The sequence below is a fragment of the Photobacterium piscicola genome (genome assembly GCF_046058925.1).
GTDB lineage: Bacteria > Pseudomonadota > Gammaproteobacteria > Enterobacterales > Vibrionaceae > Photobacterium > Photobacterium piscicola.
Genome location: NZ_CP175535.1, coordinates 173,015 through 230,685, shown reverse-complemented (window position 1 = coordinate 230,685; position 57,671 = coordinate 173,015). Strand labels below are relative to the sequence as shown.

The following is a 57,671-nucleotide window of genomic DNA, read 5'->3' as shown; positions in this document are numbered from 1 at the left end:
TTGGTGTTCAAACATGTGGCCAACAGTGCCTGGGCTACCGATTTTTGCATTGTTTTTAACGAATGCTTGACGAACGTCCATGAAAGTACGGTTGTTGTTGTCTGTTAGACAGTCAACGATAACCATGCAGTTGCCTGGGCCAAAACCTTCGTAACGTGCAGTTGAGTAATCTTCACCGCCGCCGCCTTTTGCTTTATCAATTGCTTTTTCAATAACGTGGCTTGGTACCTGATCTTTTTTCGCTTTTTCGATAAGACGACGAAGCGCTAGGTTACTATCAGGATCCGGACTACCGTTCTTAGCACAAACGTAGATCTCTTTACCATACTTTGAGTAAACCTTGATCTTAGCGCCTTGGGTTTTTGCCATAGACAATTTGCGTACTTCGAACTTTCTTCCCATGAGGAATCACTCTCTTTTACTGTTTTAAACGGTCAATTATGCAAATATTTTACCAGCACCCCTTTATTCTGGCTAGTTAGATCTGTATTTATGCTAAGTAAAGACGTTTTTTTTATTTTTACGTTGAAATATTAAACCAACTTAAAAAAGAGTAATCGGAATACTTATTTTTGGAGCTAAAGATTTCAAATATAGTTTAATTTCTCGTAAGGTAATAAAACAAAGCAAATAAATCCTATATTTTCTTACAATATAAGAATTCCTCTTGTTGTTCGCGCTATAATTGGTTACAAATAATCATCACACAAATTAGAGATAACTTACCTGTGACTCATTCACTAAGCGCTAATGAAAAATTGTTACAAGTGCTGGTTCATATTGCGGCGTCAAATGTACCGCTTCAAGCACAGCAACTCAGTACCGAAATGGAAATGCCGATAAGTAGTTTATATCGCTATTTAGCGTTGCTTCGTGATTGGAATTTAATTGAAGAGAATCATGGGCGTAATACTTATAGTGCGGGTCCTGCTGCGTTACAACTGCAACGTAATTTTGAAATGAATTCACCATTACCTGATGGTGTAAGACCGATTTTAAAACGATTACAGCAGCAAACTGGTGAGATGTCAGCGTATATGGTTGCCGTAGGTTTTAATGCACTCTGTGTTGATAGTATCGATAGTCCTTATGCGTTGCGTTGTAGTTATGAAAAAGGCCAAAGCCAGCCATTGATTCGTGGTGCATCAGCTAAAGTTATTTTGGCTTACTTACCGTTAGCTCGCCAATTAACGATTTTAGAGCATTATGATATTACCGAACAAACACAGATAGATACGTGGATTGCTGAATTAGATCTTATTAAACAAGATGGTTTTGCAATCAGTACATCCGAAATTGATGCGGGTGTTTCTGGTGTGAGTGCACCGGTATTTGTTGGTAATAAAGTTGTCGGTGCGGTTAGTGTTATGGCGCCAGCAGAGCGTATAAATAGCCGTAAAAATAAAATTGTAATGAGTGTATTACAAGCAGCAAGAGCATTACCACCACAACACTAGCCTGTGTTGTTTGTGCAATGAAAGAGAGGGAAGATTGGCGTATGTTAGTTGATCAATTAAAAAAGTTATTTAAAAATGAGCCTCAAAAACCGATGGCATACCATCGTAAACATACGCTCATCAGCCCTTATGTCCAGCAATACCAGCCCGGTATTATGCTTGTTGGTGTCATTTCTGATCTGAGTCTTGATTGGGGACGTGGCTTACAAGGCGCGAAAGAAGGTCCTGCAAGTATTCGACGGATATTGCCTTACACCCATGCTCAAACAAAATTACCTTTTTATGATGCGGGTGATATAGAACAAAACAATAATGATCATAGTTTTGCTGCCGTTAGCCAACGACAGCACCAATTATTATTGCGTTGCTTACGTGATGGTCATTTTCCTGTTGTGCTCGGTGGTGGGCATGAAATCTCTATTGCTAGTTATCAAGCACTGTCTGATTTCAGTACCGAAGTAAAATCAGCCCCCGTGATGATTACTGAAGATCAGCAACCACAATTGTTACCGCAACGAGTGGGCGTGATTAATTTTGATGCGCATTTTGAACTAAGACCATCATTATCGTTACGGGCGGGATCTGCGTTTCATGCTGCATGGTGTTATAGCAAAGAACAACAGCGCAGTTTTGATTTTCTTGGTCTTGGTATTTGTGATCATGCTAATTCACAAGCAATGTTTAAATTGGCAGAAGATCTCGGTTGTCAGTGGCTACTTGATAATCAAATGACGACGCGTAATAAAAAACATGTTCAAGCACAATTAGATAGCTTTATTGATAGTGTTGATTGTATTCAATTGAGTATCGATCTTGATGTATTTTCTTCCTCGATTGCTCCTGGTGCGAATATGACGCGTATGCATGGTGTTAGCTTATCAATGGTTGAATGGGCGATTAAACATATTATGGCAAGTGGCAAAGTGAAAATTGTTGATATTGCAGAGTTGAATCCAGAATATGATTACGATAATCAGACTGCAAAATTGGCGACTAAACTGATTCAAACCATTGTTCATTTTGTTTAACGCATTTTTATATATGAGTAACAGCATGAAAATGATGATTTTATGATCATAAAGATGCTCTTTTGATGGTTTTGGTTGAATAGTAATACAAAAGTCATTAATTATAATGTTTTTATAAAAAAAGCCTTTACAGCCACCGTGATGATAGGTATTATTCGCGGCATTGGAGAGATGGCTGAGCGGTTGAAAGCACTGGTCTTGAAAACCAGCATACGTTTATAGCGTATCTAGGGTTCAAATCCCTATCTCTCCGCCACATTCTAGAAATTTGATTTAATCGAGTTTCATACAGAATTGGAGCGGTAGTTCAGTTGGTTAGAATACCGGCCTGTCACGCCGGGGGTCGCGGGTTCGAGTCCCGTCCGCTCCGCCAACACAACGAATCCTCGTCAGAAATGACGGGGATTTTTTGCATCTGGAGTTTCAAAATCTAGATAATAAATGTTAGATGCGATAAATGACGGCATAAGTGTCAATATCGGCCTGTCACGCTGGAGGGCGCGCTGATTTTCGGAATGGCAAGTCCCGTCCGCTTCACAACACAACGAATCCTCGTCAGAAATGTGAGGATTTTTTGCATCTGGAGTTTCAAAATCTAGATAATAAATGTTAGATGCGATAAATGACGGCATAAGTGTCAATATCGGCCTGTCACGCTGGGGGGCGCGCTGATTTTCGGAATGACAGGTCCCGTCCGCTTCACAACACAACGAATCCTCGTCAGAAATGTGAGGATTTTTTGCATCTGGAGTTTCAAAATCTAGATAATAAATGTTAGATGCGATAAATGACGGCATAAGTGTCAATATCGGCCTGTCACGCTGGAGGGCGCGCTGATTTTCGGAATGGCAAGTCCCGTCCGCTTCACAACACAACGAATCCTCGTCAGAAATGTGAGGATTTTTTACATCTGATGTTGGTTGATAGTAATCGCTTATTGATACTGTGTTTAAATCCCTTTTTTAGTGGGAAATAAGAAAGAGAATAAATTTTAACTATCTGTTATTTAATAATATCTTCTAAATTTTATCTAAGTGAATATTTTGTTAATTAAGAAAGCGCAATAGCTTTCTTTATGTACAGCGTGACCGGAAAGCGTTGAAAATATTAATTTACTGAGTAAGTTCTTTTCCTATTGGTAACAAGTGGAGTCTCAAAAGTGGTTTATTCAGTGAGGTTTTCAATGGATTTTACAAGTATCTCATTGAAAATAGATTTAGATAGGCTCAATGTAGAGCAATAATATCAATTCGAAATAATGCATTAGATATTGTCAATGGTAGCGCTATTTGGCGGTTGTGTAAGGATGAATAAATGAATCAACATTATCTTGATGCTCTTACAAAAAGTAAGGTCGCGGCACAGGAAGAATACCGTTTTGTTAAAGGAAATCTAACAAATACGGATGATCTTGTTACTGGACTCAAGCAACAAATATCGAGAGTTGTAAATCAGAGTGAAAGCTTATTTGGGAATAAAGATTCGTCGACCATTAAGTTGCATGAAATATCACGAAGTCTAAATCATGAATTAGATTCAGCAATGCTTAAACATAACCAGTCCATTATTCAACGAGCCAAGAAACTGGAAAAGTTTACAGTTATGCTTTTTGGTCGAACAATGGCTGGAAAAAGCACAATTCGTGAAGCGATAACTGGTGGTGATGGTTCTACGATAGGGCAAGGTGCACAAAGGACAACCCGAGACATCAAAGAATATGAATGGCAAAATCTTCGAGTTGTAGATACGCCAGGATTTGGTGCTTGGGGAGGTGAAGAAGATACAGCTATAGCACATTCAATTGTTGAAGAAAGTGATCTTATTCTGTTCTTATTAAGCTCTGATAGTGTGCAACTTTCAACAATCCAAGAGATGAAGGGGCTGAGCGCCAAAAACAAACCCGTAATCTTCGTGCTTAATGTTAAGCAAGATCTGACAAAAAGAGTTCACCGTAAACGCTTTTTAAAAGATCCTGAAGGCTTCTTTTCTGAAGAGAAAATCGGGGGGCACGTTCAACGTCTAGAAGAGCTAGCAAGGGATGAATTAGGTATCAGAGCTAATCGTCTTAAAATTGTACCGTTACACGCTCAAGCAGCTTATTTAGCAGGGCAGGAAAACGATCCAGCTGAAGCAGAGCGATTATATAAAGCGAGCCGATTACCGGATCTTTTTGATTTATTAAGCACCGAAATCTCAACGAATGGCCCAGTGCGTCGTATTCAGTCATTACTGGATGGTGCATATAGTCATCTCGATTTTTTGGACCAGCATCTTATTGAAAACAAAAAACAGCTTAAGATATATACCAATACCGTTGATGAAAAAAGAACACAATTTGATTCATGGTTCAATGATTATCAAAAAGAACTTCTGAACTTAGTAGATCGAAAGGTTGATGGTATTTTTTCATCATTTAAGCAGACTATTGGCTCTTTTGTTGATGATAATATTGAGCGCAAAGACTTTGATCAGCGTTGGAAATGTCATCTTGAGAGTTCGGGAATTGAGTCCGGTTTGCAAAAAATAATGGCGGATCTCCAGGATGACGTGAAGAACAAGGTTGAGCAGTTTAATCGTGAAGTTAAGCAAGACATTGAATTTTCACGTAAATTTAATTTTAAAAGTCAAAATACATACGATCCATTGGACTATAAACGTTTAACTGGCTGGGGAGGGGCGATAGCAACGGGTATTGCCTCTATCGCTTTTTTTAACTCATGGAATCCAGTTGGTTGGGTATTTGCTGCGGTAGCAACCGTCTTTGGTATTTTTAATTTATTTTCAGATTCTCGTGAAAAGAAATTAAGAAACCAGAAAACGAAAGTGGCTAAAGATATTCGAGCGAGTATTGATAAACAGAAGAAGGCTTCCAAAAAAGAGATCATTAGCTGGTTTAATAAAAACATCCGCAGCCGAGTCATTCAGGGACTGCTGAAAGACACAAGAGAGCTTGTTTATGGTCTGAATCAATTATGCCACTCACTAGATCAAGGTTCACAGCAATGTAACATGCTGTTATGCAGTGTTAACCGCCGACTTATTCAACAAAGCACCCTGGCTGTAAGTGACCAACAAGCTCCAGATATTAATAAAATTGTTCGAATTCCTGGAGAAGGCTGCTTCTTCACAGTCAATGGTTATTTTAGAAACCCTGCACTTCTGAAGCAGGTTGGACAATCTCTGAATGAATTTATTACTGTTGTTTATGACGGAACACCTGAAAATATGATTTCACATGCGTTAGGTATTAACCATATAGCTAATTCTAAAGTGGAGATTATCGATAATCAGGTTACTGTTTATGCACCAAAAATATCAATTGGTAAAGTTATTGGACGAGCTGGATGGCGGATCAAGTTGGTAACAGCCTTATTAAACCTTCGCATTAATGTAGTGGCATCAAATTAAGGAAAAGGATCTGAATATGATTAATTTATCTTCATTCCAGAATGAAACCTCTCGTATACACAAGAAGGTTTTGAACGTTGTACAAAGTATTGAACCATCTTATACCGAGCAAATCACAGGCATGTTTGATGGTAAGGAAGTGGTACTTAAATTAGCTTTTGTCGGCCAGTATAATGCAGGTAAATCGAGTATTTTAAAAGCTCTTACAGGTGACGATGAGATCAAAGTTGACTCAAATATTTGTACTGATGAAGTCACAGCTTACAACTGGAATCACATACAGATTCTCGATACCCCTGGAGTACATGCAGGTCGCTCCGATCATGATCAGACAACTTATACTGCTATCGATGAAGCTGACCTTTTAATTTTTGTTATAACAAATGAGTTATTTGATGATGTGATCGGAAAGCATTTCCGACAGCTTGCGTTTGAGCGATACAAGGCGAAAGAAATCTTGCTTGTAGTCAATAAAATGGCTCGAGACAGTGGTACAGCAGAAACTAAAATGTCGTCTCTACTTCCGGTATTGGAACCGATGCTACCTGAAGACTTCAATACGACTTTCATTGATGCAGAGTGTTATTTAGATGCCTTAGATGAAGATGATAAAGAAGACCGTGATGATCTTTTTGAAGAGAGCAATTTTGAAACTCTCGTGACATCGATTAACGGTTTTGTGGAACAGAAAGGTTTATTAGGTCAATTAACTACACCGTTAAGTGGTATGCAATCAACAGTACGCAAGCTTAGGGAAGAAAAATCGGTTACCAACCCTGAAGAAAAACTGTTGATAGAACTACTTCACCGCAGGCTTTCGATTTTAAGGGAAGGAGAGTTACGTCTAAAGCGCAAGATGACCGAGATGCTGAATAGTACTCTTTATGAGGTTTCAGGTTGCGGTGATGATTTAGCTGAAATGATCTGTGAAAGCAGTACCGAAGAATCGGTAAAAGCGAAATCAGATGAAGCTGAGAAGCGCTGTAAGGTTGTTGTCGGCAAATTGTCAGAAAATTTTGTTAGTACAGTCCGTTCTCATGTCAAGCAAGTTACTTCAGAACTGGAACAATTAGAGAAAAGTCAGTTAGCGAAAGCCTTAAACGATGCAATTGAACAAATCTCATCCAGTAATGGTGCTGATAGCATTAGTCATATTGGCGATCAAATAAAGATTTCTGATTATGAGGGTGGTGCTAACGAGCGCTATGCCAAACTTTCAGGCTGGGCGCAAAAAGGATTGAATTTTACCAGTGATAGCGCGAAAGGCGTGAATGCTACGGCTAATAACTTAGGTAATGCCGCAGGTGTGTCTGGTAGTTCCCTACACAATGGCGTTAAGATCGTAGGTGAATTTTTTGGCGTGAAATTTAAGCCATGGCAAGCAGTTAACATTGCTAAAAATATTGGCAATGTAGCCCGTTTTCTTGGGCCAGTACTGGCAATTCTTGGGGTTGGTTTGCAAATCTATGATGATATCAAACAGGAAAAACAACGAACTACTATGCGTGATGCACGAGCGAACATCCGCAGAGAGTTTCGTAAAATTGCCAAAGATTTGGAGCTACAATTCCAAGCGGGTATTTTGAATACAGTTAACGGTATACATTGTGAAGAGATTCAACAAATTCAATCTACGCTAGATGAAATTACAACAGGTAACCTTCAAGTTAGCCAGCAGCTTACAGAATTAAGTGAATTGGAAAAAGAACTTGGAAATTTGATTATTAAAATTCAGCAGTCTGCCTAACTACAATGAGCTAGCTCGTTATAACGACGAGCTAGCATGAGAGTCATAATGATATGAATATAAAAATTCGATTTTAAAGCGCGTGTAGATTTTTAACAAGAGATAACTGTTCATACAAGTAAGCTAGGTATCTATCCTAACAATAAGCAGAATCACAAGCCTCCATATAAATCATTAATGCTAGATATTTGATTATAAATGTGGTCATTTTAACTTGAGATCTTTATTAATATGGAAAATAGTTTTCGACATCGAGATAAACTACTTATTCACCGCTAAATACGCGCCTGCCGCGATCATAATGCTACCCGCTGTTTTATTTAACCGTTGCTGTGCGATGGGTGTCTTAATCACTTTAGCTAATCGTGAAGCGCCATAAGCAACTAACATAATGGCTGACATCAAGGCAATGGATGACAAAACAGAAATTAGAATGATATCAGTGCTGTTTAAACGGGTTAAATCAATAAACGTCGGTAAAAAAGACACATAGAACAAAATAACTTTTGGATTAGAGGCTGAAATCAAAAAGCCATGACCAAAACTGGCTAAAGGTGCTTGCTGTGGCTGTTGCTCAGTATCTGATTGTTGGTTTTGTGATAAAGCCGTCAACATTTTATAGCCGAGGTAAATTAAATAACCTGCGCCTAAATAACGAATAATCACAAACACTTCTGACCAATTGTCAGCGATAGTCGCTAAACCAAAGCAGGCTAATTGTAAATAAAGCAGGTCACTTGCTACCATCCCTAATGCCATCATGATGCATTGACGAGGACCTTCGACCATTGCTTTGGCGAGAATAGCAAATACACCAGGCCCGGGAGTAATAGCAAAAATAAAAATAGCAAAAAAGAAGGCAATTGCAGCTTCTAGTGACATCATATCATCCTTGTAAATGCGCTTTTTTCGAATGCTATCATGCAAACAATGTTTTGCCTTTAAATTTTTACACATTAATAGTTACAATGAAAAACATAATTAAGTCATTGTGTTTATTGTTTTTTATTTATTTTAAAATGCTGTGCTACGATAATAATTCTTATTTTTAATCTCATCATTATTATTAAAATGCTGTTTTTTGCTTTTTTAATAGTCAAACAACACATAAAGCATGGTTTTTTGGGGCGATTAGTTTCAGAATGTCGAGCTTATTGCATTAGCAAATCTTAAGAGTATCACTGCGTGGTTCTCTGTCTATAAGTCTTCAGAGGGAAAAGTTCTTGGATAAGCCTAAAATTATATGTGTAGAAGGTAATATTGGTGCTGGTAAATCGACCTTACTCCCTCAATTAGCTGTCGCCTTAAATGCAACTGCCATTTTAGAACCAGTAGATTCTGATCCTGAATTTCAACATTTATTAGGTGAATTTACTTGTGATCCATTTAACGTCGAGGCTCGCAGTAATTTTCAGTGCTACATCACGGCTCAACGTGCTGAACTTTTGAATAATTTAGATCCTCAAGGTGTCTATATTATTGAGCGTTCTTTACTTAGTGATTTAGTCTTTACTCATGCTTGTATTGCTAATTACAACAGCACGCCTGAAGATATTGCTAAGCATATGGCGTGCTATCAGCATTTGATCAGTCAAATCAATCAATACCCAACCATTGATTATTGTATTTATTTAAAAACCGATCCTGAAGTGGCTTATAGCCGTATGCGTCAGCGTGGACGTGCAGAGGAAATGGGATTAGATATTGGTTATATTAGTGATATTGATGCATTTCATGATGCTGTATTACCACAAGCATGTCGTAAGATGGGAACGACGTTAATTCATATTGATTGGAATACACCACTTGCTGTTGCTGATCTATTACCACAATTGAATGCTGCTGGTTTAGATATGAACTAATGTCACTGAGTAGTGATATAACACTAGAGAGGCTACAGTTAACTATTAACTGTAGCCTTTTTTGTGATTAGCTTTTTAGCATCTGCCAATATTTTTGGTAAATATTAACAGCGTCACCTACATCATCAGTGAACTCACCGTGGTCAACTTGTGCGTCAGTTGGGAAAATCATCGGGTCATTTTGTAATTCAGTCGGTAAAAACTGTTTGGCTTGTTTATTTGGGGCAGGGAAGCCTAGCTCTTCAACAATTTTTGCCTGATTTTCAGGACGCATAAAGAAGTCGATAAATTTAAATGCGAGATCTTTATGCTGACTACCTTTAGGGACGATAAAGTTATCCATCCATAAAATAGCGCCTTCGGTTGGATAAACAAATTTAAGCTCTGGCATTTCTTTTTGTGCCATAAAAGCATTACCGTTCCATTGCATTCCTACCATTGCTTCCCCGGTAACATAAGGAACATGAGGAGCATCAGAATTATAAACGACAACGTTTGAGCGTAATTGACGTAATTTCTCGTAAGCTTGCTTAATTTCTGCTTCATTGGTGCTATTAATACTATGACCTTGTGCCCGCAGTGCCATACCGAACACATCTCGAACATCATCAAGTAACATCACTTGTGGTTTGAAATTGGTGTTCCATAAATCTTTCCAGCTCGTTACCTGATCGGATGTGATTACTTCTGCATTGTAGCTAATCCCCGTGACACCCCATACATAAGGTAAAGAGTAATCATTGTTGGGATCAAATGGTTGTTTCATTAGACCAGAATAGATGTCATTTAAGTGATGCATTTTGCTTTTATCTATTTTTGCAAGCATGCCTTCACGGGCCATTTTTTCAATAAAATACGTTGAAGCAAATGCAACATCATAGCCTTTACTATCAAGTAGCTTGAGCTTGGTATACATCGATTCATTATTATCAAACGTAGAGTAATTGACGGTGACATCATATTCTTTTTCAAAGGCTTTGATTACATCTGTTGGCATATACTCAGCCCAGTTGTAAACGTTAAGCACATCATTTGCTGCCGAAACATTAAATGCTGAAAGTGCGAATGCTAGTGTGGTCACCCCTTTGAATATTTTCTTCATGTTATTAATTCCTAATTGACCAGGTAAGTCAGATCTGAGCGCGGATATTAGACAGAAGTTTGTTTGTGTCAAAAACAATCAAGCTAAATTATGAACTAAGTCACAGTAATAAATTGCTTGTGAAGCATCAAGACTCGTGACATTATCCGCGCGATTTTTAACCTGTATTTTTTTTGTGGGCAATTGGAATGTCAATCAACAGTCAATATATCGATAGTTACTACCAAGCAACCGTTAATGCGTTACCTGAACAACCCCTACTAGATCAAGCAATTGAAGCTGATGTATGTATTATTGGTGGTGGTATGACAGGATTAAACGCCGCGATTGAATTACGTCAGAAAGGATTCTCTGTTGTGGTGCTTGAATCACAACGCTTAGCATGGGGAGGGTCTGGGCGTAATGGAGGTCAGTGTTTAGTGGGTTATTGCCTAGGGTTACGTGAAGTTGATGAAACATACGGACCTGAGTGGGGTAAACAACTGTGGGATCTCTCTTGTGAAGCGGTTGATATTGCTCGTGATCGCATCGAGAAATTTAATATTGATTGTGATTTTCAACAGGGTTATATCGAACTGGCGTTGAAGAAAAGCCAAGAAACAGAACTAAAATCTTGGTATGACTTAAAACAGAGCCGTTATGATTATCCAAGTGCTAGCTGGTGGGACAAAGATAAAGTCAATCAAGTGGCACACACTGAGCGTTATTTAGGTGGCCTATATGATTCAAACAGTGCTCATATGCACCCATTGAATTACACCTTAGGTTTAGCACAAGCAGCGTTAAGCTTAGGTGCGACTATTTTTGAGAATACGCCAGCAATAAAATTGGACAAAGGCAATCCGCATATTATCCATACGCCAAAAGGTCAGGTTAAAGCCAAACAAGTTTTATTAGCTTGTAATGCGTATCTTGAAGGATTACATCGTAAAGCACAAAGCGTTGTACTGCCTGTTGTATCTTACATTGGTGTGACAGAGCAATTGGGCGATCGTCAACCTATCAGTAATATGATGGCAATGTCAGATTTAAATAACAGCCTTGATTATTACCGCCCAACACCGGATGGTCGTATTTTGTTTGGTGGTATCAATCATCCATTCAACGGCGAGTACAGTGATTCAAGTGAGCGTTTACGCCAGCGTATGATCACGGTATTCCCACAACTTGCTGATGTAAAAATGGAATACCATTGGGGCGGATTGTTTGCAGTTACTCGTTCTTATATGCCGCAAATCGATCATCTAGGCAATGATATCTATGTTGCTCATGGCTATACTGGTCACGGTGTAGGGTTAACTAATATTGCAGGTAAGGTTGTTGCTGAAGCAATGGTAGGTACTGCTGAGCGCTTTGATGTGTTCGCTAAAATTAAACATGGTTGGATTCCAACCCCAGAAGTTTTACGCAAACCGGCACTAGCAATGGCTATCTGGAAAGCACGATTAGAAGACTCACTGGGTAAATGATTAAAATTTAGTTGCAATAAAATACAAAAAAGTAAGTTTATTTGCTATCTTGGTGCGGTTAATAGTAAATTATTTGCTTATTTAAACCAATCAGAGAGAGTTTTATGATCGAGCGTCAAGAAACAAAAGCCCGTATGAGTCGTGTTGTTAAGCACAATGGTACTATTTACCTTTGTGGTCAGGTTTGTGCTGATGCAACTAAAGACATTACCGAGCAGACACAGACGATGCTTGATAAAGTGGAAGTGTTGCTTGAACAAGCGGGCAGTGATAAAGAGCATATGTTATCAGCGACTATTTATATTAAAGATATGAGTTTGTTCGCTGAGATGAATGCGGTGTGGGACAATTGGGTACCTGCCGGCTATGCTCCTGCTCGTGCATGTGTTGAAGCAAGCATGGCACGTGATGTTTTATTAGTTGAAATCTCTGTGATTGCAGCTGAAAAATAAAATCACACTGAGTTATATTTATTAAGGTCGACAGTGTGTCGACCTTTTTTTATGTGTAAATAAATGATAAAGAGCCATTTTAGTATAAAAAACATTCGGTTGATCTTTTAAATTAAACTTTAGCTTTACACCATTCATTAACCTCGTTATCATGCGCGGCATTGGAGAGATGGCTGAGCGGTTGAAAGCACTGGTCTTGAAAACCAGCATACGTTTATAGCGTATCTAGGGTTCAAATCCCTATCTCTCCGCCATATTCTAGAAATTTGATTTAATCGAATTTCATACAGAATTGGAGCGGTAGTTCAGTTGGTTAGAATACCGGCCTGTCACGCCGGGGGTCGCGGGTTCGAGTCCCGTCCGCTCCGCCAACACAACGAATCCTCGTCAGAAATGACGGGGATTTTTTGCATCTAATGTATTTAAATTCTAATCAATAGAACGTAATATCCCTTTGCTTATGATTGCGACCCGTCACGCTAGGGGGGTGCGCTGATTTTCGGAATGGCAAGTTCACGTCCGCTGCACAACACAACGAATCCTCGTTAGAAATGTGAGGATTTTTTGCATCTGATGTATCTAAATTCTAATCAATAGAACGTAATATCCCTTTGCTTATGATTGCGACCCGTCACGCTAGGGGGGCGCGCTGATTTTCGGAATGGCAAGTTCACGTCCGCTTCACAACACAACGAATCCTCGTCAGAAATGTGAGGATTTTTGTATGTAGAATAATCAGATTTTAGGCAATGATACAAATTGCTTATTTTTTATATTTACAGTAGATCTGTCTCTGTTACGGTTATCTTGCTCTTCTAATATTTAATTTATTTATATAATATATTGATAAAAAAATAATATAATAAGAGATGTTGTTTGTATTTGAATTAATACACAGTTAGATGAATTATATTATAAGACTATAATTTTTAATTGAATTAATATTGTATAACTTATCTGAGTTGCTGTGATAAGTGAAAATTATTCTATGTTTTCATGAATAAGAGTAATATAGTAGTTTTATTATATTAATAACAATTATATAAACAATTAATTTTTTTGTTATATATGAAAGAATTACTTATTATTAAGTTAAACATATAAAATTGAATTATATTATTTGTTTGTTTTATCTTGGTATAATTTATATAATAAATTATAGTCAATTTTTATATTTTAAAAATCCCCAAGGATAATCAATGATTCAACGAGTTATAGCATACGTTTATAAGAGAACCTTATTTAGAGTTTATCGTTCTTATGTAAATGATAAACATAAGAAAAAGCTAACGAATGAAAATTTTAGTATTATTTCCAATAACTGTATTGGTGGTATTACTTGTAGCGATTTAGATCAACCATTTAACTCACCTACTGTTGATTGTTTCTTTTATTCTAGCTGTTATATTAAATTTTGCCAGAATCTAAAATACTATTTTTCACAAGAACTTGTTGAGGTTCCTGAATCAAAGTATGCGGGTAAATGTAACTATGTTGTTGCGCATCTAGATGATATTGAAATTCACTTTATCCATGATCAAGATTTTTCATTAGCAAAAGAAAAGTGGGATCGCCGTAAGCAACGTGTTAACTTTGATAACTTATTCTTTACTATGTCTGATCGTGATCTATGCGATGAGAGCGATGTTGATGCTTTTTTGAATAATAGATAAAGATCGTGCAATTTTCTTCTCAGCACAAAACCGTTCAAATGCGAATAACTTTATTTATTGTTATGATGAAAAAGGTGAAATTACAACACCTCTTTTTGCTATGTATCGTACTTTTGAAAAATACTTTAATATGGTTGAATGGCTTAATACGGGAAGTGTTAAAGCTGGTGAAAAATAACATAATATATAATAAGTACTAAATCTATTATTAGATTTAGTACTTAAATTTAAAAATACTATTTATTATTGCCATTTTATTAGTTGTTTATTATTCCAATTATTATCAAGTGTTGCATAGTGTTGTTCTAATACATGACGCTTTATTTTTAATGTTGGTGTTAAAATACCATTATCAATACTCCATGGTTCTTTGATCATCAATACACCTTTTATTTTTTGATGTGATTCAAGCTCAGTATTAATTTTTTCAATAATCGATTGGAGTTTTTTCTCATAACGCGATTGATCAAATTGAGTATAATTGTGGGCGATAGCTAATAAAATAGGTGCGGCCATTCCCGATCCAATTAAACAGACCATCTCAAAATTACCTAAATCCATTAAACGTTTTTCAATAGGGACCGGTGAAACAAATTTGCCTTTCGCTGTTTTAAATGTGTCTTTTTTACGACCTTGAATCGTTAAATAACCATCGCTGTCTACATCGCCGATATCACCAGTATATAACCAGCCGTCATTGTCAAAACTTTCTTGGGTTGCTTGTGGATTGTTATAGTAACCACTAAATAAGCCTTTACTACGAACTAAAATCTCTTTATCTGCTGCAATTTTTAATTCAATACCGGGACCTGCACGACCGACAGTACCAATTTTATCACTACGATAAGGATGATTAAGGGTGCTATAAGCAAATGATTCGGTCATTCCCCATGCTTCGGTAATATTAAGTCCAATACTTTCATACCAAGATAATAAGCCAGCAGATACGGGAGCAGAACCACAACCGAGCACCCGTGCTTGATCGAGTCCTAATCCTTGCGCTAATTTACGTTTAATGAATGTCGAGATGAATGGGATTTTAAGTAGAATATTTAATTTAGGTTGTGGCAGTTTATCTTGGATCCGTTGTTGGAATAAGGTCCATAAACGAGGTACAGATACAAATATAGTCGGTTTGTGCATTTTTACATCGTCGATAAATGTATCGAGAGATTCAGGAAATGCGACCTGTAACCCTGACATAATTGAAGAGCCAAAGATATACACACGTTCGGTTATGTGTGCTAGTGGCAAGTAAGAAAATAGGCGTTCATTACTTTCTAAGCCAATATGTTCAATAATTTTGTGTGATGACCATACAAATGCACCATAAGTTAACATTGCACCTTTAGGCATGCCTGATGTGCCTGAAGTGTAAACAATCGACATTAAATCTGTATCATGATGTGTTCGACGTTCAGTCGTTGGTGAATATTGTTCAATAAGGTCATCGAATTGATACTGACATGTCGGTGTGCCAGGGTAAGAAAAGGCAATTGTTGGTAGGCTAGCGTGGTTAGTTATGACGTTATTGATAACGGTTGGGCTGTCTAATTTTCCTATAATGACTAACGCTGCATCACTATGATCAATACAATGAGTAATGGTGTCAGCCCCCGCGGTAGGAAAGATAGGGACACTAACATAACCACCTAACATCATGGCTAGATCACAAATAAACCACTCGGCACAATTTTTAGAAATCAGCGCAATACGATCACCGGGCTGAATGCCCAGTTGCTGAAATGCAGTAACAAGCCGTAGTGCTTTATCAGCAACACTTGCGTAAGTGTAATTTACAAATTTACGATTAATAATTTGCTTTAAATAAATATCGTCAGGACGCTCATTGGCCCATTTGATGATCATATCAGCAGGTGTTTGCAATTGAGCCATAAGCACTCCGATTGATAAATAGACCGAAATTCACCGTGTTTCCATAATGTTAAATTTAAGCTGGTATATTTACTATAGTCAAGAGTGTATATACTAGTTAATTAGTATTATATAGCCTTGTAAGAAGAGAGATTAAAGCTAAGGTTATGAATAATAATGCTTTATTTTTTGAGTGAATGTATAAATAACTGGGCATTAGACTTACTCAATTTAGGTGTCTTATGTGACATGGATAAATTGAGTAAGGATATTAAGAAGAGAACAATGGTAATTAAGCGGAAATATAACCTTGGGCTTGGGTATATAATTGTTGATATAACGCTGTATTCTTATCTTGAGTATGATAAATAGATAATAAATCCTCAATAAAATAGCCAACAGCTCGCCACTCAATAGCGGCAATTTTTTGTTGTTGTTCTGAGGATAAATCATCATAAATAGATGCAGCCCCAAAATCACCCACTAAAATATTAGCATTATCGTCAACTAATACGTTATGTGCGTAAATATCACCATGAGCCACGCCTTGTGTCTGCATATGGCTAATTACATCGACCATTTGTACAATAATTTTCATGATTGCTTCAATTGACAGTGTAAATTCAGTTGGAAATGTATCGCGAGTGCATGTAGTTAAAGTAGGTGGTAATCCAAGATTATGATAATGGGCTGGAATTAATGCCATTATCAATGCGAGATAATCGGGTTCGCTAACTTGAGCTAATGATGCCACTAAATTGGGGTGTGAGCCCGTTTTTAAACATGCATTTAATTCATCTTGCGGGTAACCATCTGAAGTGACTTGGCCTTTAAATACTTTAACCGCAATGTCGTTATCTAGTTGATGTGGGTTAGATCGCCATTGAGCTAAAGAGATAACTCCAGAAGCCCCTTGTCCTAATACTTTTTCTAGTTGGTAATCATTTGAGGCAACATCAGGCAGTGAATTAGTAACCTGTTGATAACGATTGAAATGATTACCAGAAAAAGCAAGCCATGCTAATTTGGGTAAATCTAATAGTTGATCTGGAAAGGCGGTTAATGCATTTGCGGATAATCGAATTAATTGTAAGTTAACTAATCGCTTCATTGAGAGTGGTAGCGCTGTTAGAGCGTTACCTGCAAGTGCTAGTTTTTGTAAATGGATACAATCGCCGAGTGCTTCAGGTAAGGCTGTGATTTTATTATCGGTTAAGATTAGCCAGCGTAATTTTTTAGGAAGTGCACTTGCTTCAACAGTAGTGATCTGATTTGATTTAAAGCCGATCATTTCTAAATTAGAACAAGAGCCTAAAATCGTGGGTAATGCTGTAAAGCAGTTATTAGAAATAAAAATAATGCGTAATTTAGTTAGCTGGCTGAAACTATCAGGTAAATGGCTTAATTGATTGTTGGTTAGATCTAACACTTCTAAGCTGTTTGCAAGCGTGAGAATCTCTTCAGGAAAGTGAGTCAGTTGTTCGCTTAAAGCTAAATGAGTGACACCTTCAAGTTGGCCTGAGCGTAATTGTTCTAAAGTCTGCAAAATCGTCTCATTTTTAAATAGGTATAATTTATAATGCTATTGTAAAGATTTTAAAGGGTTAGATCACGACTACTGTATAAGTTTACGAAATCATGAAAATTGACGTATAAATTGATGGTTGTTTAAGCAGTAATTCGAGTAAACTGATACTATTCAGCCATAGAGCATGGTTAGTTATCGGTAAATTACCGCAATGTTATGCGTGTAGAAAAATTATCATTGAGGGTAGTGTGCTAAAGAACGTTATTTGTCCAGTAATGCTAGTGTTAACATCAATCAGTTGCGCACGCGCAGAGCCGTTATATATTCCATCATCAACTTATTCATTATATCCACCAACAGGCAGTCGTACTGTTAGTGATGTTATGAACCGTTATTCGCCTTTTGTTGAGCCACGACTGAAACGGTATTTTGATAATGTTGGGTTAACTTATCCGCCGCAAAACATTGCTTTATTTGCGATGAAACAAGAGCAAAGCGTTGAGCTGTGGGCGAAAGAAAAGGGTAAATGGTCTTACGTAAAACATTATGATATACAAAAAATGAGTGGTCATATGGGGCCGAAAATGCGTGAAGGCGATAAACAAGTACCTGAAGGCGTTTATCAAGTGTCATTACTTAACCCTAATAGCCGTTATCATTTATCAATGAAGCTCAATTATCCTAACGCATTTGATCGAAAGTATGCGCAACTAGAAGGACGTACTGCACCGGGGAGTAATATTTTTATTCACGGTAAAGAATCCTCTATAGGTTGCTTGGCTATGGGAGATTACGCGATTGAAGAATTGTTTTTATTAGCTGAAAGGACGGGTATTAATAATATCGAAGTACTGATAAGCCCACACGATCCTCGAAAAGGTAAATTGCTCGCTGCAAACACGCAACCATATTGGACTAAAATTTTATATCGTGATATTGAACAACACGCGAGAAAATTTAATCGTTAATTATGCCGCTTTGCCCTAGTTAAGCGAAAAACATTTTGTAATACTACAGCGAACCAATATTCTTGACATGATTATATCGTGTTAAGGGTATTATCGTTGCATAAAATGATTAGAACAGAGCCAACGCATTATGCCCAAGCGTAGTAAAGAAGACACAGAGATCACTATTCAGACCATCATGGATGCTGTGATTGAGCAAATATTGACCTTAGGTTACGATAAAATGTCGTATACCACCTTGAGTAACCAAACGGGTATATCAAGAACAGGCATTAGTCATCACTTTCCTAAGAAGCAAGATTTTGCTCATGCACTTGATAGTCGCATCTACCATCTCTTTGTTGATAAGTTGGATTTAACTGGGGATTTGCAGGCATTTGCAACAAGTTGGTCTGCTGCATTAGATGATGAAAGTTTTCGCGCTATTTTACGATTATTGTTCCATCATATCTCCTCTGCTGAAACATCTCATGAATTTGCTCATCGTGGCATTGAACGTTTGTTTATGCTTTGTGAGCAACGTTACGGCAAAGAAAGTATTGGTGAACTAGAGTGTTTATTAGGACGCTCATTAATTCGTTTAGCACGTTAATTATTGCTTATTGAATAACTGTGATTATTTGACTAAATATTAATAGCCCACTTTTTGTGGGCTATTTTATTTGTAGTTAAAACGGACATTATTATTTGTGCTGAATAGATAGATACGTTAAAATAACGTAATCATTTCATTATCTGTTAAAATTTATCATTTTAGAGTATGTACTCTATATTTGCGCATTGGCTGGAAAGAGGTTAAAGGTTAATACATGAAGATTAGGCCATTGATGGTGAAGCAACTCACGATTGTATTATTAGCTATCGTCCCAACGGTACACGCTGCCCCCGTTAGTTTTAATGATGCATGGCATACTGTTGTTACGACAAATGATGGCTTAGCGGCTGATCGAGCCAGTGTTGAACAAGCACAATATATGCAAGATGCAGCTCGAGATATGTATTTACCTAAGGTTACCATAGGGGCTAATTATACTCGTTTAGATCATGATATTAAATTGTCGCCATCCGATCTTTTTGGTAGTACCTCAGCTTCACAGACTGAAATTGGTCAAGTGATCAATAATATTATATCTAATTCACAATTAAACTCGGCGTTGACATCTAATATTTCTGATCGCGATGTATTTACCAGTTCGATTCGCGCTATCTGGCCAATATTTACTGGTGGTCGAATTAATGCGGCGCAAGATATTGCTGAAGGAAAAACAGACCAAGCAAAATACATGTTAGCCATGCAGCAACAAGCAAAGTTTGAAGACTTATCCCGGTTTTATTTTGGGGTAGTATTAGCAAAAAATGTATTACAAACCCGTACTGAAGTAGCGAGTGGCTTACAACGTCATTATGAAGATGCCATAAAGTTGGAACAGCAAGGTCAAATTGCGCGAGTTGAACGGTTACAAGCGCAAGCCGCTTATGATAAAGCTAAAGTCGAACAACAGAAGTCTTTACGTGATTTAGAAATCGCACAAGTAGCGCTAACGCAGCTATTAAAACAAACTACGCCTGTAATGCCATCAACCGGGTTGTTTATTAATCATTCATTACCACCGATATCTGCTTTTGTTGATAAAACCTTAGCGACGTATCCCGGCTTACATATTTTGGATGCTAAACGTAAGCAAGCGGGAGGCTTGATAGATGTTGAACAAGGCAAATATTACCCTGAAGTGTATTTATATGGTGATTATAACTTGCATGACAGTGGTAGTTTAGCCGCAACACTGGCTCCTGATTGGGCTGTAGGGGTTGGGGTGAGTGTGCCACTGATTGATAACTCTGGTCGTTCAGGGAAATTAAGTGCAGCGCATTCAATGGTGACACAAGTTAATCACTTACAAGCGCAAGCACAGCAAGATCTAACGGTATTAGTTGAAAAAACGTACCGTGAAGCGAAACAAGCATTAGAAGAATATAACGGTCTTGCATCTAGCTTAGCACTGGCGAATGAAAATAGTGTATTGCGAGAAAAAGCGTTTGGCCAAGGATTATCAACGTCATTAGATGTCGTCGATGCCGAGTTATTTGTTGCCAGTATTAAAACGCAACGGTTAGCGGCAGCTTATCAATATGTCGCGAGTCTAACGCGCTTACTTGCTATCAGTGGCGAGATGAATACATTCAAAAATTATCAGCAATATCAAGGGATCGAGGTTAAATTATAATGAGTAAGTTAAAAGCAATTGCAGTGGCGGTGCCTGTTATCGCAGTGGTTGGATGGCTCGGTTATACCTTCTGGCATGCTTACCAACCTCAACCCGAACGTATGCAAGGTCAAATTGAAGCCCAGCAATATAATATCGCCTCTAAAGTACCGGGGCGTATTGACAAAGTTTTAGTACGTAAGGGTGATGAAGTACAACCTGGACAGTTGATTTTTACTATTTTAAGCCCTGAAATTGATGCTAAATTAGAACAAGCACAAGCGGGTGAACAAGCTGCGGGAGCATTAGCTCAAGAAGCAGAAAATGGCGCTCGTATTCAACAAATTGCGGCGGCAAAAGATCAGTGGGGTAAAGCAAAAGCGGCGGCGGCACTGATGCAAAAAACTTATGTTCGTATAAATAACCTATATAAAGATGGTGTATTAGCAGAACAAAAGCGTGACGAAGTGTATACCCAATGGCAAGCGGCTCAATATACAGAAAGTGCTGCTTTCCAGATGTATCAAATGGCTAAAGAAGGCGCGCGTGTTGAAACTAAACGAGCAGCTCAAGAAAAAGTAAAAATGGCAGCAGGCGCTGTTGCTGAAGTTCAAGCTTATGTTGCTGATACAAAAGTAAGTAGCTGGCATAAAGGTGAAGTATCACAAGTACTATTACATGATGGAGAATTAGCACCACAAGGTTTCCCCGTGGTTAATATTATTGATATTAGCGATGCTTGGGCTGTATTTAATGTTCGTGAAGATAAATTAAAAGATTACCAACAAGGTAAAACCTTTAACGTGACTATTCCTGCACTAGGAGATAAAAGCTATCAACTGAAAGTGACCCATGTAGCGGTTATGGGTGACTTTGCGACGTGGCGTGCAACCGACACCGCGAAAGGTTTTGATATGCGAACGTTTGAAGTTGAAGCTCGTCCAACTCAACCTATTCAAGGGTTACGAGTTGGTATGAGTGTGATTGTTGAGTAATGATATGGTTGTCTATTCAGCAATAAAGAACGAGTGGCATACTATTTGGCAAGATAAATGGTTGCGAGCGTTAGTTATTTGGCTTCCTGGATTGTTATTTTTGACGATGTGGGCGATTTTTGCGACGGGTATAGCACGTAATTTACCTGTTGGTATTGTGGATCTTGATCATAGCCAAATGTCACGCCAGTTAACGCGTTATATTGATGCCAGCCCAAGTATGGCCGTGACACGCCAGTTTACCGATGATCACACAGCCAGTGCTGCAATGCGGGCTAATGACATTTATGCGATGGTGGTGATCCCAGATAACTATGAAAAAGACGTTAAGTTGGGACAAGCTCCCCAAATTACCACTTTTTATAATGGTCAATTTATCTTAATTGGTAAAGTTATTAGCTCGGCAATGCTGCAAGTTGAAGGCACCTATAATGCTGGTGTTGAGGCAATGAGGAACATGAGTTCTGGCGCGTCAGTGCCATTACAAGCATTAGGTCAAGCGGTGCCTATTCGTGCTCAGATAACCCCCTTATTTAATAGTAATAGCCATTATGGTCAATTTTTAGTTTCAGCGATTATTCCGTCTATTTGGCAAATTCTAATTGTAGCGACGACTGTGTTGGCATTAGTACATGAGGCTCGTGGCCAAGGATTATGGCGTTGGTTAGCACATACTCCGTGTCAAAAATTATTAGGTAAGTTACTTGCTTATTCTGGTTTGTTTTTAATTCAAGGTGTGCTGTTTTTATGGTGGATGTATGTTGCGCTTGATTGGCCAATGCATGGTCAATGGGGAATATTGATTGTCGCGCAGCTATTTATGGTGTTTGCTTGTCAAAGTATGGGGAGCTTGATTTATTTTGTAGCAATGGAAGCGCCACGCGCAATGAGCTTTGTTGCCGCTTATACGGCACCTGCATTTGCTTTTATGGGCATTACCTTTCCCGCTACTGATATGCCGATTATTGCTAAAATGTGGCGTGGATTGCTACCCGTTAGCCATTATATTGAAGTGCAATTACAGCAAGTTGATTATGGTAGTGGTTGGTATCAAGCTTTCCATCAATTGGCGATATTAAGTAGCTTTATTTGTGCTTTATTTTTAGCGATGGGATTAATGTTAGTTCGCCGTAAAAAAGCATTGGCGACCATCGGCACTGTCGTGGGAGATCATCATGAGTTGGGGTGATTTATTTAAACATGAATTAAAAGCTATTTTCAGTAATTTTTCATTGGTATTTACTGTCTTTGGTGGGGTTGTTTTTTATTCATTTTTATATCCTTTACCTTATATAAATGAATTACCACGAGAACAACGGGTGGCAGTGGTTAATCTTGATCATAGCCAAATGAGTCGTGAGTTAATTAGAATGGCGAATGCCACGCCACAAGTTCATATTACACAACATCTTGGCAGTATTCATGCTGCGACAGTTGCGCTAGAAGATCGGCAAGTGGATGGTATTTTGGTGATCCCTGAACATTTTTATCGTGATGTGATGATGGGAACCAGCCCAATATTGGCTTATGCTGGTAATGCTGCCTTATTCTTAGTTTATGGTACGGTAGTTGAAGGCTTAAATGATGCCGGCAATGGCTTAGCCATTAAAGCCAAAATAAACCGTATGATGTTGACCGGAGATGGTGCAGTTGAGGCAACTCAGCATGTGACAGCCATGAAGCTTAATATGCGGCCAGTATTTAATGTCACCATGGGCTACATCAATTATGTTGTACCTGCCGTTTTTGTGTTGATTCTACATCAAACCTTATTAATTGGTGTTGGAATGATGGGAGCAACAGAGAATGAAGCGCGCGCTGCGGGTAAAACAGGATATTGGGCGCACTATCCTATTTGGATGGTAATGACGGTACGCGCATGTTTATTTTGTTTGATTTATTTACCTTTAGTGATGTATTACTTTGGTTTTAGTTATGTTTATTACGGTGTGAATCGGTTGGCATCAATAGGTGACTTGATCATGATGACGATCCCATTTTTATTAGCCGTTATCATGCTTGGTATGGTATTGGGCCAATTATTGCCACGTTGTGAATTAGTCACATTAGTTGTACTTCTGAGCTCGTTACCACTGGTATTTAGTGCTGGATTTATTTGGCCACCGTCAGCGATACCTACAGCGATTAACTATATTGCGCAATTAGCGCCTTCTACGGCGGCAATCAATGGTTTCCTTGGACTTAATCAACTTGGCGCGACGTTTGCTCAAGAAATCGATCGCTGGGGCCAGTTATGGCTACAGTTTATTAGTTTTGCAGGGATCAGCTATTGGCTGATGCGACGTTCACGGTGAATAATTAAATAATAAAAAAGAGCATTTAGGTGCTCTTTTTTTTGCATTTAAATGTACGCTGTTTTATATTGGCGCTAGTTGCGTAAATAAGATGTGGCAAATGTTAAATTTACAGCCACACTTAGTAAGCAGAACGAGACTTTAATAGTAGGAGGTTGTCTTGAGTCATAAATCGATGACGAATAAAAAAGTAATGGTCGCTGTGGCAATGGTATTGTCATTCGGTGTTGTAGGCTGTGCTCAAAACCCTTATGGCGATGCTTATAATGTTGATGAAGCTCGCACTATGCAAACGGTTTCGACTGGAACAATTACCAAACTAGATGCCGTCACAATGAATTCTGATGGTGAAAGCACGATTGGTACACTTGCCGGTGCTGCTGTCGGCGGTATTTTAGGATCTAAAATTGGTGGTGGTTCAGGCTCTGATATTGCAGCCATTGGTGGTGCACTTGCTGGTGGTGCGTTAGGTAGTAGCGCTGGTGATGCGATTGGTAAACGCCAAGGTGTCAATATTGTCATCAAACTTGATAGTGGACGTACTGTTGCTGTTGTGCAACAAGTTGATCCTAATATGATCTTTAAAGTTGGACAACGCGTCGATCTTTATCAGCAAGGGCGTACAACACGAGTTGTTCCTGCCAATTAATTTGACCGCATGATTAATAAAAAGGCAGTGAAGACTGCCTTTTTTATTGGCTATTATTTAATAATATTATTTTAGATCTTGTGGTTTGTTATTCTGCTGGCGAGAATGTTGCTCTAGTTAGTGTTTCATGTTGATTTATGATCGTTAAATTAGTCTTTTTTTAACTAAAAAAAGTCGTTTTTAGCAAATTATTATGCTGTCAGTCATGATTTGGTCTTCATGAGTTGCTGTTGTTTTCATATATTTGATTTTATATTCTATAAAATTTAAATTTATTAGGTTTTTATCTGGTCTGATAAGTTTATGTATTAATGTTGCAAATGAATATTCCAAAGACTAAATAATGAACGAATAATTAAATTGTAACTAATTGTGTCGAAGAGTAGGCTGTGCGCTCTCTAAAAAACCTCTTTGAACGATACATATTTAATGAATAATCCTAAGCTCGATGCGACTTATAAACGCCTTCGTTGGCAAATAATTATCACGACTTTCTTAACCTATACAGTGATGTATATTTCAAGAAAAGCGTTTGCTGCTGCGGCACCGTTGTTAATGAAAGATCTTGGCATGACCGTAGTTCAGTTTGGTTTAGCCTCATCGATTTATTATATTCTATACGGTCTTTCAAAATTTAGTTCAGGCCTTCTTGCCGATAGAATTAACCCTCGTTTATTTTTAGCTCCAGTACTTGTTGTTATTGCCATTATTAACGTTGGTATTGGTATGACGAACAGTGTCACTATGCTGTTAGTGTTGTACTGTTCTACGGCTATTGTTCAAGGTTGTGGTTTTCCACCTATTGCGAAAGCGATCAGCCAATGGTATTCAAAATCTGAACGTGGTGGTTGGTATTCACTTTGGAATACTTCGCATAATGTTGGCGGCGCATTAGCACCATTAATTGCCTCTGCTGTGATTGCTTACACAGGTAACTGGCGTTATGCGTTTTATGTACCAGCGGCTATTACTGCCGTACAAGCTTTGATTGCCGCTATCTTGATGCGCGGTAAGCCTGAAAATTATGGTTTACCTAACGTTGGTGTATGGCGTAATGATGCGAAACAACTAGAAATAAATGAGCGTTCTGAAGCTGGATTATCAATGTGGGTAATGTTTCAACGCTACATTTTAACTAACCCAATTATTTGGTTAGCGATTGGTGGTGATTTATGTATCTACGTTATTCGTACTGTTTCAAGTGACTGGGTAAGTGTTTACTTCGTTGATGTGCTGCATTGGGATTTGGTTAAGTCTAATTCTTTAGTGGCTTGGTTTGAAGTCGGCGGTATTGTTGGTGGCTTAACCTCTGGTATCATCTCCGATAAATTCTTTGGTGCCGATCGTTGGAAAACAATTTTAATTTATAGCTTTGTGTTGATTGGCGGTATGGTAGGTGTTGCTCTAACTATCCATATGAGTTACTTACTTGTAGCGCTATGCTTCTTCATTATTGGTGCTGGTATTTATGCGCCACAGATGCTATTTGCTTTAGGTATTATTGAAGCGTCACATGCCGATGGTGCTGGTGCGGCAACGGGTCTTAAAGGTGGTGTAACTTATATTGGTGCAGCGCTTGCTGGTGCGCCGATTGCAATGATTGAAACAGCTTACTCATGGAATGGCGTGTTTACATTGTTAGCGGTTATTGCAGTGACATTAGTTGTGTTAATTTGCGTTATTATCCGCGTTGATAGTAAACGTCTACCTATGTAATCTTTTGATTTTATGGGTAATAAAAAAGCGACCATCATGGTCGCTTTTTTTGTATCTCGATATTAGTAATAATAAATGATGAAAAATTTATACTGCAGATTATCGAATAGAGTTCAACATAAAATCCATTACAGGATCTATATCGGCATCGATATCCAATGCTTTTGGCATAAAGCTTGGCGTATTTAAAATACCACGCTCAATCAGTTCATCAAGTAACGGTTTAAATTCAAACCCTGTTTTACCAATAAATAATGAGGTTAGGTCTTCTGTTTGGTACGCATGAATGGCATCTTTTAAGCCACGTAAGTAAAGGAAGTCTTTTGTAAAACCACCACCACGATAAGCACGAGCTGTAATGGTAAAGGCTTCATCATCACATACATCATAATCATGACGTAAACTATTAAAACAATCGTTAAAACTGTCGCCATTAACCATCATTTCAACTGCAACCACACGTAACGCCAATGTTTTTAGACGATGAAGTGGAAAGTTGCCAGATAAATGCTCACATAAAATCGCTAGGCCTTCTTGAGTATGGGTATTACCTGGTAAGCCTAGTTGTAAAATTTTAAGTGGTTGTCTTTCAGCATTAACTGAAGTAACAAGGTGAACACCTAATTCATGGTGGATCAACGCATCTAAATCATCTTGGGTAAAGCGACTATTTGGATTAACTTTAATCACTTTGCCACTTACCATTGCACGGGCAATTAATTGCTTTGATGATACTACTTTGCAAGGGATGTCATATTCAGCAGCCGCGATTTTAAAGGCTTCGATTGCTTCTTTAGCACTGATGTTTGCAGGTTGTTGATCTTTATATTCACATGCATGAAGAATAAATTTCGCATTAGCAATATCACGCTCATCAGGTTGCCCGTAATAGCGCAATGAATTGTATAAAAATTCATCAGTACCAATGCTGCATAGCAAATCAATACGTACAGCTAACTGATCGATAACTTTACGGTACATTTTTTGTACGTCAGCATCACGAATAGTTTCAACGGGTAAGCGATAAAGCTGCTCACGGAATTTATACGGATCCAAATCTAGTTGACGGTAAGTAAACTGTGGCTGATAACTGTATGGCTTATTTAAAAAACGTCTTTTTTCTTGCTTTAGGTTAGTTGGGTTAATATAGCTTAAAGTATTGATACCTCTTGCTATTTTATACAGCTGACGGTCAAGGTTTAGCACTTCTTTTGAAAGGTTAGATGCTAATACATCACTACCAGTAAGCCCTTTAGCTTTAGTGCGTTTAGTGATAGTGAACGCTGCATGTTCAGTGATCACTGTCTTCATCGATTCATTCAATTTTTCAATCACGAGTGGGTAGGCTTCGCCTCCTTCTTCGTTCATGAAAATCTTTTTCACTTCAATCGGCATAATTAAGGTGTTTTTGAAGTGTTGCTTAATAAAAGCGGCTTGGTAGCCTAAACCTTTAAAAATATCATTCTCAAGTGCATTGACATCAATATTAGGTAGCTCAACATTGTTAAGCCCTTCTAATAGAACATCAATTTCTTTACGCCAGCGACGACGGTTAACCTGCATCGTGCCCACATTAAATGTCGGTGTTGCAGTATCAATGCGTTGATAATTGTACGAATGAATATCATAAATTAGGCATAGTCCAAATTGCAGCTCTAACGTCTCTACTAAACACTGTAGAATACGGTAGTAACTTTGGTGTTTAGCCAAGGTTATTTCGCGTTCAGCATCACTAAGAGGCGCTAGCCAAACATTTTTACCCCATGCGTCATCATAGATGCAACTTTCAGGTGCACGATTGAGATCATACTCATATCGTGAATCTTCACCTTGCAATACAATCGGTAATGAAGAAATAAAATCACCAGTAAAGGGATCTTCTTCAAAATAGCGTTCTTCTTCAGTCAATGCACACTGTGATTGCAATGACTGACGTAGTTTATGACCGTTATGGATCGCTGTTGCGATATAAGGCTGATACTCACTGATGCGAATCATTAAGCTACCATCATCGAGATGGGCTTCAAATGGCGTAAGAGTGCGGATTTTTTCTAAAATTTCTAACTCAGTAAGCTGCATCTGCAATTACCTTCCGAAAATCGTTTTTGCGAGTGATGCCAACCTCTTTTGCCATTACTACGCTTTCTACAAAATCGAGCACATTACGCTGTAATTTCACACGGTTTAAGCGATTAATACGGGTAATGCCGCCAGGGCTTAATACATTAACTTCAACTAATTTGCCGTTAATTACGTCTAAACCAACGAAGTAAAGGCCATCACGTACTAACTTAGGACCAATGTGCTTACAAAGGGCAAGTTCTTGCTTGGTTAATACGTGTTTTACTTCGCGACCACCGGCATGAATATTTGAGCGTACATCGCCTTCTGCAGGGATACGACGCATAGCACCGATAGGTTCACCATTAAGTAGCATGATACGTACGTCGCCTTGCTCAGCGCCTTCAATGTAGTCTTGCAGAATAACGTAGTTTTGATCATCACCAATGTAGAAATCTAATAGTGATTTAACGCTTGATTTAGCGCTCTTTTCAATCAAGATAACGCCTTTACCGCCGTAACCATTTAACGGTTTAAGAATCATGCGTTCTTGTGGTGATTCATCAAGAACACGTTCAAGGTAATCACGGTTTTTAGACACGTGAGTAACAGGAATAAATTCTTTGTTTGGATCGGGTAATGAAGCGGTATAAAGTTTGTTATTAGCTACACGTAGGCCATCAATATCGTTAACGATAAAGGTGTGGTCGCGCACTGAATCAAGGAAGTTCAGTGCCATGGTGTCTAACGGTGGGTTAGCACGCATAAAAATAACGTCAAAGCCTGCTAACGGTAGTTCGGCGTTATTAAATTCAGCTTTGCGGTAGAAGCTTGGAATATTGTTTGAGACTTCACCTTTTTTTAATACGTTACAGAAAGCAATTGCCATACTGTCGCGCATGGTTAAGTTACTCGGTGTTGTAATTGCAACCGTGTGACCGCGGCTTGCGGCTTCGTGAATCAAACGTAAAGTAGAGTCGTTTTCTGCTTCAACGCGTTCCCACGGATACATAACAAAACAAATTTTCATAGCTATACCAAAAAGTGGCCTGTTAAATTATTGCACAGGCTAATATAAAGAAATAAGCCATCACACAGAGTGGGATGGCTTCATTTTGTTGGCGATTGTCTTGAAAATCCGTTTCTAAAAGTATTACTTAATAATCGAGATCGTTATCAGTGCCACTATCGCTATCATCATCTTCACCGAAAGAGCCTGTCGTATGTGCTCGTTGTGAAACACATAATGTATAACTACGTGTTTTATGACTGGTGTGGTTTAGGTATTTGAGCCAACATTTACCAAATTCAGACACTGCTTGTTGTTGGCCTTGAACTTCAGCTAAAAACTGAACTTCAGACTCATCAATAGGTTGGGTAGTGCCATCAAATAGCGCTCGCATAGAACGTCCATAGTTTTCTAATACGCTGGCTTCACTAATAGTAAAAACACCCGAGCGGTTAAAGCCGCGTGGGAAATTTTTATCGTCGTAAAATTTACCTTCACTTCTCATTCATAAAGTCCTTGATGTGATTTGCGCTGATATTTATCCAGACTTGCAAAGTTGTAAATCAATTATTTTTTATTGTTATGATGAAAATATTTGATTAATATTCAGCGATAATAGGTTGTACTATTCTATTAGGTATTAACATTGAATTTATTCGCTATATAATGCGCGATTTATACCGTTTCTTTTTTATTTAACCTACTCTTATTATTGAGAATTTTTCCGTGGATACTGAATTACTTAAAACGTTCTTGGAAGTTACCAAAACACGTCACTTTGGTCGTGCTGCAGATAACTTATATTTGACCCAATCTGCAGTTAGCTTTCGTATCCGCCAGCTTGAGTCACAATTAGGTAACCCACTATTTTCTCGTCAGCGTGGAAATGTGCATCTTACTGCTGCTGGTGAGCGTTTACAGCCTTATGCAGAAGCAATTTTGCAAACGTGGGGGCGAGCGAAACAAGATGTAGCGTTAACTGATAGTCTAAATACCCAGTTGGCGATTGGTGCCTCGCCTTTATTTTGGGAATTTGATGGTATCTCAGTTTGGATTAATCGTATTTATGCCACCGTACCCGGCCTTGCTTTACGTTTAGAGTCTGTAAAACGAGAAGGTATGGCAAAACGATTGTTTGATAAAAGTATTGATTTGTTCATTACCAGTGAACCACCTAAAATTGAAAACTTACATGTTCAAAAAGTACGTGACTATCAATTACAGTTAGTGACTCACCAACCTAATTGTAATATGCATAGTGTGCGTGACATGCCTTTAATCTATCTTGATTGGGGAACGCGTTTTTCGGTGGAACACAGTCGCATACCTGAATTACAGCGTACGCCTGTACTGCATACCCATTCATGCAAAATGGCACTCGATTATCTTTTGGCAAATGGCGGGGTTGGATATTTTCCTTCGCTTATTGTCTCAAGTAACGCTGATTTGGGTAAATTGTATGTTGTTGAAGACGCACCAATTATGGAGCAGAGTCTTTATTTAGTATGGCGCGAAGGTAGTGAAAAAGAAGCATTAATTAATGCAATTGTCGATGTTCCGTTTCAGAATGTGATCGAAAGCATTTGATTTGAATTATTTGTCATTACCAGTAAAATAACTTGTTGTACGGGAGCGATTTCCTGAATTAGTCTAAGAAAAAATACTGCTAGGGTAAGAAACAATGAACTATGGACCGGATTGTCTGTCATGTTTTTTGCATCAACTTAGCACTGTTTTGTCACAATAGAACATTACAATTGCCAGTGTTCTATTTTAATAATTATCTACTCTGGATGTAGTTCAGGAAACGCAAATGGCTAAGTTAAACCAAAAATTTCACAAAGGCAGCAAATCAAAATTCAATTCTGAATTTGCAGATGATTTTCAGGATTTAGATCTGCAATCTCGTGGTAAGAAGAAACGTCGTGTGACTCGTTCGCGTTTCGATAGTCCGGAGTACAGCGATTTCGATTATTAATAGTGATGTGTAATTCACGATAAAAGATCGGCAATTAAGCATTAAAAAAGGCGTACCTAGAAGGGTACGCCTTTTTGTTATGTAATAGTGTCACAAATTATATACTGTTGTGATAACTATAATGACTAGCAGTTATGATGTGCTTTTTTGCTCACTTAACGTAGCATAACGGTGCAGCAATTCAGTTAATACACTGACCCAACCAAACGCATTATCTGGTGCATTGACTAAGATTTTTTCTACTTCAGCACAGTGTTGTTCTAATGTTATCGCTTCTTCTAGCTGAAAAGATATCGCATAAAAATGCCATAATAATAAACGGATCATGCGCTCACTATTTTGTTTAGCATTATCAGAATCAGAAAATGCAACATTCACTTCTCCCAAGGCAATTGCGGTCATTCGTAACATCGCATCAAACTGGGTTGATTTTAAACGCTCGTCACTGTCGATTTCTTCTTGATCAAAGGTAAATATTTCCTGCATTACATCTTCTGGTACCATACGACCGATTACGCGAAGGCTAAATTCTTCTAATTCATGTCGCGGCATGGTTAAAAGGCAGTTTAAAGTATAATCACGTTGCATATAATTTCTCGCAGATACCACGACGCCGATCAGGATTGATCATGGGCGAATAAATAAAGAAGCGTATTTTGGAGTATTTATGTCTAAAAGGCTAATAAAACCCAAGCTGATAGATTAGCGCCGAAATATCTGACAACGTGATGACAACCAAATTTACACATTAAGTTATAATAATTTCATTTAAAATCAGTGTGCAGACACTGGTATCATTTAGCGAATGCTTTACCAATATACGTTGGCTGCCACCGTGAATTATAAGGTGGTAATGACGAACTTATTACATTGAACAGGCTTATGACGTCAAATAATCAACAAGCACCTTCTCAAGTGCCTCAAACAAAGAAAAAACGCAGTGTTGTTGTGCGAACCTTAATTGGTGCTGCATTAATTGGTACTGCTGGTATGGCTTATTTAGGTTATAACTTAAACCAACAAATTAGCGCTAAGTTTGCAGGTCAATTATGGCAATTGCCTTCTGTTGTTTATGCGCGTGAAATGGCATTACAGCCTGGTGCGCCGATAACATACAATACCTTGGTAAATGAACTTAAAGTATTAGGATATCAAAAGGTTGCGCACCCAGATCAAAGTGGTGAATACGCAGCTAACGGTTGGAAAGTTGATTTTGTCCGTCGACCATTCAATTTTAAAGAAGGGCCGGAAGGGGCGCGTCATGTTTCGGTGTCGTTTAATAATGACAGCATTACTCGCATCATGGATTTAGATTCTAATCGTGAATTAGGCTTTTTGCACATAGATCCTAAAATGTTAGGGATGCTAGAAGCCCATTCAGATGAACAGCGTATTTATTTACCTGAAGATAAAATGCCTAAATTGTTGGTCGCAGGATTGATTGATACAGAAGATCGTCATTTCTATGAACATGATGGTATTTCATTAGTGGGTATCGCACGCGCCTTTGTTGCCAATATTAAAGCGGGTCACACTGTTCAAGGTGGTAGTACGCTAACGCAGCAATTAGCTAAAAATATGTTTTTAAGCAGTCAGCGTTCATTTTGGCGTAAGTTCAAAGAAGCTTACATGGCGATCATTATTGATACTCGCTATGGCAAACAAGAAGTCCTTGATGCCTATATGAACCAAGTATATCTGGCTCAGTTTGGTGGTCATGGTATTCATGGTTTTGCTTTAGCATCACGTTATTATTTTGACCGACCATTATCTGAGTTACGGGTTGATCAACTTGCTCTATTAATTGGCATGGTAAAAGGGCCAACTTATTATAACCCTTGGCGTCATCCAGAGCGCGCTAAAGAACGTCGTAATATTGTCTTGGGCCTGATGAACAAAGATGGCGAAATCAGTGATAAAGTATATCAAGCTTCGATTAAGCTGCCGCTTGATATTCAGAAAAAAGGCCAACTGGCTAAACGTCAACCTGCTTATTTTGATCAAATTAAAACGGAACTTGAGCAAAAAGCAGGAACAGCGTTTGAAGCCGGTAAAGGATTACGGATCTTTACCTCGCTTGATCCTCAATCACAAAAATTAGCGGAAGAAGCTGTTGCTAAAGTTATGCCTGAAGTGCAAAAACGCGCAGGTAAAGACTTACAAACCGCAGTGGTTATTGTTGATCGTACTACGGGTGAAATTCGTGCGATGATCGGTGGAGATAAACCTGGATTTGCAGGTTATAATCGCGCAATAAATGCTCAGCGCCAAGTGGGATCCGTTATTAAACCTGCTTTGTATCTCAGTGCGTTGGAAAATCCAGCGCAGTTTAGCCTTGCAACGTCCTTAAAAGATCAACCGCTATCGATCAAAATGCATGATGGTGCCACTTGGAGTCCACGTAACTACGATCGTAAATACCGTGGTGAAGTGCCATTATTTGTTGCGTTGGCGAAATCGTACAATGTGCCCACTGTAAATCTGGGTATGGCAGTTGGTGTTGATAAAGTAACTGATACGTTAACCAAATTAGGTATTCCACGAGAAGATATCCCTCAAGTGCCTTCTTTATTCCTTGGTTCTATTAGTTTGTCACCGTTAGACGTTGCACAAATGTACCAAGGTATTGGTAATGAAGGCTATTTAGCACCATTAACGGCGTTAAATGCGGTAGTCGATGAATCGGGTAAGGTGCTATATCAAAACTGGCCAAAAGCGGCTGAAGTTGTTCCGCCACAAGCGGCATGGCTAACGATGTTTGCACTACAAGATACCGTTAAGTTTGGCACGGCTCATTCATTGAATAAACTGTTTCCAAATACTCATTTAGCGGGTAAGACGGGTACCACAAATAATGGCCGTGATAGCTGGTATGTGGGTATTGATGGCCGTGAAGTCGTTACTGTTTGGATGGGACGCGATGATAATAAGAGTACCCATTTAACGGGGGCGAGTGGTGCCTTACGTCTCTATACTAACTATATTCAACACCGTAAGCCTGAGCCATTATTGTTGCGTCAACCTGCAAATATTGAAGCTGAAAAATATAATATTGCCGCTGATGGTGAGTATATTCCAAGTTGTGCAGGTAAAACACGAATGCCTATTTGGGACCCACATGGTGATCTTAAACAAAATTGCCAAGTTGAAAAAGTAAAACATAAAGTTGAAGGTTTTTTCAATAATTTGTTTAACTGGTAATTAGTACTTACTACCAATAAGCCTCCAGTTATGGAGGCTTTTTCATATATAGAGGGTTCGTGTTTTAACGATTGATTCGGTAGAATGTTCGCTTGCAATATAAAATGAGTAACCGTGATGCGCTTTTTAAAATCGTCAATACACACTGATTTAACCAAGCTTGATCTTCAATCACCTACGTTGAGAATATATCATCGCCAAGCAACACGTGCGATTGTACTCAATGGTGATAATATTTTGATGTTATACACCGCACGTTATCATGATTACACGCTACCCGGAGGTGGCATTGATGCTGGGGAAGATCAGATTCAAGGATTAAGTCGAGAATTAGCTGAAGAAACGGGTGCGATGAATGTGCGCAATATTAAGCCGTTTGGGTTATATGAAGAGTTTAGACCTTGGCATAAAGCTGAATATGATATTGTTCATATGGAATCATTTTGTTATACCTGCTCGATTGATGAACAATTAGGTAAAACACAATTAGAAGATTATGAGCAGAAAAATGGTATGAGACCGATATGGATTAATATTTTTGATGCCATTGCTCATAATGAACACACCATGCAGTTTTCTGATAAAAAGGGGATGTCAATTGAGCGCGAAACATTTTTATTAAAACGTATTGTTGCTGAATTGTTATCTGTATCAATAATCTAATAGTTAGCAAGACCCACAATCATTGTTTTTTTGTTGTGGGCCTAAATATAAACTTATTTGTTTTCAACACGCTTAAAAGTCACAGTGTGATTATCTGAGCTTAAAATCAGGGTATTATTATTAACTAAAAAATTAGATGGGCCTGTTAGCATTTGCTTTACAAAACCATCAACGGTTGCTTGCTCTGTTTGAATACACATTTTTTGAGTTGAAACTAAATTTTTGGTCGTAATATCCTGAGCCGTTACGCGTATTTTACCTGTTAATGTATTACAGCCAGAATAGCTAACATTAAGATTTTTATTAATAATTAGCTGTGGCTTAGTTGTTAATGCATCGATAGGTTGAGTATAACCATCAATAGAACTTACAGCCCAAGTATTGATAAGATCAGTTGTCGTTTTAGGTGAATTCGCACAACCTGTTAATAGGGTTGTGATAAATAGCGTTGTTAGTAACGTTTTTTTCATGGAGATTCTCTTAATCTTATTGACGAGGTGTACCGTAAGGTATTGAGATTTTATTTGTTTTCTATATTGATAATCAGCGTATAGAGGAAAAAAGTGTGGTGATTATCTGTTGTTTGTTATATCCGTTTGCTATCAATGAAAAAAACGGATGTTAAGTGTGACAAAGATCGCTAAAAATGTAAATGTTCAGCTGTTAAATAATAGGATAATAATCGAGTAAATATCTACATGGTATTTATTATTTTTAATATGGTAGATTATCTGTTGCGAGTATTTTTAGGGGCTATTTTCTTTTTAGTTACTGTTATTTTAGTTATTTATGTCATTATCGGGGGCTTTATGTTTCAAAAACAACATCTTGTGCAATTGGCTAATATGAAAATGCCTTTTGGTAAATATGCAGGTCGAGTATTAATTGATTTACCGGATGAATATTTGTTGTGGTTTCAAAAGCAGGGGTTCCCCGAAGGGCAGTTGGGTACACTAATGGCATTGGCACTTGAATTTAAAATAGAAGGATTAGAATCTGTTATTCGTCCTTTAAGGCAGGTTTAGTCAGGTGTTGGAATGTAGTCATCGTCATGTTCATAATATTGTAATCACAGCTATTATTAGTGCTGTACTCTCAGGGTGCGCACAACCTAAAACAGTTAGCTCATTAACATTTCTTGATCCTAATTTTAAGCGCTGTATTATTGCGCAAGGCAAAGAAAATATTCAACAGATCACTTCTTTAAGATGTAGCCATTTCAATATACGAGACGCGCGAGAAATACGTTATTTAACGGATCTAAATAGCTTGGATTTATCATCAAATCAATTGACTTATCTTGATGTTAGCCATAATCATCAATTACAACTATTGAGTGTGAACATAATAAATTGAGCCATTTGAATTTGACGGATAATCCTCAATTAAAAATTGTTAATGTTAGTTTTAATCATTTAAAAACAATAGATGTGAGTGATAATCCATTACTCATGTACTTAAATTATGATCAAACGTTGGTTAATGATGTTGATATTAGCCATAATCCTCGTTTACTTGCTCCCTTTAATACTATCAATGTGCCCAATGGGCCGACAATAATGGCAGAATAATAATGTTAAAAGCAATTCATCATGTCGCAATCATTTGTAGTGATTATGCGCGCTCAAAAGTATTTTATTCACAATTATTACAACTAGAAATTATCTGTGAAACGTATCGTGAAGAGCGGGATTCATATAAATTAGATTTAAAGTTACCCGATAATAGTCAAATAGAATTATTTTCATTTAATGGTGCTCCGCAACGTCCGAGTTACCCTGAAGCGCAAGGGTTACGTCATTTAGCATTTGCTGTTGATGATATCACCGCGACCGTACATTATTTGCAGACGAACGGGGTTGATGTTGAACCTATTCGTATTGATGAATTAACCAATAAAGCATTCACTTTTTTTAATGATCCTGATGGCTTGCCGCTAGAGTTGTATCAAATCTAATAAACATACTCGTGAATAAATCATTGTGTATCGATATTAATATTAATGACATCTTTAACTAACAACTATATGCATGAGTGTGTATAGTTGTTAATAGTTATCGATGATCAGGGATGAAATAGATGCGTAGGATTATTTTTAATCAGAAAGGTGGAGTAGGTAAATCAAGTATTACTGTTAATTTAGCTGCAATTAGTGCAGCTAAGGGATATAAAACATTAGTAATAGATCTTGATGTACAAGGTAATAGTAGTGCCTATTTAGGGGTTGATATAAACCATCCTAACGATAAAACGATTGCTGAATTATTAAATCAAACAGCATCTTGGTTCGCGATGTCGACACCTGCTCGTGATTATCCTCAAGCAACTGCATATGAAAACTTATTTATTATTCCATCGAGTCCTAAACTTGATAAATTAGAAGTGGAACTTGAACGACGTTATAAGATTTATAAGTTGCGCGAAGTACTTGATGCATTGGCCGATGATTTTGATCGTATATATATTGATACTCCACCGAATTTAAATTTCTATACCAAGTCAGGTTTAATTGCAGCAAATAAGTTATTAATTCCTTTTGATTGTGATAATTTCTCTCAGCAAGCTTTAATTAAGGTCATGGATAATCTAGCAGAATTACGTGATGATCATAATCGTGATTTAGTGTTAGAAGGTATTATCGTGAATATGTTCAATGCACAGGCAAAGTTTCCCCGCCAAATTATTGAAGAGATTAAAATGTTGGGCTTTCCTATTTTAGAACCATATTTACCTCAATCCATAAAAATGAAAGAGTCACACTACCAGCAATGTCCAATGTTACATTTTGATCCTAAGCATAAATTAACTCAACAGTTTATTGCATTGTATGATGGACTAGAAGCAACAGTAGCGTTAGAGAATAAATGATGAAATCGTCTAAATGGTAATTCAACGTTGAATTACCATTTAGTGATAATGTCATTGGTTATGGAAAAGCACGTGCATATTCTTCCATAAAATCGCGACGAATATCTTGTTCAAGGTGGGTTGCGCGTTCTGTTGGGCAAAACAACATAAAATGTACAATTTGTTCGCCTGTGGTTGAGCTGCTGATATGTATATGAGGCTCAGACCCAGGTAGGTCGACACCTGCATGTTTTTCTATGACACTATTATAACGGCGAGCCACATCAATAAAATCTTCACTGTGATGATCGATTTTAGCGATAATTATGGGTAATAACGGATAAAGATTAACGAAGTCTTTCACTACAATTGAAAAGTTATGATAAACATAGCGTTTCATAAAGTTGAGGTTTTTTACGGGATAAGTGAAAAACATGCTGTTTGGTAGAGTGGCTGTTTTGCCTGTGTAATGATACTGGCCATGATGAAGATCTATTTCTTGAATAACCGTTGCCATCATGTTGTGCTCAATGACTTCTCCACAAATTTTCCCTACCTCTATCCAATCACCAATGCGAAATGAACGAGAGCTCGCTCGCTGAATAGATCCTGTAAAACACAATATTATTTCTTTAGACGCGACAACAATAGCAACAGCAATTGCTGTAACAGATAGTGCAAATTCATTTATTTCTGAGCGCCATAAGATGAATAAAACCACTAATGTTAAAATAAATGTGCCGTTTTTAGTACGTGACATCCATTTACGTTGAGTTTCAGTAACAAAAAACTCATCACCGCGTACTTGTGATAAAATAATTCGGCGAATAATAAGAATTATTGTAATTATGAGTATACTAAAGACGACTTTGTTGGCTAATAAAGTTGTAAATATTTCAGTCATTATATCCATATCAATTCCGTGATATTTATTATGTTAATTATTAATATAAATACGTTCTCATATGTTGGCGTTTGAATTCAATAATTAAATTTTTTGTAAATCTTTTAAATTCACAAAATATTATGCGTATAGTTGTTTATGCTTGTAGTTTATTATAGTTATCTGTAATATGGAAGAAATATTTTCTGTTAATTCTTTAATTAATAATCACATAAAAGAGATTTTTAAAAACTGTTTTTCATTTTAATTTACTATAAATAATGCCAATTTATAATATATTATTATATAAAGCTTAGAGAATTTTGTATTTTAATATAATATCTAAGATATTATACATGGTGTCTATTTTTGTGTTCATTTAATCACAGGGTATCTAATGAATTCTACATTATTCTCATTTCTTCTTGCGTCTTCTTTTCTTAATCCAACTATTAATTCTTCATCTCATAACGATATTAATAATGTTGTAAATAAAAAAAATATTATCAATGTTTACCCTAAGCAAAGTGATGCAATATTAACAAATCCAGGTATTGGTTTTACTGAGCTTCAAAGAATCGTCAGTAATGAGTCAACTAATCCATTTTATGGTGATACACCTATTTTATCATATCCAGATACGAGTACTGTTTATTACCGTTGGTATTGGGATCAGTTAACTACCTCAGATAACCCGAATCTCAATGAAGCAATGCTTCAAAGAAAGATTGATAATGTGTTACAAATAGCAGCTTCAGTAAATAAGAAAGTTGTTATTCGTTTTATGGCACTGCGAGGTAAAGGTGATCCTATTTATGACGCTGATGTAAATAAAGATAGCAGTGGTATACCTTGCTGGTTAGTTCAAGAGTTATACGGCCATGGTTTAAATGGTACTAGCTGTCATTTATCCGATAAAGAAGCGGTAAATATGTTTAAAAATCCTTGGTTTATTCATCGAGCCCAAGAATTTTTATCTGCATTAGGCAAGAGCTATGATAATAATAAAACATTACTACGTATTGATGTAGGGATGGTAGGTACATGGGGGGAGTGGAATTTATCTGGATATGCATCAAAGAATAGTTTAAGTGTGGGACTTGATGATAATGGGTATAAGTTTCAGAATCTAAAGCCTTATATTGATGCAGTGATAAAAGCTTTTCCAAAGACACCTAAAGTGATGCTAGGCACTAATAAAGGTGATTATCTTAGCTATGCAACGAGTAATGGAATGGGCTGGCGCGTAGATTGTTTAGGTGACTGGAGTAAAGGTTGGAATCACATGGAAAATGGTTATCCAACGATGATTTCTCATATGACTGATACGTCAACCAATAGTCATCCTGACGTCTATTTTAATCAACGTTGGAAAAAAGCTGCGGTTGATTTTGAAATCTGCCAAGGATCATTGCAGGATTGGTACAATATCAATAATCCTCAACACCTTACATATAACCAGGTGCAAAAAACATTTGATTTTGCTTTAAAACAGCACGCATCATTAATTAACGCAAAATCGGCAGCTATTCCTGATGAATATCAACCATTGGTTAAACGATTCTTAAATAAATTAGGTTATAGATACCAATTAAACCACTTAGAAGTAAATAACATTGTCCATATTGATGATTATTTACAATTAAAGTCAACATGGCAAAATTTAGGGGTTGCTCCTAGTTATACCAATTACCCTGTAACTTGGCGTTTACGATCTGCAAATGGTAATATTGTTGCTTATTATACTTCCAAGGCGAATATTGTTAATTGGCTTCCTGCCGATAATGATGATAATAAAAGTCCGACTTATATTGTGAATGAGAAGTTTAAAATAACCAATATTCCTCAAGGAAAGTATTTTCTTGATGTTGGTTTGGTGGAAGAAAATAGCCATCAGGCAAAGATAAGTTTAGCGATTGATACCAAACTTACCGATGATAATGGTCAATATTATGAGGCCGATAAAGAAAATAACAATTCACATTTTCAACAATATGTACCAAGTGATGATGGTCAATATGTACCCGATAATCGAGGTCAATATGTGCCTGATAATCGAGGACAATATATAGCGGATAACAGTGGCCAATATAATCCTGATTCTTATAAAAAGACTGTAGGTTATAATAATGCGTTATATGCTAAGAGCCATATTAAAACGCAATTATTACAATATGCTGATATGTATGACATGTCTATTGATAAGCATAGTAAACCATATATTGAACAGCAGAATAATATTGGTCGTTGGAATGAAATAACAATGATAAATGTCATTTAATATGTGATCATGCCAGTTTATAGTATTATATAAAACCTAAACTATTAAATAGCTTAGGTTTTTATAAATTAATTCACTAAATTTAGGGTAGTAAGCATGCATATATTTACAGACCGTAAGCATATTATTATTGATACTCGATCATCTGATGAATTCTTAGATCATCATATAGAAGGTAGTGTCTTTGTTGGATTTAGTGGGGGCAATTTTAAGCATTGGTTAGAATTATTATTACCCGACAAAAATGCAGATATTGAGGTTATTGCTACGGTTACAGATGCTAAAAAGGTTATGGCGACAGTTAATGAGCTTGGTTATAGTAACGCTAAATTAATGGAGCTACATTCTGCAGATAGTATGTTGGATCATATTTCAACGGATGAATTTAAAGAAATAAAACAGAATAATGATTCTGCTGTGCTTGATGTTAGAGAAGTGGATGAGTATTCACAAGGCTCTGTAGCTAATGCGGAGAAATTACCTTTATCTGAGATTCTTCAAGGCCAGTTTCCAAAGCAAGATAAACAATATATTGTCCATTGTGGAAGCGGCTATCGTTCTGTGATTGCAATATCAGTATTAAAATTACTTGGGTTGTGTAAACTTATTAATCTCGATGGTGGCTATCAACAATTGGTGGCTAAAAAATAAGATGCGATTAGAGAAAAGGCAGCACTATTGATATAGTCCTGCCTTTTTTATTGGTTACTGTTTGTTGCTGTTAGCGACCAAGAAAGGCATAACCTGTGGTAAATGCCGCTTCTTGGAACTGACGTAAACCTGTTGCACGGAAATCAATAGCCATAGGGTTACGCTTTAGTTTTTCTTTGATATCTGCATTAGACATAAAGTTAACATCAAGATCTTCAATTAACTGAATAGCAGATTCAAGCTTAAAGCCGACAGAACTTCCTGCAAATTTTCCGCGTGTTTCGCGTGTACGAATCACAACTTTCTCTACTTTATAGTCATCAAGTAGTTTTTTAAATGCAAATTGGAAATCTCTCATTTTTTGGTTATCAAGAGAATTATCCATAATGAACTTTTGAGTACGGCATTCTGGAATACCGATCATTCCGCCCTCTAAAGTGAGTAGGCAAATAATAGCTTCGTTGCTACGTAGTTCAACTGAACAAATTTTCATGTTTATACCTGAATCATAATATTTTGGTCGTTATTGTAGGCTAAAAACGGATTAGCTGTTAGTGATGCTGCCGTTTTTTATTAATATTGTTTATGTCTATAGAGAACAAAGCCAACGATAAACTATTATCGTTGGCAAAGATTGTATGATTAGCTGCGTTTAACGGGTTTGTAAGTGCAACCAGCCGCTAAATATGTTTCTTTATCTGTAATTTCAAAGGTAGTGTAGAAGAACCAAGCAATAAAACGTAACATCTCATCGCCATCATTCATTACCCATTCTGCAAATTCTTCAAGTTCACCTTGTTCATTTTCTTGACTAAAAACATGGTAAATACGTTTTTCACCCTCGATTTCCGCGAGACTAAAGTGGCCAATTAATGCGGTTGCAGCTTCTGCTACTTCTGGCTCCTCATTACTTGCTAGCTTTTCAAGGATTGCAGATACAGAATCAAGCTGTGCTAATTCTTTTACTAGTATTTCAAATTCATCTTGTTGCATGATGTTATCTCATAATTACACTATGCTGAGTATCATAACCTTAATTGTAAATAGAACCAAAATGTTCAACTTGCGTTAAGTACATTCGCATATCAAATTCAAGTTGATGGTATTGGGGTTCCATATGACAACAAAGTTGATAGAAAGCTTTGTTATGTTCTTTTTCTCTTAAATGCGCGAGTTCATGAACAACTATCATACGTAAGAAGGGTAATGGTGCTTCTTTAAATACCGTCGCTATTCTAATTTCATGTTTCGCTTTAATTTTATTGCCATGTACGCGCGAGATAAAGGTATGTAAGCCTAATGCATGATTAATGACATTAATTTTATTGTCATAAGCGACTTTGCTTATGGGGGCTGATTTTTTTAAATACTGATTTTTTAATTCGATTACATAATCATAAAGTGCTTTTTCTGTTTTAATGGTATGGGGGATTGGATAACGGTTAAGTAACAATGTTTTGAGTTGGTCCTTATCAATTAATTGCTGAACTTGATCTACGAGATGAGTTGGATAACCTTGGAGATATTTGAGTTGTTGCATGACCGATATGACTCTAAACCAAAAGCCTTATGCTATAAGGTGGTCTTTGTTGAAGCAACCTTATTATTTGATAATACCAACGTAAAATTGAGATAATCACATTAAGATATATATTGATCAGTAATAAGGATGATGACTGTGGCTTTAAAAATACCCCCTCCAATTTTTATGTTAATTGCGTTAATTATCATGTCTGGATGTTACTATTTACTGCCATGGTGGCAATTTAAACCACGTTGGATCATCGCTATCCCATTGATTCTTATTGCGGTGGTGAGTGGTTTTTTATCAGTCTTAGCTTTGACAAAGGCGGATACAACGATCAGTCCTTTTATACCGCAGCAAACTGCTCGATTAGTCACTTGTGGTATATATCAATATAGCCGTAACCCAATGTATGCCAGTTTATTGTTATTGCTGACGGCTGCCATCTTTATTTATGGTGAAGTCTCAACAATAATGGGTATAGTTTTCTTTATTGTAGTGATTAATCACTATCAAATTAAACCAGAAGAAAAAGTATTATTAACTTTATTTGGTGAGGAATATGCTCAGTATTGTCGCCAAGTTCGACGATGGTTTTGAGGCCCGATTTTCCATCTTATTGATTTTTAAATATGCAGTATCCATTGATAGTGATGGAAATGTTACTATTCAATGTAAAATTGATTTTAAGTGAAGAGGCGACACATGAGTAAAGCAAAAATTGGTATTGTAACGGTAAGTGATCGCGCAAGTGCGGGTATCTATGACGATATTTCAGGGCAAGCTATCATCGATACATTAAATGATTATCTTACTTCGGAGTGGGAAGCTGTTTATAAAGTCATTCCTGATGAACAAGATATCATCGAAGCAACGTTAATTGAGATGACAGATATAGCGCAATGTAGTCTAGTTGTGACTACTGGTGGTACCGGACCTGCAAAACGTGATGTTACACCTGAGGCAACAGAAGCTGTTTGTGATCGAATGATGCCTGGTTTTGGTGAATTAATGCGAGCCGAATCATTAAAATTTGTCCCTACGGCAATTTTATCACGCCAGACGGCTGGATTACGTGGTGATAGCTTAATTGTTAACTTACCAGGTAAGCCAAAGTCTATTCGTGAGTGCTTAGATGCTGTTTTTCCTGCTATTCCTTATTGTATTGATTTAATGAATGGTCCATTTTTAACGTGTAATGAAGACGTGATTAAGCCATTTCGCCCTAAAATAAAATAAAAAATATTTTATAATTAATAAAACGGCATGTTTATGCCGTTTTTTATGAATACCAGAAATATATTTATTCCTCTTTTAATGATACTTTAATTATAAAATATCTATTCTTTGATACAATAATATAGGCAATAGTAAATTAATAGCTATAATCTATAATAAAGAATATCGGATATATACATAAGAAGAAGGTAAATATGTCACTTAGTTGTAAATATAAATATGAATTATCCGTTATAATTAAAACCTTTAATGAAGAAGCAAATATCGGCGCAACAATTGATAGCATTCGAAGTAATATTCACGATATCAATTATGAAATTATTGTGGCTGATAGCTTATCGTTAGATGCAACACAACAAATAGCTCTTGATCGTGGTGTTAAGGTCGTAACACTCAATAATGCAGATGAAAGATGCTGTGGTGTTGGTCACCAACTCGGTTACCTTGTAAGTGAGGGAAAGTATCTATTATTACTTGATGGTGATATGCAATTAGAGGCCGGATTTATTGAAAGTGCTATTAAATTTTTAGATGATAATCAAAACTATGCAGCAGTTGCGGGTGCTGTTGAAATGGATGATTCATCTAATTATGAGTTCAAAGCAAGAAAACAAAAAATAGCGATTATTTATCCATTTGGTGATGTTAATCATTTAGGTGGTGGTGGCTTATATCGCTCATCTGCTATCGATGAAATCGGTTATTTAACCAATAGAAATTTACACGCATTAGAAGAAGGTGAACTTGGTTTGCGTTTAACGAGTGCGGGTTATAAGTTGCATCGTCTTGATATTCCATATTTTAAACATACCTCATATGAGCTATCAACATTAGAGTTATTAAAGCACCGTTGGAACAATGGCTATCTTTTTTCTCATGGTGAGTTACTAAAGTCAGCATATGGTAAGCCGTATTTTATGCGTGCGGTGAAATTGATTAAGAGCGAATTAGTTTTTACAGCTTACGTTATGTTGGTATTGTTGGTTTTAGTTTTCGGTGGCTTTAGTGATTTGTTAATCTCACTTTTACCTCTTGTTGCTTTTTGGGCTTTAAAGTCATTAAAAAATAAATCGATGCAAGATGGATTTATGAGTATTTTAAACTTATCGTCTTTTTCTGCGGGCATAATTAGAGGCCTTCTTACTCCAATTAAAGATCCTAAAGAAAAACCAAGCTATACAATATTACCGAAAGATGAATAATTATCTGATTATTAGTTAGTATTATGTTAGTTATAAGCCGATCATTGTTGATCGGCTTTTTTGTATCTTATTGTTTATTAATATTTATTACATTAAATTGATGCTTATGTGGAATAACTGAAATTAAATTGGAATCTTGATCTTATTTATGTCGCTGAAATTTGTTTTTATATCACCTATATAATATATTTGACAAATACTATGTCTTCTTATTATAGATCTGAGTGTTGATGGTTATTAACAAAAGTTGGGGTTTTATTTCAATATCTATAGGTGTTGTTTCTCTTTTATGGGGAGGCGGAGCATTGTGTGGAATGATAGAACAAAAATATGTACTAACTGAAATTAGTTCAGTGATGAATGCTTTTGGCTCTGATGTGTATAGTGCATATTATCTTGAAAATACAATAGCGGAAGAACGCCATAAAAATATTATAGTGTTAATAAGCGGTATTAGTATGACGACTTTTGGTTCATTACTCATGAAATACTGAAGTCAATATAACCTTATGATAAATAAAAATGAGAGTGTTGCACAACTGTAGCACTCTTATAATATCAGTATTATTCTATCTTCTTCTTAATCTAAATAACTATATTTTTTTATTGATGATAAATAGTTTAGTTGCTTATTTTTATCGTCAGCACATCATATAATATTAATAATAATAATCGTGAGATGTTTTCGTGACGAGATAGATACATTTTTTATTCTGATTTGTAGCTATGATGTAGCATTACTATTAATAATCAATTTTTGAATATGATTTATTTCAATCTGACAGATGTGTTTATATACATGTATTTATCTCTGCTTAATTAAAGTTTGATTAATAGGCCATTATTATTGGTTTTTTTGTATGCTTATTGAGCATAAAAGTAAAATTAAATAGATTTAAAAATAATTTATAAGATTGCATTGATTAATTGCTACTCATAAAAAGCATTGTAAAAGTAGAGTTGCTGTTGGTAATTTATTGATATAATTATATTTTAATTTAACATATGCATGTGTGTGCTAATGTTATTTATAAGTGGATGCTCTTGGTGGTTGCGACAAAAATTTGACGTTCGTTGCATTTTTTAAGGTATACTTAAATATTAAATACTTTAATATATGAATGATTAGAGCGATACTATAGCTATTGTATCGTTCTGTAATATAACCTGTTTAGTTAGAGGCTAGTACAAGCTATGAGAAGAGAAGCTATAAAAATAGCGGATGATGGTTATACAGTTTTAATAAAAGTAAGTGACTTTTTGTTAATTAACCTCGTATTAACTTTTATTATTTCTTTACGTGGCGAAAGTGAAACAGCGATTGGCTTAGCAGCAAGTGTGCTGTTTTCGGTTATATTCTTATTAGTGGGTGAATATAGTCACCTCTATAAAAAATATGTTCGTGGGGATTACTACCACACGGTACTTAAAACATTAATTGCCTTATTATTGTCTGCTTTCGTTTGGTATGTTTTATGTGAACAAGTTGATACTTTAAAAGGTGTGAATGATTCACACTTGAATTCTGATCTGATTATCTTGTGGTTATCTCTATCATTATTGATACTTATTGCTTTTAAATTAAGTGTCATTTATACCATTCGTAAATTTTTAAAAAACAATAAAAAAACACGAAAAATTGCTATTATCGGTATGACGCCAGGTGGCTTAGCTATTGAAAATGCATTGAGAAAAAACATTCGTTATCAAAAGTTTAATATTGCTTATTATGACGATCGCAATGAAGACCGCTTTGGGTATTTATCTAAAACACCATTGTGTGGAAATATAAAAAAACTTATCAAGTTAGCTAAACAAGGCGATATTGATGAAGTGTATATTGCTTTACCTATGGTTGCTAAAGGCCGTATTCAAGAGTGCTTACACCTATTGTCTGACACGATGGCAGAAACCTATATTGTGCCTGACTTATATACTTATGATTTAAGTGTAAGCCAAATAAGTACTGTTGGTAATGTGCAAACATTTAGTGTGTTTAGTTCTCCATTTGAAGGTATGGGTGTAGTGGTACATTAAATTTGGCCACCTACTCAGAGGTGATATCATCACCTCATAACATGGATAGGTGACATTATGACAAAGCGTACAAGACGATTATTTAGTGCTGAATTTAAGCTTGAAGCAGCACAATTAGTTCTAGAACAAAATTACTCAGTAACAGAAGCAGCCCAAGCAATGAACGTGGGTAAATCTACGATGGATAAGTGGGTTCGACAGCTTAAAGAGGAGCGCCAAGGAAAAGCTCCCAAAGCATCACCAATGACGCCTGAACAAATTGAAATACGAGAATTAAAAAAGAAGTTAGCGACACTTGAAGAGCATAATGAAATATTAAAAAAAGCCACCGCTCTCTTGATGTCAGACTCATTGAACAATTCTCGTTAATCGAGAAACTCAAGAAGAGCCACAGCATAACAACGTTATGCAAAGTATTAGGTGTTCATCGCAGTAGCTATAAATATTGGCAGAGACGGCCAAAGTTTATTTCTATTGAATTGATTAAACTTCGTTGTTTAATCAAAGAGGTACATGCAGCTAGCAATGGTTCTGCTGGGGCTAGAAGTATTGCCGGTATGGTTACTGCTCAAGGCATCGCCTTGAGCCGATATCGTGCATCTAAGCTAATGAAAGGCCTTAATCTTGTTAGTTGCCAATCGCCGAAACATCGATACCGTAAAGTAAAACAGGAACATATTGCGATTCCTAATCACCTTGATCGTCAATTTGCGGTTACATCACCAAATCAAGTTTGGGTCGGTGATGTGACCTATGTTTGGACTGGAAATCGTTGGATGTATCTTGCTGTAGTTATCGATCTATTTTCGAGAAAACCTGTTGGTTGGGCGATGTCTCTATCGCCTGATAGTCGATTAACAGGTAAAGCACTTCTGATGGCTTATGAATCACGAGATAAACCTAAAGAGGTTATGTTCCACAGCGATCAAGGTAGTCATTATACAAGTCGCTACTATCGACAATTATTATGGCGATGCCAGATTAAACAAAGTTTATCTCGTCGGGGAAATTGTTGGGATAACGCACCAATGGAACGTTTCTTTAGAAGTTTAAAAACAGAATGGGTTCCAAATGTTGGCTATCGTAGTTTTGCTGAAGCAAAACACGAAATCACTCGATATATTATTGGCTATTACAGCCAATTAAGGCCTCACCAATATAATGGCGGATTAACCCCTAATGAATCTGAACGATTATATTGGTTAACCTCTAAAACTGTGGCCAGTATTTGTTGACCACTACACTATAAACTAAAGAATACAGCAAGGGAGATGGATAACGTTATATTGACGGGATTCTTATCCGGAGAGGAATTGCATAGTATTTTTTCACAAGCTGATACTTTTGTGCTTCCTTCATTTAGTGAAGGGCTACCTATTGCTTTATTAGAAGCTATGTCTTTTTCATTACCCGCTATTGTTAGTGATATTCCTGCTAATAAGGCTGTTCATTTACCTGAGCAATGTTATTTTAAATGTGGTGATAGCCAAGACTTAGCGAATATGCTTATTGCTGGAATTAATCAGTCTCTTGTATCGTATGCTGAGTATTTAAAATACTACGATTGGAATTTAATTTCAGAACAAACGTTTGATGTGTATCAACAAGCAATAATGAAAAAGTAAGAATTGTATATGAATTGTAATACTAGCTACGCTCAACAAGAAAGTTCTATAAAAGATCGGTTTTTTAATTCAATGTCTGATGATGTTCTATCATCTTTTACATTAGAGCAGAAACAAGAAATAGAAAAATCAATTGTTAAAAATACTTCAGGTAGTGATCACTGTATAGATTTAAGACCTGTTATTGGTTTTGGTAAGTGGCGTTATTATACTGTTTTTATTGTTGGTAAAGATCGTCGTTATCAGACACGAAAGAGAGCGTCATTATCTCTATTAGTTAAGTCATTGCTTATTTTATTTGGCTGTATTGGTTTATTTATGTTTGCAATATTAACAATGTATTTAATTAAGTCTGCATTAGGGATTGATATTTTTAAACATTTTTCTTTTGGTGTTTGGGATGCCTTTCGAAATACATTTATAAAATAATATGCATATGTTTGTATGTTCCTATTTCGCATATGAATGTAGTGGACTATTAGAATAATTAGTAGTAAATTCCGCATATCTAATTAAACTAATAGAAAATAGTTAAGTCATGAAAAAATTATATATTGCTCTTTGTTTAGTGACTGCATCATTATCTACTTCAGCTTTTGCTGATTCAAGTATAGGTAGCGATAATGGTGATTGGCAAGATTGTGGTCCTGTAAAAGTAGAAGCTATTCGTGTGGAACATGGTGCAATTTTTGCATTTTTAAATAACTCATCAAAGCATTGGAAAGCATGGAAGCGTATAGCGTTAAATAAAGCAAATGATGATTATATGGCTAAACCGATGCAGTTGTTTTCTCATTCAAATCTGTCAACTGCTCAACAACTACAACTACAACTACAGCAACAACAGGAACAACATAATTTACGTTTTAAAACTGAAATGGAAAGCTCACAATTTCAGTCTTTATTAGAAAATGCATTACTTCACAATAAAAAAATTATTGTTCGTTTTCCTGGTAATGAAACGTGTAGTGCTGATAATTGGGCATCTAATGCCGTTATGGTTCAATTAAATAAATAATATGTAATAAAAAAGCGTCAAATAATTATATTTGACGCTTTTTATTATTTAATAGTTATTGGTATTAATTGGAACCATCTTTTTTTAATTTTCCCATTAATACCTAATAATATTTGTGGTTGATGAGTGTTTGGTTTTACCATTGCAACATCAAGATAATAGTGACCTCTAACTATATTTTTAGGTAAAGTATAATTATTATTTTGATGATAGATGGGAGCTTTTCCTGTAAGTGTTGAAGCTGGCTGCCACTGTGAAATAATATTATTAGTATCAAAATAATAATTATACTTATTGTCGATACTCCTTAATCGCCATACAACAGGGTAATTATTATAGCTAGGTGCAACACCAACATTTTGCCATTGGGAATGAAAAGTAATTGGGCTATTTGCTGTAAAACTACTGGTTACTGTAATATGTTTAAGGTTAAATCGATAGCCTAATTTTTTAATGAAATTATTTAGTATTGGTTGGTATTGTTCTGGAACTTTAGTTGACTTTAGATTAAATAATGAGGCATGTAGCGCGAGAGCTGTGTTAAATGTTTTTTGTACTTTTGGGAGAGTATAAATTTTTTGATGGTTATACCAATATTCTAGATCGTCACAAACCTCAAAATCTACAGGTGCTTTTTCCCAACGGTTAAGAAAATCTTTATCTGCTTGATCGTTTTTAATGACCCCATTACCGATTATATGTTTGATTGTTTGTGGATAACCATTTTGCATGTGGTTCCAACTTGGTGTCCAATCACCAATACAATCCGCTCGCCATCCTAATCCATGCTGAGTTGCATAACTGGTTGTGTTTTCATCAGGGGTACCAATTGTCATAGATAATGTTTTATTAGGGAATGCTTTTTGCATCATTGTAATATAGGGAATCAGATCTTTGTCTTTATAGCCATGTGACCCTAAAGTTGGGCGATTGCGATTAGCATGAGTCGATAAATGCCATTCTCCCCATGTGCCTACTAAGCCAACATCTAAACGCAAAATAGTAGGGTTATGATCGTAACGTTTTCCCATCGCATCAATAAATTGTTGTAGATCGTGTTTAAAAACTTTATTTTTATAGTTAACGACAAAACTATTATCATTTTTGCAGATGTTATGTGTTTTAGGATCAATTTGTTTTTTTAACCAGCAAGGAATGCCTAATATTTTCTTTCCTGCTCGAAGAGACCCTTTATAATAGGTTTCATTTAGCCCTGCTAATGTCATAAATCGAATTACGATCTTTTTATTTTGTGCTTTGGCTGCATTTATCGTGTCGTCTATCAGCTTGTAGTTATAGCTTCCTTGTTGTGGCTCTAATTGTTCCCAATACCAACGGTAATAAACGACACTTGTTTTTGGTGCAGAAGGCTCTGACCAATAGGGGTTATCATGACGATTGATGGTCTGATAATCTGTGATACCAATATCGGGATTAATAAGGATATTATTATTAGTAGTAGGGGTATAATTGAGGGAGAGCGGAGCTGCATAGATTGGCGCTGTTGCACCTAGGCATACAAGACTAAATACTAAAAGGTGATTACACGTCATTTTAAAATACCAATAAATAATAATATTTAAGTATAATTGATGTTTATTGGGAGATATCAATAAAGTGTAAAATAATATATTTAAATTATTTACTAACGCAGAAATTAAAGATCAATATAATATTGATCTTTAATAAAGGGATTATTACTTGCAATTTAAATAAATTGACTTTATTTGATACCATTTATCTTGCTTCATGCCTTCAATGCCTAATTTAATAACTGCATTATGAGTGTTGGGTGTAACTAATGCGACATCAAGGAAATAATTGCCAGCATTAATGTTATTAGGCAATGTGAATGTATTTTGTAGCTTATAGCTCGGTATGGTTTCATTTTGATTATTTGCAGGAAGCCAATTACGAATATCATTGTTTGTTTCGAAGTAAGCAACAACATTATTGTCTTGATCTCTTAGTCGCCATACAACAGGGTAATTATTATAACTTGGGGCGACCCCCGTATTTTTCCAACGAGAGTTGATTAAAATTGGCGATCCTGCTATTAAGTCACTGGTAATTTCAACCATGCTTAATTCAAATCGGTAACCTACTTTTTTTAAAAAATCATTTAATAGCGGCTGATATTGTGGAGGAATAAAACCTGATTTAAGATTAAGTAATGATGTATGCATATTAAGAGCTTCATCAAAGGTTTGTTTAACTTTTTCTTCAGTGTAAATATCGGGTCTCTTGGCCCAATCTTCCATTGTGTAACAAATCTCAAAATCAACAGGTGCTTTTTTCCAACGAGAAAGAAAATTTTTATCAGGGTAAGTATTTAATATATTACCTAAACCTAAGGTATGTTTGATCGTATCAGGATAGCTGTTCTCCATATGGTTCCAGTTTGGCTCCCAATCACCTAAACAGTCCGCTCTCCAGCCATAATTTCTTTTTGTTGTATAACCTAAAATATTTTCATCAACTGATCCAATAACCATCGTTAAGGTTTTATTGGGGAAAGCTTTAGCTAGCATTTCGGGATATACACGTAGATCTTTATCAGTATAACCATGGTAACCTAGTGTTGAATGAAATTCTTTATGAGTGGCTAGATTCCATTCTCCCCATGAGCCAACAAGCCCGACATCTAAGCGAAGAAGATTCGCATTATTGTTATAACGGTTTCCCATCGCCATTAAAAAGCGCTGTAGATATTTTTTGAAGAGGGGATTTTTATAATCAATAATGTAGCTATTATCATTAGCGCATACATCACTTACTGTATTGTCATCTATCTGAGTTTTTAGCCAGCAAGGAATACCCAGTATTTTTTTGCCTGCATTGGGAGAGGGGTTATAATGCTCATCGTTTTTGCCTGCCATTGTCATAAAACGAATAACTGTTTTTTTCCCTAATGCTGCGGCTTGGTTGATGGTGTCATCAATAAGCTTAAAATTATATTGGCCTTGTTGGGGTTCTAATTCTTCCCAATACCAGCGGAAATAAACAACAGACGTTTCTGGATGAGTTGGTTCATTCCACCATGGATCATTTTTAATATCAAATGAATGGTAATCAGTAATACCAATATCGGGATTAATAAGTATTTTGTTAATAGCTATAGGTGTTGTTCTTATTGTAACTTCTTCTGCAACAGCTACATTAGCTAAAGGTAAAGTTGTCAATGTTAGTAAGCAAATTTTCGCTAATAGGTTGATTGATTGGGAAGGCATCTTGAAAGTAATTGATTTTTTAGTATTTGTTAGCATAATTATTCATCCGTAGAATGTTAAATAATTAAACATAGTTAATATGTATTATTGTTGTGTGGACTATGCCAAAAAAAGACTAATAGAGAAGGGTTATTATCGGAATCGGAATCACACTTTTCAATAATGATAATTTTATTTGTGGGGGAAGTGTTACTGTTATGTTGGATATGGTTATTAAATTAACGTTTTCTGGGTATTGTTATTGGTTTTTTATATGTTTAAAACTGAAGGGTGGGTGCAATATATCGCTTCCAAATCAGATAGATAAGAAGCGATAATGCAATATTATTGAATATTGGTTGCCGACGCCGGCGTATGATCAACGTAAGCTTTAGTTCCCCACAATGGCACTGTTGACAAACTGTGTTTATAACTACCGGTTGTTGTTTTGGTTGAATATGATAAATACATCAATGTTTCTGATTGAGGATCATAAATTCGACGTATTTTCATTGATTTAAAAAAGATACTTTTAGATTTTTTAAATACCACTTCACCTGATTTTGATTTATCAATATTGGCGATCATTTCAGGTGTTATCTCACCTGTTTGGCGGCATGAAATAGAAGAATCAGAAGGATCAGCTAGACTTAAATCTGCTTCAATACTTGCTATATGACATGTAACGCCAGGAACTATTGGGTCGACTAATGTATTTAATTTAATGTCTTTAGTAGTAAACATTCCTAAAGAAACATCGCCAACTTCATTATCCGAGCATCCACTTAGTGTTAATGCGACAGCAAGAGAACTTGCGGCTATTAAAAATTTTTTCATACAGACTCCCTGTTAAATGAATAATCTCACTTAAAATTTTAATTTGTTATTATTACGCTAAGTTATACGCGAAATTTTGATCCTTTTCATTATACACTTTTCAAAAAACATGTTTGTCATCAACAGATCAGTCTCGGCAAAGCGTAGTGAAAATAAATATCATAAATTTATGAGTAAGGTTGTTTGTGATTTAAGTATATGATAATTATCTGTTATTATACTTTTTTTCTTATGCGCTAAAATCAGAAATGTTACTTTAATGATAACTTTTATTAAAAATAGTCTTTTCAATTGCTAAAATTACACATAGGATGAATGTAGCAATATTGTTATTATAATAATTATCAACGGATGATTATTACTGATTATGAGGAGGATATGATGTCAAATATTCTTGCGTTTCCAGTAAAAGAACAGCCTCGCGATCGTACGCCGTTAGAATTAATTGTTGAACAGGAATTGTTAGATTTAGGTGCAGATAGTTACATGGTCGACATTATTATCGAGCGAATGGAAAAATTTTTAGCGCTTGCTTCGTTTGAGTTTGATTTGAAAATGAAAGTATCTAAAAATTGCTTAGATGAAATGAATCAAAATGTGTTTCCTGTTATTTCGAATATGCAGGAATCAATGCGAAACACAATGAATGATATGTTAACTGAGCGGGTGTTACATGAAATTCGATTATACAATTTAGAACAACACGCAGTTAAATAAGAGATACTTCTATTTGCTAGTCTTCTGTTCGATTCGATAAATTCATCATTATGCCGCTGGTTTATTATTATAATCACAGCGGCTCTTTATTAATTTTTGGATCCTAATTGCCAAATTTTTTCGGCACGGCTACCTATTCCCCAAAAACTTAATGCTAATATCGCAAAAAAGAGTGCTTTGTGTAATGTATCCCAGAAGTATTCAAAATAACGGCTATAGAGACACAGTAACAAAAAAATAATGCCAAACGCGCGTATTAAAGCATTGTTGTTTTTAATTCCGTAAAAAATGGCGCCTATAGTGATAAAAAGCATTGCTACACTCCAGCCCCAGAGCTCGATCTGTTTCACATGAGACCAAGCTCGTAAACTGTCATAGTTACCAAAAATAGTTAGCATCCATAGTGCAGTAAAGAAATAAATTAACCCAACAAATAGTGTGGCTTCTTTTGCAAAGTAAAATCGGCTATGAGGCTTAAAAATCGTACTTAATCCGACAATTAATATTCCCACAAAAATAAACCGTAATGGAATGTTCATTCCCCAAAAGAGGAAGTGATCTTGTGCAAGATAAGATGTTTCAGTTAGCACCCATAATCCAACCCCGAATAAAGCAAATAGCCACACTAAAACAGAACGAAGTTGAAGCCCGATTACCGTATAAGCTATCGTAGGGATGAGTATAAAAATACTTTCACGCCAATGTAGCGCTAAAGTGGTGTGACTAAGAAATCCACTCGTGACTGCCGTTATAAGTACGCCAAAAAAGAACATGGCTTCATTACTGACTGTTTTTTCTGGATGACGTTGGCGACGTCTAACGCCAAAGAAAAATAATAGTCCAGCAAGTATTGTACTCAGTAGCGTTAATACACTTGCTGGTGTGTTGATGATACGTGAGATTAAGGCAATCAGATAATCATCGGCCACCAATAAGATCACCGAAAGAATAAAGCAGGCAATAGCAATCCAAAAGGAATAGACCGCGAGGAGTTTCCAATCAAAAGTAATAACGTGGTAACTTTGGCGCAATTGCTGCGCCTGTTGATCATCAATTAGGTGCTGTTGCTGCCATTGAGCTATCGTTTCACTAAGCAGTTGTCCTTGACGCTTATTAACTTTAATGTCCATATCGGTTCCAGATAGTATCGAGCACGTATAGGCGTTGTATTATCTTATAATGCACTAATCATTGTAACGGGTTGGCATTATTAATGATATCGAGGTTATTTTTATATGCCAATAGTGAAATATCATAAGGTTGGTAATAAGGATAGACACTGGCGACATAGGCAAGCATTGGCTGTATCAGTGAGTGTTTGGCGAGGTTCAATTTCAAAGCACCAGCAGGTCGCTTTTCCTGCTTGAATATCGCATTGTGTGGGCTGTTGGCATTGTGGGCACTGATGGGTTGGTGTTATGGCTTTTATTTGTGCCATGATTGCTAGTTGTTGAGGTTCTGGATAAGCTATCCAGTGGCTGATTTCTGTCATTGTCCGTAAGCAGCCACTGCAAATACCAGCATTATTTTTACATTTAGCGACACAAGGTGATTTCACGATTAAAACTCAGTAATAAGTAACATTCAGTTATGAGTATGCTAACGATTAATAACTGTAAATGCTACTTTCACCCTAATGATCATCCCGTGAATGGCTCTTCATATTATTCTCTTTGTTATGACGCTGCTTGTTTTAGTACCTCATAGATCGCAATATTATCTTGTGAGATATGATGACTAGGAATAGTAAGAGAGGGAACATGTTTCATGCCAATTTTGATCATGACATTTTCAGGGCCTGATACTGTTTTTAAATGTCGGCCATAAAGATGTTGTAAATTGAGTTTATTAAACCCAAATTCTTTTATGCGCTCAACTGCTTCTGTACAATAGCCATTTCCCCAGAAAGGGACACCAATCCAATAACCTAGCTGTGCGCTATGCTGGCTAATATTTTCTAATCCTGCACAACCGATAAGTTGGTGATTACTTTTTAGAGTGATAGCAAAAATAGCGGACTGGTGACTATGCCAACCTGCTAAATGTTTACCTATCCACTTTCCTGCCATACCATCAGAATAAGGATGTGGGACACTAATTGTACCATTAGCGATATCAACATTGCCGGCTAGTAGTTGGATCTTGGTCGCGTCAGATAATTCTAAAGGACGTAGAATTAAGCGCTCAGTCGTTAGTAGTGGTTGATTTTTAGTCATAGAATATACTCACAAACATGGCTA

General features: G+C 36.6%; 55 protein-coding genes, 4 tRNA genes and 1 pseudogene (1 of these 60 cut by a window edge). 40 read left to right on the top strand and 20 right to left on the bottom strand.

The annotated features are described in order from the left end of the window. Positions 1-402 carry the 5' portion of a YebC/PmpR family DNA-binding transcriptional regulator gene (locus ACJZU6_RS15775; RefSeq protein WP_080155491.1) on the bottom strand. Its footprint begins 321 nt before the window's first position, so only the first 402 of its 723 coding nucleotides appear in the window; the start codon lies at positions 400-402; the stop codon falls past the left edge of the window. Positions 403-728: 326 nt separating this feature from the next. Between ACJZU6_RS15775 and ACJZU6_RS15770 the strand changes: the two genes are divergently transcribed. The 6 genes from ACJZU6_RS15770 (at position 729) to ACJZU6_RS15745 (ending at position 7,640) form a co-directional block, all read left to right on the top strand. Continuing rightward, positions 729-1,457, top strand: coding sequence for an IclR family transcriptional regulator (locus tag ACJZU6_RS15770; RefSeq protein ID WP_199190749.1), 729 nt, complete (start codon positions 729-731; stop codon positions 1,455-1,457). Between the two features lie 17 nt (positions 1,458-1,474). Beyond that, a complete protein-coding gene (locus ACJZU6_RS15765; RefSeq protein ID WP_408901353.1) occupies positions 1,475-2,485 on the top strand; it encodes a formimidoylglutamase in 1,011 nt (336 codons plus the stop codon). Between the two features lie 165 nt (positions 2,486-2,650). Then, positions 2,651-2,741, top strand: a tRNA-Ser gene (locus tag ACJZU6_RS15760). 40 nt (positions 2,742-2,781) lie between these two features. Then, a tRNA-Asp gene (locus ACJZU6_RS15755) sits at positions 2,782-2,858 on the top strand. A 941-nt stretch (positions 2,859-3,799) separates the two neighbouring features. Next, a complete protein-coding gene (locus ACJZU6_RS15750; RefSeq protein ID WP_107250100.1) occupies positions 3,800-5,893 on the top strand; it encodes a GTPase in 2,094 nt (697 codons plus the stop codon). A gap of 16 nt (positions 5,894-5,909) precedes the next feature. Continuing rightward, on the top strand, positions 5,910-7,640 hold the full coding sequence (locus ACJZU6_RS15745) for a GTPase (protein WP_408901352.1): 1,731 nt from the start codon (positions 5,910-5,912) through the stop codon (positions 7,638-7,640). 261 nt (positions 7,641-7,901) lie between these two features. Here ACJZU6_RS15745 and ACJZU6_RS15740 read toward each other — a convergent pair whose 3' ends face one another. Further along, entirely contained in the window at positions 7,902-8,522 is a 621-nt protein-coding gene (locus ACJZU6_RS15740; RefSeq protein ID WP_080155494.1) for a LysE family translocator, read from the bottom strand. 341 nt (positions 8,523-8,863) lie between these two features. Here ACJZU6_RS15740 and ACJZU6_RS15735 point away from each other — a divergent pair, with 341 nt between their 5' ends. Then, positions 8,864-9,502 (top strand): deoxynucleoside kinase, encoded by a 639-nt coding sequence (locus ACJZU6_RS15735; protein ID WP_408901351.1) that lies wholly within the window; start codon positions 8,864-8,866, stop codon positions 9,500-9,502. A 67-nt stretch (positions 9,503-9,569) separates the two neighbouring features. On the opposite strand, the gene ACJZU6_RS15730 is transcribed toward ACJZU6_RS15735, so the two are convergent. Further along, entirely contained in the window at positions 9,570-10,604 is a 1,035-nt protein-coding gene (locus ACJZU6_RS15730) for a PotD/PotF family extracellular solute-binding protein (RefSeq protein WP_408901350.1), read from the bottom strand. Positions 10,605-10,792: 188 nt separating this feature from the next. On the opposite strand from ACJZU6_RS15730, the gene ACJZU6_RS15725 reads away from it, so the two are divergent. The 5 genes from ACJZU6_RS15725 (at position 10,793) to ACJZU6_RS15705 (ending at position 14,198) form a co-directional block, all read left to right on the top strand. Continuing rightward, positions 10,793-12,073 (top strand): NAD(P)/FAD-dependent oxidoreductase, encoded by a 1,281-nt coding sequence (locus ACJZU6_RS15725; RefSeq protein WP_408901349.1) that lies wholly within the window; start codon positions 10,793-10,795, stop codon positions 12,071-12,073. A gap of 104 nt (positions 12,074-12,177) precedes the next feature. Continuing rightward, positions 12,178-12,525, top strand: coding sequence for a RidA family protein (locus ACJZU6_RS15720; protein ID WP_080155498.1), 348 nt, complete (start codon positions 12,178-12,180; stop codon positions 12,523-12,525). 163 nt (positions 12,526-12,688) lie between these two features. Then, a tRNA-Ser gene (locus ACJZU6_RS15715) sits at positions 12,689-12,779 on the top strand. 40 nt (positions 12,780-12,819) lie between these two features. Continuing rightward, positions 12,820-12,896 (top strand) — tRNA-Asp (locus ACJZU6_RS15710). Positions 12,897-13,724: 828 nt separating this feature from the next. Beyond that, positions 13,725-14,198: a DUF1919 domain-containing protein gene (locus ACJZU6_RS15705; protein WP_408901348.1), complete on the top strand. Its 474-nt coding sequence runs from the start codon at positions 13,725-13,727 to the stop codon at positions 14,196-14,198. Positions 14,199-14,441: 243 nt separating this feature from the next. Here the strand turns inward: ACJZU6_RS15705 and ACJZU6_RS15700 are convergent, their stop codons facing one another. Both ACJZU6_RS15700 and ACJZU6_RS15695 read right to left on the bottom strand, forming a co-directional pair. Further along, positions 14,442-16,067 carry an AMP-binding protein gene (locus ACJZU6_RS15700; RefSeq protein WP_408901529.1) on the bottom strand — a complete coding sequence of 542 codons (1,626 nt, stop codon included), beginning with the start codon at positions 16,065-16,067 and terminating at the stop codon, positions 14,442-14,444. Positions 16,068-16,365: 298 nt separating this feature from the next. Further along, a complete protein-coding gene (locus ACJZU6_RS15695; protein ID WP_408901347.1) occupies positions 16,366-17,619 on the bottom strand; it encodes a leucine-rich repeat-containing protein kinase family protein in 1,254 nt (417 codons plus the stop codon). A 230-nt stretch (positions 17,620-17,849) separates the two neighbouring features. On the opposite strand from ACJZU6_RS15695, the gene ACJZU6_RS15690 reads away from it, so the two are divergent. The 8 genes from ACJZU6_RS15690 to ACJZU6_RS15655 all read left to right on the top strand — a co-directional run bounded on the left by ACJZU6_RS15690 (position 17,850) and on the right by ACJZU6_RS15655 (position 26,448). Next, positions 17,850-18,569 (top strand): murein L,D-transpeptidase family protein, encoded by a 720-nt coding sequence (locus ACJZU6_RS15690; RefSeq protein ID WP_080155502.1) that lies wholly within the window; start codon positions 17,850-17,852, stop codon positions 18,567-18,569. A gap of 130 nt (positions 18,570-18,699) precedes the next feature. Next, the gene (locus tag ACJZU6_RS15685; RefSeq protein ID WP_080155503.1) at positions 18,700-19,161 is read left to right on the top strand and encodes a TetR family transcriptional regulator; all 462 of its coding nucleotides are present in this window, start codon (positions 18,700-18,702) and stop codon (positions 19,159-19,161) included. A 217-nt stretch (positions 19,162-19,378) separates the two neighbouring features. Beyond that, positions 19,379-20,794, top strand: a complete 1,416-nt coding sequence (locus tag ACJZU6_RS15680) for a TolC family protein (RefSeq protein WP_408901346.1) — start codon at positions 19,379-19,381, stop codon at positions 20,792-20,794. Next, the gene (locus ACJZU6_RS15675) at positions 20,794-21,768 is read left to right on the top strand and encodes an HlyD family secretion protein (RefSeq protein ID WP_080155505.1); all 975 of its coding nucleotides are present in this window, start codon (positions 20,794-20,796) and stop codon (positions 21,766-21,768) included. Before ACJZU6_RS15680 ends, ACJZU6_RS15675 begins: the two co-directional genes overlap by 1 nt. Continuing rightward, positions 21,758-22,957, top strand: a complete 1,200-nt coding sequence (locus ACJZU6_RS15670) for an ABC transporter permease (protein WP_408901345.1) — start codon at positions 21,758-21,760, stop codon at positions 22,955-22,957. The genes ACJZU6_RS15675 and ACJZU6_RS15670 overlap by 11 nt, the downstream gene beginning before the upstream one ends. Further along, positions 22,944-24,083 (top strand): ABC transporter permease, encoded by a 1,140-nt coding sequence (locus ACJZU6_RS15665; RefSeq protein ID WP_408901344.1) that lies wholly within the window; start codon positions 22,944-22,946, stop codon positions 24,081-24,083. The genes ACJZU6_RS15670 and ACJZU6_RS15665 overlap by 14 nt, the downstream gene beginning before the upstream one ends. Before the next feature lie 175 nt (positions 24,084-24,258). Then, positions 24,259-24,732: a glycine zipper 2TM domain-containing protein gene (locus ACJZU6_RS15660; protein WP_080155507.1), complete on the top strand. Its 474-nt coding sequence runs from the start codon at positions 24,259-24,261 to the stop codon at positions 24,730-24,732. 429 nt (positions 24,733-25,161) lie between these two features. Continuing rightward, complete coding sequence (locus tag ACJZU6_RS15655; RefSeq protein ID WP_408901343.1) at positions 25,162-26,448, top strand: MFS transporter; 1,287 nt, start codon at positions 25,162-25,164, stop codon at positions 26,446-26,448. A 99-nt stretch (positions 26,449-26,547) separates the two neighbouring features. On the opposite strand, the gene ACJZU6_RS15650 is transcribed toward ACJZU6_RS15655, so the two are convergent. The 3 genes from ACJZU6_RS15650 to maoP all read right to left on the bottom strand — a co-directional run bounded on the left by ACJZU6_RS15650 (position 26,548) and on the right by maoP (position 30,023). After that, positions 26,548-28,527 carry a flavohemoglobin expression-modulating QEGLA motif protein gene (locus tag ACJZU6_RS15650; RefSeq protein ID WP_080155509.1) on the bottom strand — a complete coding sequence of 660 codons (1,980 nt, stop codon included), beginning with the start codon at positions 28,525-28,527 and terminating at the stop codon, positions 26,548-26,550. Further along, positions 28,514-29,539: a glutathione synthase gene (gshB, locus tag ACJZU6_RS15645; protein ID WP_080155510.1), complete on the bottom strand. Its 1,026-nt coding sequence runs from the start codon at positions 29,537-29,539 to the stop codon at positions 28,514-28,516. The genes ACJZU6_RS15650 and gshB overlap by 14 nt, the downstream gene beginning before the upstream one ends. Before the next feature lie 127 nt (positions 29,540-29,666). Beyond that, positions 29,667-30,023, bottom strand: coding sequence for a DUF413 domain-containing protein (gene maoP / locus ACJZU6_RS15640; RefSeq protein WP_080155511.1), 357 nt, complete (start codon positions 30,021-30,023; stop codon positions 29,667-29,669). A gap of 221 nt (positions 30,024-30,244) precedes the next feature. Between maoP and hdfR the strand changes: the two genes are divergently transcribed. Both hdfR and ACJZU6_RS15630 read left to right on the top strand, forming a co-directional pair. Continuing rightward, positions 30,245-31,105, top strand: coding sequence for an HTH-type transcriptional regulator HdfR (gene hdfR, locus ACJZU6_RS15635; RefSeq protein WP_080155512.1), 861 nt, complete (start codon positions 30,245-30,247; stop codon positions 31,103-31,105). 226 nt (positions 31,106-31,331) lie between these two features. Then, positions 31,332-31,496, top strand: coding sequence for a hypothetical protein (locus ACJZU6_RS15630; RefSeq protein ID WP_162836320.1), 165 nt, complete (start codon positions 31,332-31,334; stop codon positions 31,494-31,496). A 132-nt stretch (positions 31,497-31,628) separates the two neighbouring features. Here ACJZU6_RS15630 and ACJZU6_RS15625 read toward each other — a convergent pair whose 3' ends face one another. Continuing rightward, complete coding sequence (locus ACJZU6_RS15625) at positions 31,629-32,084, bottom strand: exoribonuclease R (protein ID WP_080155513.1); 456 nt, start codon at positions 32,082-32,084, stop codon at positions 31,629-31,631. A gap of 294 nt (positions 32,085-32,378) precedes the next feature. Here ACJZU6_RS15625 and mrcB point away from each other — a divergent pair, with 294 nt between their 5' ends. Both mrcB and ACJZU6_RS15615 read left to right on the top strand, forming a co-directional pair. After that, entirely contained in the window at positions 32,379-34,697 is a 2,319-nt protein-coding gene (gene mrcB / locus ACJZU6_RS15620; protein ID WP_080155514.1) for a penicillin-binding protein 1B, read from the top strand. A gap of 117 nt (positions 34,698-34,814) precedes the next feature. Further along, positions 34,815-35,360, top strand: coding sequence for an NUDIX hydrolase (locus tag ACJZU6_RS15615; protein WP_408901528.1), 546 nt, complete (start codon positions 34,815-34,817; stop codon positions 35,358-35,360). Positions 35,361-35,413: 53 nt separating this feature from the next. Here the strand turns inward: ACJZU6_RS15615 and ACJZU6_RS15610 are convergent, their stop codons facing one another. Further along, positions 35,414-35,830, bottom strand: a complete 417-nt coding sequence (locus tag ACJZU6_RS15610) for an META domain-containing protein (RefSeq protein WP_080155516.1) — start codon at positions 35,828-35,830, stop codon at positions 35,414-35,416. A 339-nt stretch (positions 35,831-36,169) separates the two neighbouring features. On the opposite strand from ACJZU6_RS15610, the gene ACJZU6_RS15605 reads away from it, so the two are divergent. The 4 genes from ACJZU6_RS15605 to ACJZU6_RS15590 all read left to right on the top strand — a co-directional run bounded on the left by ACJZU6_RS15605 (position 36,170) and on the right by ACJZU6_RS15590 (position 38,228). Then, on the top strand, positions 36,170-36,385 hold the full coding sequence (locus tag ACJZU6_RS15605) for a DUF3820 family protein (RefSeq protein WP_080155517.1): 216 nt from the start codon (positions 36,170-36,172) through the stop codon (positions 36,383-36,385). A 342-nt stretch (positions 36,386-36,727) separates the two neighbouring features. Then, entirely contained in the window at positions 36,728-36,931 is a 204-nt protein-coding gene (locus ACJZU6_RS15600; RefSeq protein ID WP_408901342.1) for a hypothetical protein, read from the top strand. A 2-nt stretch (positions 36,932-36,933) separates the two neighbouring features. Further along, positions 36,934-37,317 carry a VOC family protein gene (locus tag ACJZU6_RS15595; RefSeq protein ID WP_080155518.1) on the top strand — a complete coding sequence of 128 codons (384 nt, stop codon included), beginning with the start codon at positions 36,934-36,936 and terminating at the stop codon, positions 37,315-37,317. Positions 37,318-37,439: 122 nt separating this feature from the next. After that, a complete protein-coding gene (locus ACJZU6_RS15590; RefSeq protein WP_080155519.1) occupies positions 37,440-38,228 on the top strand; it encodes a ParA family protein in 789 nt (262 codons plus the stop codon). Positions 38,229-38,286: 58 nt separating this feature from the next. Here the strand turns inward: ACJZU6_RS15590 and ACJZU6_RS15585 are convergent, their stop codons facing one another. Further along, positions 38,287-39,111, bottom strand: a complete 825-nt coding sequence (locus tag ACJZU6_RS15585; protein WP_408901341.1) for a mechanosensitive ion channel family protein — start codon at positions 39,109-39,111, stop codon at positions 38,287-38,289. Positions 39,112-39,487: 376 nt separating this feature from the next. Here ACJZU6_RS15585 and ACJZU6_RS15580 point away from each other — a divergent pair, with 376 nt between their 5' ends. Next, complete coding sequence (locus ACJZU6_RS15580) at positions 39,488-41,371, top strand: DUF4832 domain-containing protein (RefSeq protein WP_408901340.1); 1,884 nt, start codon at positions 39,488-39,490, stop codon at positions 41,369-41,371. A gap of 96 nt (positions 41,372-41,467) precedes the next feature. After that, positions 41,468-42,022: a rhodanese-like domain-containing protein gene (locus tag ACJZU6_RS15575; protein ID WP_408901339.1), complete on the top strand. Its 555-nt coding sequence runs from the start codon at positions 41,468-41,470 to the stop codon at positions 42,020-42,022. A 70-nt stretch (positions 42,023-42,092) separates the two neighbouring features. Here the strand turns inward: ACJZU6_RS15575 and ACJZU6_RS15570 are convergent, their stop codons facing one another. The 3 genes from ACJZU6_RS15570 to ACJZU6_RS15560 form a co-directional block, all read right to left on the bottom strand. After that, the gene (locus ACJZU6_RS15570; RefSeq protein ID WP_080155523.1) at positions 42,093-42,515 is read right to left on the bottom strand and encodes a DUF3010 family protein; all 423 of its coding nucleotides are present in this window, start codon (positions 42,513-42,515) and stop codon (positions 42,093-42,095) included. Between the two features lie 149 nt (positions 42,516-42,664). Then, entirely contained in the window at positions 42,665-43,015 is a 351-nt protein-coding gene (locus tag ACJZU6_RS15565) for a hypothetical protein (protein ID WP_408901338.1), read from the bottom strand. Positions 43,016-43,055: 40 nt separating this feature from the next. Continuing rightward, positions 43,056-43,562: a M48 family metallopeptidase gene (locus ACJZU6_RS15560; protein WP_408901337.1), complete on the bottom strand. Its 507-nt coding sequence runs from the start codon at positions 43,560-43,562 to the stop codon at positions 43,056-43,058. A 138-nt stretch (positions 43,563-43,700) separates the two neighbouring features. Between ACJZU6_RS15560 and ACJZU6_RS15555 the strand changes: the two genes are divergently transcribed. The 9 genes and pseudogenes from ACJZU6_RS15555 to ACJZU6_RS15515 all read left to right on the top strand — a co-directional run bounded on the left by ACJZU6_RS15555 (position 43,701) and on the right by ACJZU6_RS15515 (position 50,668). After that, entirely contained in the window at positions 43,701-44,147 is a 447-nt protein-coding gene (locus ACJZU6_RS15555; protein ID WP_408901336.1) for a methyltransferase family protein, read from the top strand. A gap of 105 nt (positions 44,148-44,252) precedes the next feature. Then, positions 44,253-44,786 (top strand): molybdopterin adenylyltransferase, encoded by a 534-nt coding sequence (gene mog, locus ACJZU6_RS15550; RefSeq protein WP_408901335.1) that lies wholly within the window; start codon positions 44,253-44,255, stop codon positions 44,784-44,786. A 194-nt stretch (positions 44,787-44,980) separates the two neighbouring features. Then, entirely contained in the window at positions 44,981-45,988 is a 1,008-nt protein-coding gene (locus tag ACJZU6_RS15545; RefSeq protein ID WP_408901334.1) for a glycosyltransferase family 2 protein, read from the top strand. A gap of 230 nt (positions 45,989-46,218) precedes the next feature. Next, positions 46,219-46,482 carry a molybdenum cofactor biosynthesis protein gene (locus ACJZU6_RS15540; protein WP_408901333.1) on the top strand — a complete coding sequence of 88 codons (264 nt, stop codon included), beginning with the start codon at positions 46,219-46,221 and terminating at the stop codon, positions 46,480-46,482. A 700-nt stretch (positions 46,483-47,182) separates the two neighbouring features. Further along, complete coding sequence (locus ACJZU6_RS15535; RefSeq protein ID WP_408901332.1) at positions 47,183-48,025, top strand: hypothetical protein; 843 nt, start codon at positions 47,183-47,185, stop codon at positions 48,023-48,025. A 41-nt stretch (positions 48,026-48,066) separates the two neighbouring features. Then, positions 48,067-49,260, top strand: a pseudogene (locus tag ACJZU6_RS15530) (IS3 family transposase). A 36-nt stretch (positions 49,261-49,296) separates the two neighbouring features. Continuing rightward, on the top strand, positions 49,297-49,650 hold the full coding sequence (locus ACJZU6_RS15525; protein WP_408901331.1) for a glycosyltransferase family 4 protein: 354 nt from the start codon (positions 49,297-49,299) through the stop codon (positions 49,648-49,650). Positions 49,651-49,659: 9 nt separating this feature from the next. Continuing rightward, positions 49,660-50,079 (top strand): hypothetical protein, encoded by a 420-nt coding sequence (locus ACJZU6_RS15520; RefSeq protein WP_408901330.1) that lies wholly within the window; start codon positions 49,660-49,662, stop codon positions 50,077-50,079. 109 nt (positions 50,080-50,188) lie between these two features. After that, positions 50,189-50,668 carry a hypothetical protein gene (locus tag ACJZU6_RS15515; protein WP_408901329.1) on the top strand — a complete coding sequence of 160 codons (480 nt, stop codon included), beginning with the start codon at positions 50,189-50,191 and terminating at the stop codon, positions 50,666-50,668. A gap of 44 nt (positions 50,669-50,712) precedes the next feature. Here the strand turns inward: ACJZU6_RS15515 and ACJZU6_RS15510 are convergent, their stop codons facing one another. The 3 genes from ACJZU6_RS15510 to ACJZU6_RS15500 form a co-directional block, all read right to left on the bottom strand. Beyond that, positions 50,713-52,221, bottom strand: coding sequence for a DUF4832 domain-containing protein (locus ACJZU6_RS15510; protein WP_408901328.1), 1,509 nt, complete (start codon positions 52,219-52,221; stop codon positions 50,713-50,715). 144 nt (positions 52,222-52,365) lie between these two features. Then, positions 52,366-53,934, bottom strand: coding sequence for a DUF4832 domain-containing protein (locus ACJZU6_RS15505; RefSeq protein ID WP_408901327.1), 1,569 nt, complete (start codon positions 53,932-53,934; stop codon positions 52,366-52,368). 288 nt (positions 53,935-54,222) lie between these two features. Then, complete coding sequence (locus ACJZU6_RS15500; RefSeq protein WP_080155541.1) at positions 54,223-54,714, bottom strand: CreA family protein; 492 nt, start codon at positions 54,712-54,714, stop codon at positions 54,223-54,225. A gap of 378 nt (positions 54,715-55,092) precedes the next feature. Between ACJZU6_RS15500 and ACJZU6_RS15495 the strand changes: the two genes are divergently transcribed. Continuing rightward, positions 55,093-55,431 (top strand): hypothetical protein, encoded by a 339-nt coding sequence (locus tag ACJZU6_RS15495; RefSeq protein ID WP_241956853.1) that lies wholly within the window; start codon positions 55,093-55,095, stop codon positions 55,429-55,431. 89 nt (positions 55,432-55,520) lie between these two features. Here ACJZU6_RS15495 and ACJZU6_RS15490 read toward each other — a convergent pair whose 3' ends face one another. The 3 genes from ACJZU6_RS15490 to ACJZU6_RS15480 all read right to left on the bottom strand — a co-directional run bounded on the left by ACJZU6_RS15490 (position 55,521) and on the right by ACJZU6_RS15480 (position 57,647). Then, positions 55,521-56,561: a hypothetical protein gene (locus ACJZU6_RS15490; protein ID WP_408901326.1), complete on the bottom strand. Its 1,041-nt coding sequence runs from the start codon at positions 56,559-56,561 to the stop codon at positions 55,521-55,523. Between the two features lie 122 nt (positions 56,562-56,683). Next, complete coding sequence (locus ACJZU6_RS15485) at positions 56,684-56,989, bottom strand: DUF1289 domain-containing protein (RefSeq protein WP_408901325.1); 306 nt, start codon at positions 56,987-56,989, stop codon at positions 56,684-56,686. A 118-nt stretch (positions 56,990-57,107) separates the two neighbouring features. After that, entirely contained in the window at positions 57,108-57,647 is a 540-nt protein-coding gene (locus ACJZU6_RS15480) for a GNAT family N-acetyltransferase (RefSeq protein ID WP_080155545.1), read from the bottom strand. Positions 57,648-57,671: the final 24 nt, after the last annotated feature.

Bases quoted from the DNA above. Each gene is read 5' to 3' on its own strand.
- ACJZU6_RS15765 (WP_408901353.1), top strand. From the start codon at position 1,475: ATGAAAGAGAGGGAAGATTGGCGTATGTTAGTTGATCAATTAAAAAAG.
- ACJZU6_RS15750 (WP_107250100.1), top strand. From the start codon at position 3,800: ATGAATCAACATTATCTTGATGCTCTTACAAAAAGTAAGGTCGCGGCA.
- ACJZU6_RS15745 (WP_408901352.1), top strand. From the start codon at position 5,910: ATGATTAATTTATCTTCATTCCAGAATGAAACCTCTCGTATACACAAG.
- ACJZU6_RS15740 (WP_080155494.1), bottom strand. From the start codon at position 8,522: ATGTCACTAGAAGCTGCAATTGCCTTCTTTTTTGCTATTTTTATTTTT.
- ACJZU6_RS15730 (WP_408901350.1), bottom strand. From the start codon at position 10,604: ATGAAGAAAATATTCAAAGGGGTGACCACACTAGCATTCGCACTTTCA.
- ACJZU6_RS15725 (WP_408901349.1), top strand. From the start codon at position 10,793: ATGTCAATCAACAGTCAATATATCGATAGTTACTACCAAGCAACCGTT.
- ACJZU6_RS15720 (WP_080155498.1), top strand. From the start codon at position 12,178: ATGATCGAGCGTCAAGAAACAAAAGCCCGTATGAGTCGTGTTGTTAAG.
- ACJZU6_RS15705 (WP_408901348.1), top strand. From the start codon at position 13,725: ATGATTCAACGAGTTATAGCATACGTTTATAAGAGAACCTTATTTAGA.
- ACJZU6_RS15700 (WP_408901529.1), bottom strand. From the start codon at position 16,067: ATGATCATCAAATGGGCCAATGAGCGTCCTGACGATATTTATTTAAAG.
- ACJZU6_RS15685 (WP_080155503.1), top strand. From the start codon at position 18,700: ATGCCCAAGCGTAGTAAAGAAGACACAGAGATCACTATTCAGACCATC.
- ACJZU6_RS15680 (WP_408901346.1), top strand. From the start codon at position 19,379: ATGAAGATTAGGCCATTGATGGTGAAGCAACTCACGATTGTATTATTA.
- ACJZU6_RS15675 (WP_080155505.1), top strand. From the start codon at position 20,794: ATGAGTAAGTTAAAAGCAATTGCAGTGGCGGTGCCTGTTATCGCAGTG.
- ACJZU6_RS15665 (WP_408901344.1), top strand. From the start codon at position 22,944: ATGAGTTGGGGTGATTTATTTAAACATGAATTAAAAGCTATTTTCAGT.
- ACJZU6_RS15660 (WP_080155507.1), top strand. From the start codon at position 24,259: ATGACGAATAAAAAAGTAATGGTCGCTGTGGCAATGGTATTGTCATTC.
- ACJZU6_RS15655 (WP_408901343.1), top strand. From the start codon at position 25,162: ATGAATAATCCTAAGCTCGATGCGACTTATAAACGCCTTCGTTGGCAA.
- ACJZU6_RS15650 (WP_080155509.1), bottom strand. From the start codon at position 28,527: ATGCAGCTTACTGAGTTAGAAATTTTAGAAAAAATCCGCACTCTTACG.
- gshB (WP_080155510.1), bottom strand. From the start codon at position 29,539: ATGAAAATTTGTTTTGTTATGTATCCGTGGGAACGCGTTGAAGCAGAA.
- maoP (WP_080155511.1), bottom strand. From the start codon at position 30,023: ATGAGAAGTGAAGGTAAATTTTACGACGATAAAAATTTCCCACGCGGC.
- ACJZU6_RS15630 (WP_162836320.1), top strand. From the start codon at position 31,332: ATGGCTAAGTTAAACCAAAAATTTCACAAAGGCAGCAAATCAAAATTC.
- ACJZU6_RS15625 (WP_080155513.1), bottom strand. From the start codon at position 32,084: ATGCAACGTGATTATACTTTAAACTGCCTTTTAACCATGCCGCGACAT.
- mrcB (WP_080155514.1), top strand. From the start codon at position 32,379: ATGACGTCAAATAATCAACAAGCACCTTCTCAAGTGCCTCAAACAAAG.
- ACJZU6_RS15615 (WP_408901528.1), top strand. From the start codon at position 34,815: ATGCGCTTTTTAAAATCGTCAATACACACTGATTTAACCAAGCTTGAT.
- ACJZU6_RS15610 (WP_080155516.1), bottom strand. From the start codon at position 35,830: ATGAAAAAAACGTTACTAACAACGCTATTTATCACAACCCTATTAACA.
- ACJZU6_RS15605 (WP_080155517.1), top strand. From the start codon at position 36,170: ATGTTTCAAAAACAACATCTTGTGCAATTGGCTAATATGAAAATGCCT.
- ACJZU6_RS15595 (WP_080155518.1), top strand. From the start codon at position 36,934: ATGTTAAAAGCAATTCATCATGTCGCAATCATTTGTAGTGATTATGCG.
- ACJZU6_RS15590 (WP_080155519.1), top strand. From the start codon at position 37,440: ATGCGTAGGATTATTTTTAATCAGAAAGGTGGAGTAGGTAAATCAAGT.
- ACJZU6_RS15585 (WP_408901341.1), bottom strand. From the start codon at position 39,111: ATGACTGAAATATTTACAACTTTATTAGCCAACAAAGTCGTCTTTAGT.
- ACJZU6_RS15580 (WP_408901340.1), top strand. From the start codon at position 39,488: ATGAATTCTACATTATTCTCATTTCTTCTTGCGTCTTCTTTTCTTAAT.
- ACJZU6_RS15575 (WP_408901339.1), top strand. From the start codon at position 41,468: ATGCATATATTTACAGACCGTAAGCATATTATTATTGATACTCGATCA.
- ACJZU6_RS15570 (WP_080155523.1), bottom strand. From the start codon at position 42,515: ATGAAAATTTGTTCAGTTGAACTACGTAGCAACGAAGCTATTATTTGC.
- ACJZU6_RS15565 (WP_408901338.1), bottom strand. From the start codon at position 43,015: ATGCAACAAGATGAATTTGAAATACTAGTAAAAGAATTAGCACAGCTT.
- ACJZU6_RS15560 (WP_408901337.1), bottom strand. From the start codon at position 43,562: ATGCAACAACTCAAATATCTCCAAGGTTATCCAACTCATCTCGTAGAT.
- mog (WP_408901335.1), top strand. From the start codon at position 44,253: ATGAGTAAAGCAAAAATTGGTATTGTAACGGTAAGTGATCGCGCAAGT.
- ACJZU6_RS15545 (WP_408901334.1), top strand. From the start codon at position 44,981: ATGTCACTTAGTTGTAAATATAAATATGAATTATCCGTTATAATTAAA.
- ACJZU6_RS15540 (WP_408901333.1), top strand. From the start codon at position 46,219: ATGGTTATTAACAAAAGTTGGGGTTTTATTTCAATATCTATAGGTGTT.
- ACJZU6_RS15535 (WP_408901332.1), top strand. From the start codon at position 47,183: ATGAGAAGAGAAGCTATAAAAATAGCGGATGATGGTTATACAGTTTTA.
- ACJZU6_RS15525 (WP_408901331.1), top strand. From the start codon at position 49,297: ATGGATAACGTTATATTGACGGGATTCTTATCCGGAGAGGAATTGCAT.
- ACJZU6_RS15520 (WP_408901330.1), top strand. From the start codon at position 49,660: ATGAATTGTAATACTAGCTACGCTCAACAAGAAAGTTCTATAAAAGAT.
- ACJZU6_RS15515 (WP_408901329.1), top strand. From the start codon at position 50,189: ATGAAAAAATTATATATTGCTCTTTGTTTAGTGACTGCATCATTATCT.
- ACJZU6_RS15510 (WP_408901328.1), bottom strand. From the start codon at position 52,221: ATGACGTGTAATCACCTTTTAGTATTTAGTCTTGTATGCCTAGGTGCA.
- ACJZU6_RS15505 (WP_408901327.1), bottom strand. From the start codon at position 53,934: ATGCTAACAAATACTAAAAAATCAATTACTTTCAAGATGCCTTCCCAA.
- ACJZU6_RS15500 (WP_080155541.1), bottom strand. From the start codon at position 54,714: ATGAAAAAATTTTTAATAGCCGCAAGTTCTCTTGCTGTCGCATTAACA.
- ACJZU6_RS15495 (WP_241956853.1), top strand. From the start codon at position 55,093: ATGATGTCAAATATTCTTGCGTTTCCAGTAAAAGAACAGCCTCGCGAT.
- ACJZU6_RS15490 (WP_408901326.1), bottom strand. From the start codon at position 56,561: ATGGACATTAAAGTTAATAAGCGTCAAGGACAACTGCTTAGTGAAACG.
- ACJZU6_RS15480 (WP_080155545.1), bottom strand. From the start codon at position 57,647: ATGACTAAAAATCAACCACTACTAACGACTGAGCGCTTAATTCTACGT.